This is a genomic window from Leptolyngbya sp. AN10 (assembly GCF_050565645.1).
In the GTDB taxonomy this organism is placed as follows: Bacteria; Cyanobacteriota; Cyanobacteriia; order Leptolyngbyales; family Leptolyngbyaceae; genus Leptolyngbya.
Map to the genome: position 1 here is coordinate 1 of NZ_JBNXVP010000021.1, position 56,780 is coordinate 56,780.

Below are 56,780 nucleotides of genomic sequence, written 5' to 3' on the forward strand. Positions count from 1 at the left end.
GCGCTCTAGTTGGGCGAGCAGCAAGGGAATGTCGTCTACTCGTTCAGTTGTAATGCTCACAGGTTGGTTCATTGCCCAACTTTAGCCCAATCTTACGACCTCGCTCAAAAATGGGCGAACCGGGAGTGTATAGTCTTGGTATTCCGAATCGAACTAAACGTTTGTATTTGGTCGTTGTTCAAGCAGAGATTAAATATTTAGAAGAGTATCTTGTTGTCAATTGGCAAGACTTAACAAGCAGAAAAAGGCTGGAAGATTTGAAGAAGGAATTCAAACTGCTTGCTCAGAAGTCCATATACATTGATTGAAATGTTCGTTCTATATTCTCTTAGTTAATGCTCATACTCTTCTTTCAATCCTGATCAATACAGATTGTGCAATGGACAAGTTGACTCAATATCGCAAGATTATCAAGGACATCTTGACGGGCTATCAAAATTTAGTTCCTCCTACCCCAGAAGACGAAGCTGAACAGCGCCTTGCGTTTGATGAAGAGCGCGATCAATATCTTTGGTTTCGGTCTGGTTGGCAAAACAAAACAAGAGTTCGACATATCACAATCTACATTCGGATTAAAAATGGTAAGGTCTGGGTTGAAGAGGATTGGACAGATTTAGAAGTCGTGAATGATTTACTTGCAGCAGGAATTCCCGCGACTGATATTGTGTTGGGATTTCAGCCGCCTGACGTGCGGCAATATACCGAGTTTGCGATCGCGTAACCCCTCTAAACCCAGCTTTAACTCTCCACAAATTTTCAATGCGAGTTCAGGGAACTTGTTCAACTGTGGTGTAGCTAATCAAACCATATAACAGGTCTGATTTATGCGATCGACTGCCATTCTATTCACCTCGGTTCTATCTGTGCTCTCAGCCATTGCTGTCAATGCTGCCCCAATCGAAATGCGAGTATTACCTGCCATCGATGCTCAAAATCCGGGTAATCTCTGCCCTGAAAAAGTGACATTGACAGAAACCTCGCGCCCTTATCGCGAGGGAGGTTACACGATCGATGGTTCAGCAAACCTAAGCTCGATCGCTGAAAAAATGACGATCGCCACAACGGATGATTTTAGTGTGACCTGGATTGGAACGCTCAAGCCAAAATACAGCAAATGTAAAGCGACTGCTAGCATGGCTCGGATTGAAGGTGAAGCTTATCAAGGACATTCCTATTTGCGCCTCCGCTTTGTAAAGGGCAAAGTTTATTTGATTCTTGATATGACTGGAAAAAATGATGCGAATGATTTCACAACAGTGATTTTGCAGAGATCAGTAAGAAACGGAAATCCAAGCTGGACTTGGGGAGGAACAGATTAAGAGGCAAAAGATTCTTGATTCGCGATCGCATTCCGAACATTCCCTCTCCGAGTGCGGTAGAATGCCCTTCGTGAATTGCTGAGTATTTGTTGTGCAATCTTCCTTAAGCCAAGAAAAGAAGTCGCGCCTCTTGATCGCTGCAAGTGGTACGGGCGGTCACGTCTTTCCCGCGATCGCTGTTGCGGAACAACTTCCAGACTTTGATATCGAATGGCTCGGTGTTCCCGATCGCTTAGAATCTCAGCTTTTGAACGATCGATATCCAATCCACTACATCTCAGTTGCAGGCTTTCAACAAAAGCTCGGATTCGGAACATTCAAAGTTCTCTCTCGATTGATCCGATCGATCTGGAATGTGCGCCAGATTTTGCAGAAGGGTCAATTTGAAGGAGTGTTCACCACAGGCGGTTACATTTCTGCACCTGCGATTATTGCGGCTCGATCGCTTGGTTTACCTGTCATTTTGCACGAGTCGAATGCTTTACCCGGCAAAGTAACCCGATTCTTTGCACCTTGGTGTACCTTAGTTGCGATCGGGTTTGAGATGGCTGCGAAATCAATTCCAAAAGCTAAAACCGCTGTCGTTGGAACGCCAGTACGATCGCAGTTTAGATCTGCACTCTCAGAGCCATTAGACTTACCAATTCCTGAAGGTGTGCCGCTGGTTGTTGTTGTCGGTGGTAGCCAAGGTGCAGTTGCGATGAATCAATTAGTACGACAAGCTGCACCCGCTTGGTTTGAGAAAGGAGCTTGGGTGGTGCATTTAACGGGAGAGAATGATCCAGATGCGAAGAGCTTACAACATTCGCAATATCTATCTTTGCCGTTTTATCAGAACATGGCGACATTGTTTATGCGATCGAACTTAGCAATCAGTCGCTCTGGTGCTGGAACTGTTACAGAACTGCTTGTGACTGGAACACCTGCAATTCTGATTCCATTCCCCTTTGCAGCAGAAGATCACCAAGCCTTTAATGCGAAAGTGCTGGTGAATGCGGGCGCAGCAGAGATGTATCGACAATCAGACTTGAGTGTTGAACAGCTTCAAAAAGCAGTACTCGAACTATTAGAAAATCGCGATCGACTTCAAAACATGGCGAATCATGCAAAGTCGATCGCGATTATAGATAGTGCTGAACGAACAGCGCAGCTAGTCAGAGAAGCACTTTAGCGATCGCTCGATCGTTGCAAATAAACCCAGTGACGATAGTTCGGGTGAACGTGTCCTTCGGGTTCTCTATGCGAGTCTAGCTCCGGTTCAACTTGTGCGCGTTTCTTTTCTAGCTTTTGACGATTAAAGAATTTCATGAGAGTCCTCCTCAATGAAGTGATTGCAGGAGACACTTTCAAACCTGTCACTATGCCTTAGAGCATATCCGAATCTTTTTCTGTGCCTAACATTACTATCCTACAAAACTTTGGAGAATTCATGCGACCAAAGAGAGATCTTGTCGTTTCTGATTTCAATGTGATATCACTTTAGTATCGAATTTAAGGAACTTCTGATGAAATCGATTACAGAATCCCCAGCCTTCAAACTCAATGGCTTTGTTGTGTTGGGAATTGTTGGAGCAATCACAGCGGTTGCAGTTTGGCGAATTGGGTCATTGCTTCAGAAATTTCCAGGACAGCTAGAGAACTTGAATACGTTGCTGGATGATCCAGAATTGTTGGCTTGGGCGATCGCGACTCTATTCGTGATTGTTCTCCCCTCAATCTCAGGCTTTTTCACCGTCGAGCCGAATGAAGCAATGGTGCTCACCTTCTTTGGTCGCTACATTGGAACCGTTCGAGATTCTGGATTTTGGTGGGCAAATCCCTTTGCTGGAAAGCGGCGAATCTCTCTCCGAATTCGCAACTTTAACAGTAAAATTCTTAAGGTCAACGAAGCACAAGGAAGCCCGATCGAGATTGCGTCCGTCGTAGTCTGGCAAGTTCAAGACACCGCAAAAACTCGCTTTGCAGTTGATAACTATGAGGAGTTCGTCGCTACTCAGAGTGAAACCGCAATTCGGACACTGGCAGTCAGCTATCCTTACGATGCCCCCGTTGGAACGCCATCTTTGCGCGGTGTTCCTGATGAAATTCTGATTGCATTGCAGGGAGAACTTCAGGCACGATTGGCGATCGCTGGAGTCGAAGTGTTAGAAGCAAGACTTTCCCATCTTGCTTACGCGCCCGAAATTGCTCAAGCAATGCTGCGTCGTCAGCAAGCTCAAGCGATCATTGATGCACGTCGTCAAATTGTAGACAGTGCAGTTGGAATGGTGGATGAAGCTCTGAAGCGACTGAGTGAAGAGCAAATTGTTGAACTGGATGAGGAACGCAAAGCAACAATGGTGAATAACTTGCTTGTTGTTCTTACTTCGGAGCAAAATACTCAACCTGTGATTAACACTGGAACGCTTTACGCATGAGTCAGAAGAAGCGATTTTTGCTACGCCTTGATCCGAAGTTGTATGATGCTTTGGAGCGTTGGTCTGCGGATGATCTTCGGAGTGTGAATGCACAGATTGAATACTTGCTGATGGAATCTGTTCGGAAAGCGGGGCGATGGAAGAATCACACAACACCGCCCACGACTGATGAGATTGAGAGCTAAGAGGGTGTTTGAGAAGGATAAAAAGCGGCTTTGCTGCGTTGCGAGTCCGCCCGGAAATGAATCTCCGGGCTAATGGAGGAAACCCCGCTGAAGCGGGCTAAGAGAGTGATACGGAGTTCTTAGCCCAGTTGAGTGGGCTTCCCTGATTAGCCCGGAGATTCATTTCCGGGCGGGTGAATGCGATGAACGATTACTTCTCAAACATCCTCTAAGGTTGCATTCGTCTCAGTCTAGGAATTCAACCCCACACGACTGCCATTTCCATTCGTCGCAGTAATCTCTTTTTTATCTTTAAGCGCAGCAAGCAGCATTTCAAGAGATTCGACGGTTGAGACAGGCGATTCCTCAACGGGAAGCGGCTCAACAGGTTTATTTTTTGGAGTGGGACGACGACGTTCACTTTTCAGCTTGCCTCCTGCTTTACCGTATTCGTTGCTGTCCTTGCCATATTGGGCAGCAACTCCAGACAACATTCGCTCAGAGCGATCGCGTAATGTTTTTTCGGTGGCTTCGATGTCTCGCGTGAGTTCGTCCAAGGTGGAAAGCGTTGCGTTGTAGGTTGCGAGTTGATCGCGCAGTTTTTGAATCAGTTCTGAGTACCCAGAAAGGCTCAATTCATCACCAAGTTTAAGCTCTGAATCGATCGTTTTTAAGCCCGCTTCTCGTTGTTCTGCTTGAACTAATACCCGTGAAGTCCGTTTTGGACGTGCCATTGGTGATTCTCCTATACGGTAGATTTCTCCACACTCTACCGATTTCAATCTTTGAGTTGGTTGAGTACAATTGCTTAAGCTGATGTGAAAAAAATCAAGAACAAAAGTATTTCTGGTTATTTTTCTCTATGCGATCGCAGTTGTTTTGATCTATCAAGTGACGTTCTCAAATGCAAGTGCGATCGCATTCGATTCAAGAATGATTGCACTCGATTCAACTGCGATCGCACTCGATTCTGGAATGGTTGCAATTGACTCCGGAATGGTTGCAGTTAATTCAAGAATGATTGCATTCGATTCTGGAATGGTTGGACTCGATTCAAGGAGGGTGTTGCTTAATGCGATCGTAAAAATATTAATAACTCAATCCGTACTTCAAATACAGAGGCTTTATATTCTAGGAAGCTGAAAAGAATCGATCAAATCACTATGCGTGACGTTTTTATCTCATACTCCCGGAAAGATAAGCCGTTTGTCGAAAAGCTACATCACGCACTCGAAGCGCAAAATCGTGATGCTTGGGTCGATTGGGACGATATTCCGCTTACAGCAAAATGGTGGCAAGAAATTCAGCGGGGCATCGAAGGGGCAAATACGTTTGTGTTTGTGATGAGCGATGATTCGGTGAAATCGAAGGTTTGTCAAGAAGAAATCGATCACGCAGTTCAACACAATAAGCGACTTGTGCCGATCGTGTATCGCGAAGATTTTGAGATGGCAAAGGTACATCCAAAACTGTCTCAGCACAATTGGCTGTTTTTTCGCCAAACCGATGAGTTTGAGACGGGATTAAACGCATTGCTGAACGCGATCGAGACGGATTTGGAGTATGTTCGATCGCACACTCGGATTTTGGAAAGAGCGATCGAGTGGCAGGAGCAAAAGCGAAATGAGAGTTTTGGGCTGAAGGGGGAGGAACTGCGATCGGCGGAGGCGTGGTTGGTTCAGGGGGAAACGAAGGAGCCAAAGCCGACGGAATTGCAACAGAACTATATTCGGGCGAGTCGATCGGCTGAAGATGCAAACGAAGAAGCGCGGCAGATTTTAGTCAGAGCGGAACAGCAGGCGAAAGAGCAGTTGGCGAAGGCAGAAGATAATCTTGAAGTTGTGACGCGGAAAGCGAATCGACGAAACTTATTCAGTTTGTTGGGGATTGGGGCAGCGGTGGCGATCGCGGGAACGGCTTCAATTCAGGCGGAGCGACGGGCATCAGAAGCGCGATCGCAAACAGAGAAGCTACAAGATCAGGCAAAAGGCTTAGAAAAGGACAAAACTGAGGCGCAGAAACAACTCGATCGGGTGAGGCAGGAACAGAAGCTTGTGGCGACAAAGTTAACTCAAGCTGAAGGTCGTTTGAAACAGGCGGATGTGCAGGTGAAAGCGGCGGTGCAGAAAACGCAGGTCGCAGAACAACAAGCGCAAGGTGCCCAGAGGCAGGCGCGGGAGGCTGCACAGCAAGCAGAAGCGGCGGAGACTTTGGCACAGTCAGCAGAACAGAATCGCCAACAAGCAGAGGAACAAAGTCGGCAGGCACAGAGACAGGCGGAGGAGGCTCAGAAGACAGCAGATGACGCAAGACGGGCGCAGGTGGTGGCGCAGAAAGCCCAGAGGGATGCAGAGATGCAGCGGGAGATTGTGCAGAAAGGGACGGACTTGGAACGGAGGGGAGTCGCGATGCTGAGGCTTCCGAGCTATCAATACCGCGATCGTGAGAGGTTGGTTGCTGCTTTGGAGTTGGGAGGGACTGTCAAAGATCTTCTGAAAAAGAGGGCGACTCCAAAAGATATTCGAGCTTGCCCGGCGATGAGTCCTTTGATTGTATTGCGATCGGCAGTTAATTCAGTAATGCAGTTCGCAGAATTTCAGGGACGCTTTCCCAGGTTCAGTCCTGATGGCAAGCAAGTCCTTACTTGGGATGACACGACACATCGGCTGTATGACCTGTGGGGCAAGAAACTTGCAGAATTTCAGGGGGGCTTTCCCAGTTTCAGTCCTGATAGCAAGCAAGTCCTTACAATCTCTCCAGACGAAGATATCACGAGCCTCTATGATTTAGAAGGTAATTTACTTGCTGAGTATCTAGGGTTAACAGTCTCACTCGATTCCAAATACCAAAGTTTATCCCTTGGCTTTACCCAAGACGGCACTCAAATCCTCACCCTCACCAGCGACGGAAACCTGCGCGTCTGGGACGTAGATGCAGAACTTACCGTTGATGGTGGACTCGATGACCTGATGCGGCGCGGGTGTGAGCAGTTGAAGAACTTTTGGCATCGTCCGGAGGATGTGAAGAGGGTTTGTCCGGAGGGGTAGGGGGAGAGTTTTGGTGGCGGATGCGATCGACCCAATCGAATTCATCCCTCGATTCTCGATCGCCAAATCCCGCCAAGCCCGACCGACCCAAGCCTGAGGTTTGATCCAGAAACACGAGCAAAAGAGCGATCGAGATAAGAAGCGCTTAGAATCATGACTCAATTCACGATCGCTTGATACGATTGAATCAGACCTAGCGGAGATTGAAACCCAATGATTCAATCGAAATCTCAGCCCACGCTTGACGAGATTAGAGCAATGATTGCTCAGATCCCCCCTCAAGATCTCATCACCCTGGTTGAAGAAATCGAAGCGCGTTTGCAGACCACGGACATGATGCGCCTAGCAGAAACAGGCTTCCAAGACTGGAATGACCCAGAAGAAGACATTTACGATTTTCTACAAGAAGCTAGGAGAAATTTCTCCTGATTTATTGCAGCAGGTCGAAATCGCACTCAAAAAAACACTGAAACTCTCTTAATCCTCAGCAGAAGTCAATCCAGCGATCGACAAATCCCACCAAGCTCAATCTTGTCGATCGCAATTAAACACAAATCATGCACACGCTATAGTGAAATTCACAAAGCATTGAAAGCGAGTAAAAATCAAACTCAATATCTCAGAATTGCTTACGATAATCTCCGAAATTAGTTCGATTTTTGAGTCAATTTCAGATGCTCAGTTTCACCGAAACAGCTTCTACTCATTTCCGATGAACGATCGCTCGTTATCTCATGCAACATCGCTACGATAAAATTAAGGCAAAGCACTGGAGGAACGCGATGTCCAACGCCGAAATTGAAGCCAGATTGATAACCCTAGAAACAGAAGTAGCCCACCTCAAAGCACAGATTCAGAACCCTGAGCAAACCCCTTGGTGGGAATCCATCTTAGGCAGCTTTGAAGATGATCCGGAATATGACGAAGCAATGCGTCTAGGTCGAGAATATCAAGAGTCTCTTCGATCCGCTGCGGAGACTTCTGAAAACTAGCAATGTATATCCTGGAGACAGATCACATTAGCGTCTTCGATCGTGGAACGCCGTTTGCCGCCTGAAGAACTAAAGAAACTGCGAGTAATGAAGGCTGGAAATCGCTACACTAAAGAAGTGCAGCCTTTATCTTCTTAACTCCTAACCTTGATTCAAACTGAGACTTTAGAACTATTGGAGTGGTCGCGCCTGTGTCAACATCTGGCGACCTTCGCATCGACAAAACTCGGAACGATCGCGCTTCGATCGCTCAGAATTCCTACGACTCAATCTGAAACAGAACGTCTTCTCGCTCAAACTCAGGAAGTCTATCACCTAGAGACGCAACTCACTACAGCATTAAGCTTTGAGGGTATCGAGGATATTGGAGACGCTATAGAAAGAGCCGCACTGAACGGGATTCTGTCCGGTGTGGAATTGCTGACGATCGCGACCACGCTTTCCGGTGCAAGAACGCTCAGACGCACGATTGATAATCAAGACGGACACCCGATTCTGACTGAACTCGTTTCAGAACTGCGAACCTACCCCGAAATCGAGCAGGAAATTTATCGTTGCATTAACGACGATGGCAAGGTCAGTGAGCGGGCAAGTCCGAAGTTAGCGGAAATTCGATCGAAACAAAAACAAGTGCGCGATCGCGTTTATGAAATGCTGCAACGCACGATGCAACGTCAAGCAAACGCCGTTCAGGAACAGGTGATTACTCAGCGTGACGGACGATTTGTGATTCCAGTCAAGGCAACACACAAAGATGTGATTCCTGGAATTGTGCATGATGTCTCTACGAGTGGGGCAACGCTCTATGTTGAGCCTCATCCAACGGTGCAATTAAACAACCAACTCAGACAGCTACTCCGACAAGAACAGATCGAAGAAGAAGCAGTTCGGAGAATGTTAACGGAACAAGTTGCAACTGCTAAAGATGACCTCGAACGCTTGTTAGCCATTTGCACAACATTAGATTTGGCAGCGGCTCGATCGCGTTATGGTTACTGGCTCAAAGCGAATCCGCCTCGGTTTACCAATGATGCGATCGTACTCCGCCAACTGCGCCATCCTTTATTAGTGTGGCAACAACAGCACGAACAAGGTCGATCGGTTGTTCCAGTCGATCTAGTCATTCAGCCGCAGATTCGAGTCGTTGCAATCACCGGACCCAACACAGGCGGAAAAACCGTGACGCTCAAAACGATGGGCTTAGCGATGTTGATGGCGAAAGCCGGTTTATTTGTGCCTGCCCGTGAACCTGTTGAATTACCTTGGTTTGAGCAAGTTTTAGCAGATATTGGAGATGAACAATCCCTAGAACAAAGCCTTTCAACGTTTTCGGGTCACATTCGGCGGATTAGTCGAATTGTCGAAGCGCTGGAAACCACATCAAATTCGCTTGTTCTGCTCGATGAAGTTGGGGCGGGAACTGATCCAACAGAGGGAACTGCCTTAGCGATCGCACTTCTAAAGTACCTGGCAGAACACTCCAAATTGTCGATCGCCACGACTCACTTTGGCGAACTAAAAGCGTTGAAATATGAAGACGATCGCTTTGAAAATGCCTCAGTCGAATTTGATGATGTCTCACTTTCGCCAACTTACCGATTGCTCTGGGGAATTCCGGGACGATCGAATGCGTTAACGATCGCTCGTCGATTAGGCATGAAGCCCGAAATTATCGAAAGCGCTCAAACTCAGGTTGGAGGCGCAACCGACGACGTAAACCAAGTGATCGCAGGATTAGAATCTCAACGACGCGCCCAAGAGACGAAAGCGCAAGAAGCCGCAGAACTGTTAAAGCAGGCGGAACGATTCTATGGGGAAGTGTCCGCAAAAGCGGCAAGTTTGCGCGATCGAGAACGCGATCTGCAACAGGCTCAAGAACGGGCGGTACAAGATGCGATCGTCCAAGCCAAAGGTGAAATTGCCAAAGTGATTCGCCGTCTTCAGCAAGGAAACACCACGGCTCAAACGGCTCAACAAGCCACTGATGCGCTCAATCAAATTGCCGAAAAACATCTTCCTTCGCGTCAACAGCCTGTTAAACCGAAACCGGGATATCGTCCGCAGATTGGCGATCGCGTTAGAATTCCCCGCTTAAATCAAACAGCGGAAGTTCTGGAACTCGCGGGCGAGGATGAACTCATCGTGCGATTTGGCTTGATGAAAATGACCGTTCCGATCGACGACATCGAATCGCTCACAGGCGAAAAGGTGACAAAACCAGAACCGAAGCCCGAACCGAAACCAAAATCATCCGCTCCCACTCCTCAACCTGCTGCACCTGCTCCGGTAATTCGGACTGAGCGAAATACATTTGATATTCGCGGAAGTCGGGTTGCAGATGCCGAGATTGTTCTAGATAAAGCAATCTCAGAAGCGCAAACTCCGATTTGGATTATTCATGGACATGGAACCGGGAAATTACGGCAGGGCGTTCATGAGTTTCTGAAGCGGCATCCAAGAGTTCAGCGGTTTGAAATGGCAGATCGAGCCGATGGCGGAACTGGAGTCACGATCGCGTATCCCATCTGATCGTCACGAATCGCTAAGGATCGCGGATTGAATAATCTCGGCAAATATCGCCGTACTTGCTTCAGTTAGGACACTTCGAGATTGCCCGCCAGCCCCAAACTCTACTGTGTATACACCAGTCGTTTTTGCTTCGGTTGAATCGGCTAATGCCCCCTAAATCCCCCAAGTTTGGGGGACTTTGAAGGTAGAGAGCGCTCCAGAATTCTAGAAATTTCTCTGGCTCAAAGTCCCCCAGAATGGGGGATTTGGGGGGCACGATCTGACCACAACGAAATGCAAGAGACTTCTGTATACACAGTAGAACCCCAAACTTGGGGGCGACTTCGAGGATGTCCTAATCTAAACTTCTACTGCTATAGGATTCGCGGCTTGTATGTTGAGGACATGGCTGCCAGTCCGTGAAAGCGGACTTTTTTGTATCGCTGCGAACTCTATTTGCAAAGGCTAAAGTTCTGTTTTTTTGAATCCGCGAACTTAACTAGCATCTATCTCAGTAGAAACACTGTGTTTTTATAAAGGAAGACTGAAGCTTCTCGATTTTCTACTTTCTTGCAATTTTGCTTTGTTCCGTTGAAAGAAACTCATACGGTTAAGTAACTGCCTGCTATCAACCAGTTTCAGAAGAGCGATCGCACTTCATCTCGCTAAAGCCTTCTTCTAAAGAAGGTTCCTTTGAAATTTCTTTAAAGTTCAGTGAAAACACTCACGTATTTCCTGAACCAATGATAAGTTCGAGAAAGGGAAGCATCAGAATATTCTCGCAGACCAGCATTGCATCACTATCTCCATCCGTTTACCCGGTCTGAAGTAAGAGCGCATCATCCCATCGCAATTCTCAGGCGCAATTCTCAGGGACTCACTCGTGTCGAAGTTTAGAGACATCTAAATCGTCTCATCGACCCGATTCATCTATTTGCTCGATCGCACACCGACCTCTATCGCTGCTCATTCAAGTTGGGCTAGATTTCGCGTGTATTGCTGCGATCGTACTTTTCGTGTGGTGTGCTTGTCCGCACTGTCGTTTTCACGTATGAAGCGAAATGCAGAATTCTTTTAATACCTCGAATCTCCTAGATTTGAGCCATTCTTTACCTGTCGATCGTCGTTCCCTGTTTGAGACTCCGCTGAATCCACGATCGAGTTCTACAGAACGTTTGGTCTTCATTGATCCATCCGTTGAAAATGCCCAGAGCCTCATAGACAGCGCGATCGCAGGAACAACAGTCATCCTGCTCAATGGCAGCCAAGACGGAATCGACCAAATTAGCAATACTCTTGCTGGATATCGCAATGTCGAGAGCGTTCACATCGTCTCGCATGGCAGCATTGGCAGTCTCACACTCGGAACCGCCACGCTCGATCTCAGCACGCTTTCTCAATACAAAACAGAACTTAAATCCTGGTCAACTGCGCTCTCAGCCGATGCCGATATTCTGCTGTATGGCTGTAACATCGCGGCTGGAGACAATCCTCTGATTTCCCAACTCAGCGAAATCACCGGAGCCGATATTGCAGGCTCGATCGATACCACCGGAAGTGCAGCAAAAGGCGGGAACTGGACACTCGAAGCTAAGACAGGCTCGATCGAAGCAAGCTTGCCATTTAATCTCGATCGACTATCCGCTTACACAGGAATTCTCGAAACCGGAAATGGACTACTCGGTGCATACTTCGATAACATCGACTTCACCGATCCGGTTCTCAGTCGGACAGACGCGACGATCAACTTCAACTGGAATGCCAGTTCTCCTGATCCCAACATCGGACCCGACACATTCTCGGTTCGTTGGACAGGTCAGATCCTTGCACCCACTACCGGAACCTATCAGTTTTTCACAACCACCGATGATGGAGTGCGGTTGTTTGTCAATGGACAGCAGGTGATTAATAGCTTTATCAACCAGCCTGCAACCGAACGCACTGGCTCGATCAGTCTTGTGGCTGGGCAGCGCTATGACATTCGCATGGAGTACTTCGAGAACGGTGGAAATGCAGTCTCTCAATTGTCCTGGTCAGGTCCAGGCATTACCAAACAAATTATTCCACAATCTCAACTCTTCAGTGCTGCACCCCCACCTCCCCCACCTCCACTGGGTGGAAACGGAAATGGTCTGAGAGCAGAATACTACGACAACATAGATTTCACGGGTACTAGAGTCACGCGAACCGATACAACTGTAAGCTTCAATTGGGGCAGTGGATCGCCCGATCCGCAGATTGCACCCGACACATTTTCAGCAATTTGGACTGGTCAAATTCTCGCACCCACCACTGGAGCCTATCAGTTCTTCACGACCACCGATGATGGAGTGCGATTGTTCATCAATGGGCAGCAGGTTATTGATAGCTTTATCAATCAGGCTGCAACCGAACGCGCCGGAACAATCAATCTGGTGGGTGGACAGCGCTATGACATTCGGATGGAATACTTTGAGAATGGCGGACAAGCCTCCGCACGACTCGCTTGGGCAGGTCCGAGCATTACCAAACAAATCGTTCCACAGTCTCAACTCTTTAGCAGCACGACTCCGCCTCCTCCGCCTCCCCCTGCGGGAACTGGCACTGGACTCCGAGGCGAGTATTTCGACAACATTGACTTTACAAGCTTGAGAGTTGCCCGCACTGATTCAACCGTGAACTTTAACTGGGGTGGTGGATCGCCTGATCCGCAAATTGCACCAGATACTTTCTCGGTTCGATGGACAGGACAGGTTGAACCGTTGTACAGCGATACTTACACCTTCTTTACAACCACCGATGATGGAGTGCGGTTGTTTGTGAATGGGCAGCTTGTGATTGATAACTTTGTTGATCAAGCAGCAACCGAGCGACGAGGCACGATCGCACTTCAAACAGGTCAGAAGTACGATATTCGGATGGAATACTATGAGCGTGGCGGTGGAGCCGTTGCCCAATTGGGTTGGTTTAGTGCGAATCAATCCCGCCAGATCATTCCACAAACGCAGCTTTATAGTCCAGCAGTTGTCGCAAATCCCGGAACAATTGTAATAGGAACGAATGCAGTCACGGTGAATGAAGACTCTGGAACTGCAACGGTGAGAATCGATCGTATTAACGGCAGTGATGGCGTTGCAACGGTGCGATACACGACAGCCGATGGAAGTGCACTAGCAAGTTCAGACTACACTACGACCGCAGGCATTCTCACGTTTGCGGCTGGGGAAACCACTAAGACGGTTACAATCCCGATCGTCAATGACACCACTCCAGAGGGAACCGAAGAATTCGGCTTTGGACTAGGTGAAACAACTGGAGCCGCATTGGGAATCAACCGGACTGCTCGAATCACAATCATTGATAATGATGCACCTTCGACCTATGAGTTTAGTGGTGCAAACTACACTGTGAATGAGAATGGTGGGACTGCAACGATTACAGTACAGCGGAGTGGAAATACTGCGATCGTAGGTAGCGTCACTTATGCAACCAGTAACGGAACAGCAACGGCTGGATCAGACTACACTGCGGCTTCTGGAACTCTAAGCTTTGCAGCAGGAGAAACCAGTAAAACCTTCGTGATTCCAATTACGGATGATACGGAAGGGGAACGCAATGAGTCAATCAACTTAGCGTTGAGTGCTCCCGTCGGTGGCACATTAGGAACTCAGCAAACCGCAACCTTAACGATCGCAGATAACGATCCAGGTAGTTTCGCTCGTGAAGGGGTGATTACTGGACTCTCACAACCCACCGCTTTTGATTGGACTCCAGGCGGTGAATATCTGTTTGTTGCCCAGAAAAATGGTGTGGTTCGAGTCGCACGAAATGGAGTGCTACAACAAACTCCCGCTGTTGATATTTCGGCTCAAGTGAACAGTCCCCGCGATCGCGGTTTGCTCGGTCTTGCGGTTCACCCTGGATTCTTCACAGGCAATCCCTACGTCTATCTGCTGTACTCGTATGATCCGCCTGAAGCGGCTCAAGGAACAGGACTTGCAGCCCGCGACCAAGTTGGAAACCGCACTGCACGATTGGGACGATTTACAGCAACCATTACCAATGGAGTGGTGAACATCAACCCTGCTTCTGAGGTCGTGATCTTGGGTCGGAACAGTACTTGGGCGAACATTAACAGACCCGATCTCAATAGCACCGACAACTTCTCGATTCAAGAATCCGGTTTAGATCGAGAAGGCAACTACATTCAGGACTTCTTGAACTTAGATAGTGAGTCGCACTCGATCGGAACAGTGAAATTCGGCACAGATGGCTTCTTATATGTGAGTAACGGCGACGGAGCTTCCTACAGCAATGTTGATCCACGAGCCGTGAGAACTTTGTCTCTCGATAGCTTATCCGGTAAGATTCTGCGAATTGATCCGATTACCGGAGATGCCCCTTCCTCGAATCCGTTCTGGGATGGAAACCCGCAAAGTAATCGATCGAAAGTTTGGCAGTTAGGACTGAGAAACCCATTCCGTTTCACAATTAACCAAGACAATGGGCAAGTCTATGTCGGTGATGTGGGCTGGACACAATGGGAAGAAGTCAACACCGGACGAGGTGGAGAAAACTTTGGTTGGGTAGCTTACGAAGGCGGAAATGGGACGAGCTTGAGAACAGGTGGCTATCAGAACTTAGCAAGTGTGCAAGCGTTCTATAGCAGTGGTCGTCCGGTGACGGCTCCTTGGTATAGCTATCGACACTTTGGCTCTGGTGGAAATGCGATCGGCGTAGGCGACTTCTACACTGGAGAAACCTTCCCAGCGATCTACGATGACAACTTGTTTATCACAGATTTAAGCAAGGGAACGGTTGATGCGTTGATTCTAGATGCGAATCGTGCAGTCGTCGGTCAACGCCGTTTTGCCAATGGTTTATTTGGCTTAGCGCAGATTACAACGGGTCCAGATGGCAACTTGTACTATGCAAGTCTGGGAGCAAATCCGGGAACAGGTGAGATCGGACGTTGGCGACCTGTTGCCAGTACAGGCGGAAGTACTCAACGTCGGGCTGCGGGCGGTGATACTCCAATCCAGACTCGCACAACGAGTGTGACACCCAACGATCAAGTGCTCACACCAGAGCAGCAGGAAAATCTGTTGTTCTTCCGCGATGGCGAGTAGAAGCGAAACGGGGTTGAGTCTAGCCCCTTTACTTCGGGTAAAACGCTGCAAAAGGCGCGTGTCCAGAATCTTCGTCGATGGTCTGTCGCTGCGATTCAGTCCGCCCGGAGGTAAACGCTCCGGGCTAATGGGAGAAAGGAGGCTGAAGCCCCCTAAAAGTGCAATTTCAGCCCACTTTAGTGGGGTTCCCTCAATTAGCCCGGAGATTCATTTCCGGGCGGGATAGCGGGTGAACGAACACGCCAAAACTTACAACTTCATCAAAAGAGCAAATCCAAACACGATCGCTCTAAATGACCTGGCTTGAAACCTTGTAAAGTAGTGCAAAATTGCTAAAAAATCTTCTCTTGCATCGGCTGACAAAACGGTTCAACTCCCGTCTTAATCACATAAATTGCTACTGGAACAGCTAATCGCATCGGCAAAGCGGTCTGTGCCACGATCGCATCCATCAATTCTCCCGATAAGCCATCCTCTAATCCTTCTTTTAACTGCGCTTCACAGAGAATATGTCGCCATCGTTTTGCCAGTCCCACGATCCAACCTTCATTTTCTTCGGGTAACTGTCCCGATCGAATCGCCAAAGAAATCGCTGCATCTTCGAGATCGCCATCACAATCCTCGATCACGTCCAAGGCTGCAAGCGCACTAGGATGATCAGAAAGTTGTTCGCGAAAGAGTTCAAGGTCTTTGGGTGAAACGATGATCGACATGAGGCAATCCTGAAACACAAATCTCGTTCGATCGTATCATTCCGAGAAAGTTGAAGCGACATACCATGAGGAGAAAGCGTCGAATCTGGATATGAGCAAGGAACCTAAGATCGATCGACAACGAGAACATCAAGCGAATGAGCGAACGTTTTTAGCTTGGTTGAGAACGTCGATCGCATTAATCGGATTTGGATTCGCGATCGCTCGATTTGGATTATTCATTCAACAGTTACAGCGAACGCTCACACCGCAAGAGCCGCCTACAGACACGCTACTCACTTCAGAGAATTTAGGTATCAGCTTAGTTGTGTTCGGTATCGTGATCATTGCCGTTGCTGCATGTCGATACAATCGGGTGCTTGGTCAGATTGAGCGAGGTGATTATCGTCCCAGTCGATTAACAATTTGGGTTGTCACTGCTGTCGTGATGATTTTAGGGACACTGAGCATTCCACTCCTGCTCTTACGGTCTAGACTGCCGAACACTCCGCCCGCTGTGCCACCACAATCGCGATCGCTAAGTTCGAGAACAACAGTGCGATCGCAGTCTGATTTCTAAAAGTTTGATGATTCTTAATAGAGTGCCACTTCAGCCCAGAAAGTTGATTCGATTCAAAGTCCCCCAGAATGGGGGATTTAGGGGGCACAAGCCGATCGAACCGCAGCGAATCAACTTGTCGATCGACGCTATTTCAATTCAGTAACTCAGGCAAAACGCCCATCAGAGACGCAGTACAGAGGCTTTCAATTATTTGTTTATTGTTCTGTTTTTTATAAAAGTCAAACTGCAAATATTGAAAATAGATTTAATTTCAACTTGAGAAACAATCTCAAAGCTTCAAAACACCAAAGTATTTTTTTGCGTCTCTTTTCTTTTTCTGGCGATGTAAACTCTTCTTTCGACCACTAGGCAGCGCCGACCAAATCAACAACAATGCAAACAGAGACGTATCCGCGTCATCCCTTCAGAGACAGGAGACCCTAGAGTGAAACTCGCAGTTTACGGAAAAGGCGGCATCGGCAAATCAACGACAAGCTGCAATATCTCAGTTGCCCTTGCCAAACGCGGTAAGAAAGTACTCCAAATCGGTTGTGATCCAAAGCACGATAGTACTTTTACCCTGACCGGATTTCTAATCCCCACGATCATCGACACACTCCAAGAAAAGGATTACCACTACGAAGATGTCTGGGCAGAAGATGTCATCTATAAAGGCTATGGTGGCGTTGACTGCGTAGAAGCAGGTGGACCGCCAGCAGGTGCGGGATGTGGTGGCTATGTTGTCGGTGAAACGGTAAAACTGCTCAAAGAACTAAATGCGTTCGATGAGTATGATGTGATTCTGTTTGATGTCTTAGGTGATGTGGTTTGTGGTGGATTCGCTGCACCGCTGAACTATGCGGACTACTGCATGATCGTGACTGACAATGGATTTGATGCTTTATTTGCTGCAAATCGGATTGCTGCTTCAGTTCGCGAAAAAGCTCGAACTCATCAACTGAGACTAGCGGGATTGATTGGCAACCGGACTTCAAAACGAGACTTAATTGATAAGTACGTCGATGCTGTTCCGATGCCTGTATTGGAAGTCTTACCGTTGATCGAAGACATTCGAGTATCGCGGGTTAAAGGCAAAACATTGTTCGAGATGGCAGAATCCGATCCATCACTGAACTATGTGTGTGACTATTATCTGAACATTGCGGATCAGATTTTGGCGAATCCTGAAGGCGTTGTGCCAAAAGATGCTCAAGATCGGGAATTGTTCTCGCTGCTGTCCGATTTCTATCTCAATCCGAAACAAACCAAAACCGCCGAAGAAGAACTCGATTTGATGATGGTCTAAAGAAACTCTGAAGGGTAATGGATAAACCAGGCAAATCGCGTTATGTGATTAGATTGAGGCTGAATTTATCCTTCTCTTTGATTTGACTTGTGAACATTGATCAATTGCGTCGATCGCTAAAAGATCGCTGGCTCGATTACTACCAAGAAAACCGTTCTTGGATCACTCGCTTATCCATCTGGGTCAGTTGTGAAGGCAAACGACGACCCTCTTCAAGCTTCATTCTGGGCGCACTTTCTACGATCGAGCCTCGACTGGTCGATTTACTTCCGCTAATTGTCGATCTGAGCAATCATCCTGATCGCATTATTGTTGCTCTTGGACTGAACTTTGACCCAGAACAAGAACTCGCGCATCTCAAACAGTTAAAAGCCGAATCTCCCAAGTATCTCCCTGCAAGCTCGGCTCCTGAAGCTAAACCGCGTCGTCCGGCGGAAGTCGATGAAGCTTGTGAAGGGCGGACTCCCAAAACAGATCGATCGCTTCGATAAACCCAATATTAGAGACCTTGATATGACTCTCGCTGATTCTCAACCCCAAGCTCTGCAATTCGAGTGTGAAACAGGTAACTATCACACCTTTTGCCCGATTAGCTGTGTGGCGTGGCTTTATCAAAAAATTGAAGATAGCTTTTTCTTAGTCATTGGTACAAAAACCTGCGGATATTTTCTCCAAAATGCAATGGGAGTGATGATCTTTGCAGAACCCCGATACGCAATGGCAGAACTCGAAGAAGGTGATATTTCGGCTCAGTTGAATGATTACGAAGAACTGAGACGACTGTGCGAACAGGTAAAACGCGATCGCAATCCAAGTGTGATTGTCTTTATCGGAACTTGCACGACTGAGATCATCAAAATGGACTTAGAGGGATTAGCTCCGAAGCTCGAAGCGGAAATTGGAATCCCGATCGTGGTTGCTCGTGCGAATGGTCTCGATTATGCCTTTACTCAAGGTGAAGATACTGTCCTTGCTGCAATGGCACAACGCTGTCCGACGAAAGCTCCGACAGGTGAAACCGAGAAAGAAGAACGTAATGCGATTCAGAAGTTGATGAACTTCGGGCGCAAACAGGAAGAGATCAAGCAAGAAGAATCCGAGTACGTAGATCATGCTCCGCTCGTGATGTTTGGATCAGTGCCCGATCCGATCGTGACTCAACTCACTTTGGAACTGAAAAAACAAGGCGTGAAAGTCTCCGGTTGGCTCCCTGCAAAACGATACACAGAACTTCCTGTGATTGAAGAAGGTTACTATGTTTCGGGCGTAAATCCATTCTTGTCGCGAACTGCTACGACATTAATGCGGCGACGGAAAACGAAACTGATTGGCTCACCTTTCCCGATCGGTCCTGATGGAACTCGTGCTTGGGTCGAAAAAATTTGCTCAGTGCTCAACATCGAACCGAAAGGATTAGAAGAACGCGAAGCCAAAATCTGGGAAAGTGTCGAAGACTATCTCAAGTTAGTTCGTGGCAAATCCGTGTTCTTCATGGGCGATAACTTGCTAGAAATTTCTCTTGCACGATTTCTGATTCGTTGCGGAATGACCTGCGAAGAGATTGGCATTCCTTACATGGACAAGCGATATCAAGCTGCCGAACTTGATTTCTTAGTCAAAACCTGTAACGAGATGGGCGTTCCCGTTCCCAAGATTGTTGAAAAGCCCGATAACTACAATCAGCTTCAGCGCATTCACGAAATGAAGCCGGATCTGGTTATTACCGGAATGGCTCATGCGAATCCGTTAGAAGCACGAGGAATCAGCACAAAATGGTCAGTCGAGTTCACCTTTGCTCAAATTCACGGATTTAGCAATACTCGTGACATTTTGGAACTCGTGACTCGTCCAATGCGGCGGAATAGTGCGTTACAGAGTATGGGTTGGGAGAAGCTTGTGGAAGAAGCGACGATTTAGAGCGTGTTTGAGAAGGATAAAAAGCGGCTTTGCTGCGTTGCGAGTCCGCCCGGAAATGAATCTCCGGGCTAATGGAGGAAACCCCGCTGAAGCGGACTAAGAGAGTCATACGGAGTTCTTAGCCCAGTTTAGTGGGCTTCCCCCGATTAGCCCGGAGATTCATTTCCGGGCGGGTGAATGCGGTGAACGATTGCTTTTAAAACACCCTCTTAGAGTCAGAGCGCGATCGTCAAAAATCTCCTGCACCTGGCGAATTCCATTCGGTAGGCACTCTCAACTAAATTCAATAAACCGTTTCATCTTCCTTCCGCCAAGCCGGATCAACGATACAGATAAAGACGATCGCTTCTTCTCCAATATTCCGAATATACTGACGCGCATTCGGTGGAATATAAATCGCATCCCCCGCTTTCACGGTTTGCACTTCCGCATCAATGTGCATCTCCCCGATCCCACTGAGAATGTAATACACCTCAGAAGTCTTCAAAGAATGCTCGATCGAGACCTGACCCGCAGGCACGATCGCATGAGCCAGACTGTATCGCAGGTCGATTTCTTGCTTATCCGGGTGCAACAATTCCCGCAGCAAAGTTCCATCTCCCGCGACAAACTCCGGGCAGTCCGACAAATTTCTTACCAGCATCGCATCAATGTTTAGAACGGTAATCCGGACACGCGATCGCGTTTTCAGAAAGCGCCGTCATCGGATGCACCGGACACTTGAGATTATAATCCCCCGTAAAGAATTGGCAGTCTGGACAGGGAACCTGGTGCATTTGTTTTGCCTGATTCACCGTATCCCGCGTTGCCTCGAACACCCGCCAAACCGTCATCAACACCAGCGCCCAAGCCGCCACAAAACAGATTGGAACCAAAAAAGGCTGAACCCAATGAATTAGATGCGCCAATACTTTAAAAAACATCTCGCGAAATCAACCAGATCGTTATGGGCAATTTAGGTTAAATAATAGTAGACCCCTTGCCATCTAACCTCGGACTTAAGGGTTTATTTACTGGTTTGCGATTGCCCACTTACAAACACGATCATGAAAGTCTCCCTGGCATCTAGCCCCGCTCAATCCCAGCAAACCCGTCACCAGCTCGCGAATCCTGAAGATTCGCTGTCCTACGAGTTGGGCAAAGCTGTCCAAGAATTGCCGCCGCTCTACACTCGATTGATGGCAGGAAGCATCAGCGTTCTGGTATTGGGCACGATCGGCTGGGCGCATTTCAGCGAAGTGGAAGAAGTCGCCAATGCAAACGGCAAAATTATCCCCTCGACCGAAGTTCGACCGTTTCGCGCTCCCAGCGTTGGCACGATTACCAAAATCAATGTCAAGCCAGGCGCGATCGTTCAGAAAGGTCAAACGCTGATGGAGATCGATCCAGGTGCGACCGAAACGAATGTCGAAAGCTTACAAAACGATGCGAAAAAGATTCAGGAAGACATTCGCCGTTTAGAAGCAGAAAGCCAAGGTGGAGGAGCGACCGGAGATGCGCTTCAGGATCAGTTGATCGCCTCGCGTCAGAGAGAATTTAGCGACAAGCAAAATGCTGCGATCGCAGAAGCCAATCGACAAAGTGCAGCGATCGCTGAAGCTCAGTCCACTTCAGAACGGATTGAGAGCGCCTTGCAGACGGCTCAAACGACGTTGGTAAACGCGAATACAAGCAAAGATCAGGCACGAGAAGCGGTAGAAATTGCTCAGAAACAGAGAAATCAGTTGAGATCTCTAGAAAACACAGGGGCGGTTCCCAATCAGCAGATTCTTGAATCGGCAGCGAGGGTAACACAAGCACAACAGCAATTGACCAGTGCGATCAATCAAGTGAATGATGCTCAGGGTCAAATCGAGTCTTTGAGACGGCAAGCAGATGCCCAGCAAGAGAGAATTCGTCAAGCACAACAAGCATTTGAGTCAGCCCGGAGTACAGCGACGAGTCTCGCTCCTCAACGCCAATCCGAGGTGTTGACGCAGTTGAAGCAGCGTCGAGAAGAATTAACCCGGAAACAGGGTGAAATTGCCGTTGCAACTCAGCAACAGAAAGACCGAGAAGCGATTACAGCTCCGTTTGATGGCGTGGTCTATAACTTAAAAGCGACCCAAGGACCGATTCAGCAAGGCGAAGAACTCCTTTCGCTGTTGCCTGAAGATAAAAATTTGGTGTTGGAAGTGAAGATCATGAACCGAGATATCGGATTTGTGAAACCGGGCATGAAGGCGAAAGTGAAATTAGCCACGTTCCCGTATCAAGAGTTTGGAATCATTGAAGGGGAATTGATTTCGATTAGCCCTGACGCGGTGGTGGAACGGGATGAGAACGGGCGCGAATTAGGTCCTGTGTTTCCCGCGAAGGTGAGGCTCGATCGTAAAGCGCTGGTCGTTCGAGGTCGCGAAGTTGAACTTTCCCCAGGGATGGCGGGAACAGCGGATATTGTCACAAGAAATCGATCGATTCTTTCATTCTTAATCGAGCCGATCACCAGACGATTCAGCGAAGCCTTCTCGGTGCGGTAAAGGTTGTTTGGGAAGTATAAGGAGGTGCTTCGCTGCGAACGTATTTCGCCCGTGATTGGAAATTCACGGTCTATCGGAACAAAGTCCACTGAAGGGGACTGAAAGGCAGTTATCGTCAACTCTTCAGTCTGTTTCAACACACTTTGTTCTGATAGCCCCGAATTTATTCGAGGGGCGATTCGTGCGGTGAACGACTACTTTTCAAATATTCTCTTAGACTTCAAACAGTGTGGGATGGTCTTTTGGCTGTCCCATTTTTGATTCAATCCATCCCGTATCTCAAAACACCGAAACACCCCAGAAAAAATTCTGATTTAACAGAACGTAATAATTCACATCTGCGCTATGATAGAGCATAGTGTAGCGAAACGATTGCGTCTGACCACACCGCATCTTCGAGTGGTGAGTAATAGTGAGGAAACTCCAAATCGCGATCGAGCTAATTTTTCCAGCTTTCGCTCTTGATCGAAGATTCCAGTTTGATTCTCTTTTACTTACACATTTCTGAAGTTCTACATGGGCAACAAGCCAACGATCGCCTTCTCTCATTTGGGCTGCGAAAAAAATCGAATCGACACCGAACACATGCTCGGTCTACTCGTCCAGGCAGGCTATTCTGTCGATGCTGACGAAGAACTCGCTGATTACGTCATTGTCAATACCTGTAGTTTCATCCAAGCCGCCCGCGAAGAATCGGTGCGGACCTTGGTTGAACTGGCGGAAGCTGATAAAAAAATTGTTATCACGGGCTGCATGGCGCAACACTTCCAGGAACAGCTTTTGGAAGAATTGCCGGAAGCCGTCGCACTTGTGGGCACAGGCGACTATAATAAGATTGTGAGCGTAATTGAACGCGCAGAAGCAGGAGAGCGCGTTACAGAAGTTTCTCAAGAGCCAGTTTATATCGCCGACGAAACGACTCCCCGGTATCGCACGACCACCGAAGGCGTTGCATATCTTCGGATCTCGGAAGGGTGTGATTACCGTTGTGCCTTTTGTATTATCCCGCACTTGCGAGGAAACCAACGATCGCGCACAATTGAATCGATCGTCCAAGAAGCTGAACATTTAGCCTCCGAAGGCGTGAAAGAGATCATCTTGATCTCACAGATTACGACGAATTACGGACTCGACCTCTACGGAGAGCCGAAACTTGCGGAACTCCTTCGCGCTCTGGGTAACGTGGATGTTCCTTGGATTCGGATGCACTACGCCTATCCAACTGGACTCACTCCCAAGGTGATCGAAGCGATTCGCGAAACCCCGAATGTGCTACCTTACCTCGATTTACCGCTTCAGCACTCTCACCCGGAAGTGCTTCGATCGATGAATCGTCCCTGGCAAGGTCGGGTGAATGATGGCATCATTGAGCGGCTCAAAGCTGAGATTCCGAATGCAGTTTTGAGAACGACCTTGATTGTTGGATTTCCCGGCGAGACTGAAGAACACTTTGATCATCTCAAACAGTTCCTTCAGCGTCACGAGTTTGATCACGTCGGAGTGTTTACCTTCTCAGCCGAAGAAGGAACTCCCGCTTACACTTTGGCGAATCAATTGCCCCAGTCGGTCATGGATGCGCGTCGAGATGCCTTGATGCAGCTTCAACAACCGATTTCGCTCGAAAAGAATCGCGTTCAGATTGGCAAGGTCGTGGATGTGCTAATCGAGCAAGAGAATCCCCAAACCGGAGCACGAATTGGTCGATCGAACCGATTCTCTCCCGATGTGGATGGACTTGTATATGTCGAAGGCGATGCCCCATTAGGGTCGATTGTGCCTGTCACGATCGTCGATGCCGATGTATACGATTTATACGGTCGAGTGGCGACTGCTGCGGATCTGATCCAAGTTCCAGCCCTGACCGTTTAATACAAAGTGCTGTGTTGAAATGACGATGTACCCTGTTCGATTTGTTGTGATGTTAGACCTTCATCGCTTCTAAATTTCTAATCCCTTTCCCGCGCCTTTTGGCGATGCGTGGAGCACAATCTTTGCTCTGTGCCCGATTCAGACGGTTTGGCTTTGATCCACTAAAGACCGTCCCTGAGTTCCGCCCATTTTGGCGCAAGACGACTACATATATCTAGGAGACTCAATGACCCTTTCTTTTCAAAGCCTCGGACTGTCTGAAGAACGAATTCGCCATCTGGAAGAACTCGGATTTACTGCCCCGACTGCGATTCAAGCCCAAGCTATTCCTCATCTACTTGCTGGGCGCGATGTAGTTGGTCAAGCACAAACCGGAACCGGAAAAACTGCGGCGTTTGGTCTTCCGATTCTAGAGCGCATTGATCTTAAATCTCCCACCGTTCAAGCGTTGATCTTGACTCCGACTCGCGAGTTGGCGATGCAAGTCTGCCAAGCGATTCGTTCTTTTACCAACGATCGACGAGTCAAAGTCGTGACGATTTATGGTGGACAATCGATCGAAATGCAAGTCGATCGCTTACGTCGCGGTGCTCAAATCGTGGTGGGAACCCCCGGACGAGTAATTGATTTACTCGGTCGTGGCGATCTCAGACTTGATCATCTCGATTGGCTTGTCTTAGATGAAGCCGATGAAATGTTAAACATGGGCTTTATCCAAGATGTCGAGAAGATTCTGAGCCAAGCACCTGCTGAACGTCAGACGACTTTCTTCTCCGCAACAATGGAGCCATCAATTCGGAAGTTGGTGAACAAGTTCTTGAATTCGCCTGTGACGGTGACGATCGAGCAACCCAAAGCCGCTCCTTCTCGAATCAACCAAGTCGCTTACACGATTCCTCGCGGATGGACGAAAGCGAAAGCAATTCTGCCGATTCTCGAACTCGAAGATCCAGAAGCAGCGATCATCTTTGTGCGGACTCGTCGGGCTGCTGCTGAATTGACCAGCCAGTTGCAAGCTGCTGGACACAGTGTGGATGAATACCACGGTGATTTGAGCCAGAGCCAACGGGAGCGCTTGCTGCTTCGGTTCCGTCAGCAACAAATCAAATGGGTGGTTGCGACCGACATTGCAGCACGTGGTATTCACGTTGATGATTTAACTCACGTGATCAACTACGACTTGCCAGATAGCGTCGAAAGCTATGTTCACCGGATCGGTCGGACAGGTCGCGCAGGCAAAGAAGGTACAGCGATTTCGTTGGTGCATCCGCTCGATCGACGTAAATTGCGTGATATCGAAAACCACGTTCGTCAGCGCTTGGAGATCAAACCGATTCCGACTCGCGCCGAAATTGAAGCGCGTTATCTGGATAAGTTGCAGTCTCAAGTGCGTGAAACTCTTGCAGGTGAGCGCGTGGCATCCTTCTTGCCGATCGTGTCTCAGTTAGCAGAAGACTACGAACCGCATACGATCGCGGCTGCTGCCCTTCAGATGATCTACGATCGTACTCGTCCCGCTTGGCTCACGATCGGATCTGATCCGACTCCTGAAGAAACCAGTGGTGGACGCGGTTCAGGTGGAGCAAAACCAAAACCTGTGAAGCGATCAAGACCTTCTGGCTCATCGAATCATCACCGTCGCCAGCCTGCACAATCGAAGTAACGTTCATCTGTCTTGTATGATCAGAACTCCGGCTTCTTTTTGAGGTCGGAGTTTTCAAGCTTCTAACCTCATCGATATGCTTTCTACTGATTTGCTTGCATTTTATCGGGACATCTGTTCGCGAACTTTGACGGTGGTAGATCTCGAAACATCGGGACATAAGCCGCCTCGCAGTCGAGCGATCGAGGTTTCTGTTTTAAACGCAAGCCTAAAAGATGGCATCCTCAATCAAGAAACGTATTTGATCAATCCGGGTGTGAATCTTCCGCCGATCATCACCCAGATTACGGGCATCACTCACGAAATGTTGGAAGATGCGCCGCCACCAGAGGAAGTTTGGACAAAGTGCCTGCCATTATTGGAACAGGGCATTTTGACTGCACATAATATTAGCTTTGACTATCCGTTTATTCGATCGGAATATGCTCGGTTAGGAATTCCGTTTCATCGATCGAAATCCGAACAGTTTTGCACCGTGAAATTTGCGCGATTAATGTTGTCGGAATTACCTTCGCGCAGCTTGCCGAACTTAGTTAAACATTTCAAATTTCCGGTTGGAGAATCGCATCGAGCAGAATCAGACACAATGGCATGTTGGCTCTTAGCGGAAATGCTATTGAAGGAGATTGCCAATGAAGATGATGAAGCGGTGTTAGCTAGAATTGGACAGCAATTACTCTCGATTAGTGATGTCACAAAGATCATTGGCGGATCGCAAAAAACAGCACGCGATCGATTAGATGCAGCAGGCGTTGAACCTTATGTGTCCCAGAAAACCGGAGCATACCTTTTCCGAAGAGTTGATGTGGAGCGAGTATATTGGCAGAAACATCAACTTTCTCTACCCTAAGTATTGATGATTCCTTAGTAAGGGATCTGCCACTTAATAGAATCCCGCCGTTCATTGCACTGCCCCGGATTGGAAGTCGGGGCTAACTGGGCGAAGTCCGTTTCAACGGACTGAAGAGCCTGAATTTAGAGTCTTCAGTCCCCTTTAGTGGACTTTGTTCTATTAGCCCCGACTTCCAGTCCGGGTCGGGATAGCGCTAAGGAGATTTATCGAAAACAAATTACCCGCTGTCTTCGGCTTCGCTCAGTCAGCTAGAGATCGCGCCCTGAGCGAAGCCGAAGGGCAGTCTTTCAAGCGGTAAGCTCTTTCGTAGAAATCTCCTAAGAACAGAGCTACTCTTGTTGGGGGCTTATCTTCAAGCACCTTCCTAATCTCCAAAGTGCTGGCGCACTTAAAATCCTATCTAGAAGATTCAATGCGAAACTTACGGTAAAAGTTGTTTCTCAGCACCTAAATTGCGTAGTTTTCGCTAGTTAATTCGTGAAAGAACCGTGAAACCTGAAAACGTAACCATAGTGGAGCGTTAGCTCAGGGAACGAAAATGAAAACGGCTTACAAATTTCTCATCGCTTGTGCAACCGCAGCAAGTGTCGTGAGTTTTGCTTCAGGCGCGAAAGCAGAAACGGCTGCGGGTGCTGCGGCATTCAGCATCAACAATGCGGGTGTCGTCACAGGTGTGGCAATGTCGGCAGCGGTGAGTGACGTGGACACTCTGGCAGTCGCAATGAACACTCAGATCGGAAATGCAACCTTTGCACTGGGTAGCATGACTCCCATCACTGCACCCGAATGGGAGCGTCCGGCTGATGGAGCAGGACAAACTGCAACAGGAACAGAGATTACAGGCGGAGATGCAGTTATTTTTATCTCGGACGGTGAGCCTGAGTTCAGTCAAGGCGGCACTGATGGAGGTGAACTCGAAGAAGCTTACTCGGCTGGCTACGATGATGGCTACGATGATGGCTACGACGATGGCTTCAGTGATGGAAGCGGTCCTCTACCTCTTTAATCGTCTTGATGGAATTCAAGGATAATTCCGTTTTCAGTCTCTTTTTGAGATAGATCTTCCCTCTGAGGTGTGGAACTCCCGCTCAGAGGGGTTCTTTGCTGACAATCGCGGTTTTTCAGTCAGCGTAGTGTGTTGTGATTTCCCTGCAAGGCTTAAGTATGATGTCTTCTCCGTGGTTTCGATTCTTGGTGCGATCGACAATTTGCGCTCTCTTCACTAGCAGTACGATCGCAGGTTTAGCAAATTCAAGTTCCGCCCAAACACAGCCTTCTTACAATCCCCCACCGCGTATTGTTCCCGATCGCTTTGTTTCGCCTGATGTGACTCGAACCATTCTAAATGGTGCAACGTTAAATCATTGGATGCAGGGTGAAGTGCGATCAGGAGTCGATTTTGGGGAAGGCAGAAGCGAGAATGTTACCTTCAATGGAACTATCGAACTGAGTAATCAAATTCAACAAAGCATTACTCGTAATAATGTTCTTACCCTAGAGCAACGAGCAGAGTATTTACAACTCATGACGGTGCTACGGAAGCGAGAATTAACACTCGAACAACGCCGCCCTTACACGATGCTAGGGCAGCACATTCAAATGAGTTTAACTGCGAATTGTATCTTTCCAGATGCTGATCCACAGCAGAAATGTAACTATACACCCGGATTAGTCATTGATAATTCATCGCTCGATCGAGCTTTTCTGATTCCGACTAGAGTTCGACAGACCGCGAAAGTTGGAACGATGGTTTCACCTGAAACCATTGCTGAGATGGAGAAGCCAGGGTTTCAACGAGGAAGTAGTGATCAGGAAGTTGCATTGGATGTGCTGCTGATTAATTCTGGAGCTTATCCAGGAAATCAACAAACGAAATTAACTCGCACCGATCGGCAAGAGAGTTTGTCTTATACGCCAGCAGTACTCTACTCTCGTGTGCATCAAGTGGTCAGAGCAAACTCTAAAGAAGCTGCGATCGCACGAACGATTCGCGGAAGTGGCTTTGTTTGGGATCATGAAAATCTCGCGCTCAATTCGCTGGTGCAACTTGCTTCGGAAGCTTTGCCGAATGTGGTTCCGATCGTGCAAGGAACAGACCAACCTCCAAATCAAAATCTGAACCGGAACCTGTTAGCCGCGATGAACAATGCCCGTTTACCAGATGGCAGTTTGACGCTGTATCATGCGGGCGTTGGACGGGCAGCAAGTCCTCAAACGAATGCTAGGGATCTGCTCAAGTTACCGAAAGCATCTTATAACGGGGTTTGGATTGGACTGTCCCCGGTGATTGAGCGAACCTTTTCGCGATCGCTTGGATATGAACTGACTAGCGATCGACGAGTTCTCAAACAGGGCGGCGGTGAAGGTGGAATCAACAATGACGTTGATTTTATCTCAGTGATTAACACCGATCGCTATTCTACGAATAACTTAGAAGATTTTTACACTCAGGTTTATCTCACCGTGTTCGAGCATGATGCGGATTTAGTGAGTCGAGTGCGCCAGGTCGATCGAGTTCGATACTATCCGCATTTGAGCTATGTGGGGAATGTTACTCGTGCAGATAGTGTGCTGCGATATTACATGGGAGCGATTCTCGCTGAGTCGTGGAATGCTTATGTGGGAGCAGATTTTAGTCGAAGTACAAAAACAGGGTGGACTTATAGCTTTGGGGGAATTGGCTATTTGAACCCGGACTATGATTATTACAGTCGCTTGAGTGCTCAGTTAGCAAAGCGATTTCGATTGAGCAATCGTGCAAGTTTTTCACTAGGAACGCGAGCAGTTTGGGCAATTGATCAAGATACACGCTTACGAGATTTTGAAACAACGGGACAAGGAAGCGCGATCGCAGTTGAAGCAAGGGGAGCGTTTTCACCGTTTTCGATCGCATTTACGCGAGTGTTCGGGGATGTGTTGCCAAACTCGATCGAGGGAAGTTCCATGATTGATATGACATTACAGTTAGGATCACAGGTATTTTTAACTGGGTTTGTCACATTGATGGATCAGAAGACAAGCTCTAATCGTTACGGTGCTGGGCTGCAATGGCGAGTGAACAATCAGGCGAATAGTCCGACACTCGTTTTTGCTTGGCGCAATACATTGTACGACTATGGGCTGGATAGCTTTAACCGCGAAGTTCGAGTGAACAATGATACGTTTTCAGTGTCGTTCAAAATGGGATTCTAATCGAGCAAGCTTAATTGGATGATGTTCGGATCGGTTTTAGGCTTTTTGCGACGGGATGTAGTTTTGTGCGGTTTGATTTCGACATGAGCCACGAGCCAGGATCGAAGAAAGGTCGATCGCTCTAAATCCAAACTATCCAAATCTAATGCAGCGGGAAACAGATCAGGCGAAGGTAGCTGTGCCCATCGAATCTCGCTTTCAAAGTGATCATGTCCGAAGGGTAGGACTGATTCTGGCATTCGAGCGAGGTGCGGGAGAACATTGGAACTTTGGCGGAAGTTCGATCGCTGTTGTTCTAATTGTTGAACTCGATTCGATCGTGCTTCCCGATAGTTCAAAATTGGCGCAGGATAACCTTTCACCCGTGGAGGTAGCCCTAATTGAACTGCGGGAATATTCGCAAGCTCTGGAACCCATTTTTTGATAAACTCGCCGTTTGGATCACATCGATCGACTGCTGCTTGCTCTGGATTGTAGATTCGCGTCCAGCTTTTATCTAAACAATGGGTGACTCCAGCTTGCATTGCCCATTGGTAATGATCGATCGGGCAATCTCCATCAATCAAATGCCGCATAAAGTGAAGCGCACCATATCGCCAATCCATTCCAAGTAAATTGCTTAAGAAACTTGAATACAGAGCACGCGATCGAAAGTTCATTGATAGCCATCCGCCCGTCGCTTCTAAACATCGAGCAGTTGCATCAATGATTGGAAATCCCGTTTGTCCACTTTTCCAAGCTTCGTAAAGGGTTTCATCAAATTCCCAACCCTCTTGATCAAAGATTGGATAGAGCGATCGTAGTTCTAATTGTGGAAGATACCGGAATCTTTGAGTGAATCCACTGCCCCAACGTAATCGTGAGATGAATTGTTTTCGACTGCGTTGTATCTTCTGATTACTGTCATATTTCAATAAGCGTTGTGCAGTTTGATAACACTCGCGAATTGAAATGACTCCAAATTTGATATGTGGACTTAAACCGGATGTGATTTCTGCGCCGGGATAAGAAAGTTGCCAATAATATCGATCGACTTTTTCAGTTAGAAATTCTTGGAGTAATCTTCTTGCCGCGATCGTTCCAGTCGGTGGAATTGGTTTGTTATCTGGCAATAATCCCAAATCTGTCAATGTTGGAATCGATTCGCTGAACACATCATCTGGAGTCGGAATGTTAATCGGAGTGGGTAACATTTCCGCAGTCATTTCGCGATACCAAAACTTTCGATAGTCGTTGTAGGGCATTAACTCTGAAGTTCCAGCAGTCGGCTCAAACCAGCGAATTCTTAGATCTTGTTCTTCTAACGCACGATTGAGTCGGGCATCTCGGACTCGTCCATAGATGCGTTCGTAATCGATGTAAGCATAGATGCCATCCGCTTCAGTCTCTCGAATCAAATTCGGTAGGATTTCAACCGGATCACCGAATCTGAGAATTAAACGTCCGCCTCGATCGCGCAATTCTTCATCGAGCGATCGCAGACAGTCCAGCATAAAAGCGACTCGTGCTGAACCTGTTTCGGGATGATGCAACAAAGCACGATCGAAGATAAACACCGGAATCACGGCTCCACGCGAAACTGCTCGGTGCAATGGAGCATGGTCACTAATGCGTAAATCTCGACGAAACCAAACGATCGTGCGCTTCATGAATGTTGTTCGAGAAATTGATTCACATCTTCGATCAGGCGGCTCAGTTCAGCTTCGGTGTTCAGTCGAATGCGATCGTCTCTCAACGTCACAAGAACTCGCGCCGCAAATGGAGAAGCCCAAATGTTCGGATTACAAAATAACTCTAGAAAGATATCTCCAGTGTAGCGATATTCCATTGAAGGTTGGGGTGCGGGTCTGCTTCCGGTTGTCGTCGCAGTAGTTTTCAAACGTCCCATTAGTTCATTCAGGTTTGCTTTTAGCTCTTGGGCGGCTTCGGGGGTGAAGCGGAATACGACAGAGCCAGTCTCTAGATTTAAGGTGAATTGAGTCATGATTCGTTTTTTATCGTCTTCGTCATTCTAATTTTTAGCTGATAATCTTTCACAACAATTTCGAGAACGCGATCGCAGATCAGGTTTAGAACTCCTGCGATCGTGCTCCCAACTTGAGAATTTTTTCAAAAAGATTTCGTTGTTATGAAAACCCAGAATCTACTAGCGGCAAAGCTTTCGAGCGTTTTTTGAATCTCAGATCTACACTTAAGCGATCGCTACTTTAGATTCGTATGGTTTTAGATAATCGATCGACTGTTCGCAAAGTTCTACTCATTACATTGCTATTAAATATTTTCGTTTTAATTCTCAAAGCGGTCGTCGGCTGGCTTACTGGGTCACTTAGCTTGCTTGCAGATGCGCTACATAGTTTGACCGATAGTGCTAGTAATATTCTGGGATTGATATCGAGCCGATTTTCGTCACCGACTCCCGATCGAGATCATCCCTACGGACATCAGAAATACGAAGCGATCGGTGCTTTGGGAATTGCAGCTTTTTTAGGAATCGCTTGCTTTGAAATTTTGCAAGGTGCGATCGATCGACTGTCGCATCCTAGTCAACCTGTGCAAATTAGCGATTCAGAACTTTGGTTATTGTTGATTGTTCTTGGGGTAAATATTTTTGTCGCTTTTTATGAGCGGCGAGAAGGACTGCGGGTGAATAGTCCAATTCTGATTGCAGATGCTCGACATACCGCAAGCGATATTTGGGTGACGATCGGCGTATTAGCGGGACTGCTGGGAATTTCGTTATTTAACTGGCAGTGGTTAGATGTGGTGCTGGCATTCCCAGTGGCAATTCTGGTGTTTTATAGCGGTTGGTCAGTGCTGAAACAAAACTTACCGTGGTTAGTGGATGAAATTGCGATCGCACCAGAAGCGATTCATGCGATCTCGATGACAGTTCCGGGTGTGCTGAACTGTCACGATATTGCCTCTCGCGGTGTAGTGGGACGGCAGACCTTTATCGAAATGCACTTGATTGTTGATGCGAAAGATGTTGAGACTGCTCATCGGATTACTGAAGAAGTCGAAGCTCGATTAATCGATCGATACCGTCCAGTCCGGGTGATGATTCACGTTGAACCGCCGTCGTATCAAGAGGATCACATTAGTTTTGGAGTGTAACTACAACAATCGAAGTTGAGTCTGCACAACTTCCATCTCTCCAGAATCGGATTCGATGTAAAACTCTTCTTGTGCGAGTAATGCTTTGGCAGCTTCTAAAATTGGATCAGCTAAGAGCTTCAAATCTTCTCGATTCGCAAGATACGCTCTCAGTGCATCTAAAGGCTCGATCGCAGTTCCAACGCCCAATTCAGGTAAACGCGATCGGGACATTTGCGAGACTAATTCCGCCTGAATTGTGTATGTATGCGCGATCTCTAACACAGTGTGCAAATCGGCATCATCAATCAAATCAATTTGCTCTGGTCGAACTTGATACAAAACACGAACGACCGCATCTTCGATCGACTTTTTCTCGATCGCCGCTAGTAAATCGATGTGCGGATCTTCGGATTCGGTAAGATCGACCTCGATCGTGCAGAACGATCGTGCAGGTAACGGACAGAATTCGAGTTCTGTAGACCCTCGATCGACTTCTACCAGAACGTATCCTTTTTCCTCTTCCTCTTCGCTAAAATCAACTCGTTCAATGCTACCTGGATAAACCACCAACGGATTTTCCGACAAAATTTGATGCCGATGAACATGACCCAAAGCCACATAATCGAACGCATCACGAGTTAGAAAATCTAATGGAATCGTGAATCCTTTTCCAACCGCTAAGAATCGCTCTGCACCATAATTGGCAGCATCCACCATTAAATGAGCGAGTAACACGGTCGGAATCGCTGGATCGAGCTTTCGGATTTCGCCTTCCATTGCCGCACGTAATCGATCGAGTAATAAGTGCCCCACTTCCGACATTGATAATCCTTCTGTTTCAGGACGAGTGAGCAATGTCGATCGTGTTAACCACGGCAAAGTAATCACTTGAATGTCCCCATTCCGGGTTTGAATTCGATGCGTGTCTAATCGATCGCCCACAACCACATGAGGAACACCCAGCGTTCGATAGATACACAAACTTGCGCCGCCTGCCCCTTGAGAATGCTGATCATGATTTCCCACGAGCAGCACCGAAGGAATTCCCGCATCTGCAAGCCGACGAAACTGACTCGCGAAGGCTTGTTGAATATAGGGTGGCGGAGTCGCATCAGGGAAAGCATCGCCCCCAAATAGCACCAGATCAACGGGTTCAGAAAGTGCTCGATCGAGACATTTTCCCAAAGTCGCGACGAAATCCTCCAATCGCGTATTCAACCCAGTTTCGGGATTGATCTTGCCGTGAACGAATCCACTCCCTAGATGAATATCAGACAGATGAAGAATCTTGACCATAGGATGCCGCTGAGACAATCTCACTCTATTAAAAACGATTCCTGACTTTGTAGCCGTAAAATCCTTTAAGATGACCAAAGCGAACTGTTCCAGTATTTTGGTCTGATCATTTCCGCTAAATCCCGTTATGCTCCTAGAACTTTCAGGTCGAACGAAATACGCGCTAATGGCGATGCTAGAACTCGCCACGGTCTACGACAGCGGTGAAACACTCCAGATTCGACAAATCGCAGCCGCACAGAACATTCCCGATCGATATTTAGAACAATTGCTGGCAACCCTCAGACGCGGAGGACTGATTTCGAGTGAGCGCGGCAAAAAGGGCGGTTATCTTTTGGCGCGACCTCCCAAAAAGATTACGCTGCTAGAAATTGTGAACTGTATGGAGGGTAGCGATCCAGTTGAAATCAATGATGAGGGTGACTCAGTTTCGGTCAAAGCCATCTCTCAAATTTGGCAAACTGTGAAGCGGGCAGCCGATGGTGTTTTAGAGAAAAATAGCTTACAAGATCTTCTAGAAAAGCGGAACTATCTAGAACAGCCTGTCACGATGTATTACATCTAAGCGCAAGTTCATTATTTAGCAATTTTCGTAAAAGCGCGAAACGGGGAGCAAGACTCAGTCTCACTCCCCGTTTCAAAAATGCACCTCAACTTTAGTTAATGACTTCTGCAAGTTCTACAACTTGTCCGTGATAGTCTTTTACCAAAAAGTTCAGCGGCTTCTCACGACGAATTTTGTGCTTGATACCACGAGATTGAACCCGCAGCAAAATTTGATCCAGACAATCTCGATCGAAGCAGACATGACGCTGACGATCTTTTTCGCCCATTGTTGCGCCAGAAATCACATGAAGCTGCGTGTTTTTCTTTAGTTGATACCACAGTCCATCGTTGCCGTTGCCCCGTGCGGTCGTGCTACCCATTGAACCCGATAAATACATTGGATTCACGCCTGCCGTTCCTAGCGACTGTTCGTAGTTGTAGTAATAGTGCAACGGAACCTCAGCAACCGCCAATTTCAGCATTCCGCCATAAAAATCGCGGGCACTTTCGAGATCGGAAACCATAACCGTATGAACTTTCGGGGCGCTCGTCAGGAAAAGCCACATCGCTACGGCATACGCACCGAGCAGCATGACCATAATGCCTTGGGTCGAAAACAAGCTATCCATAGATATAAAGTAACTAACAGAGATAAGGTGGCTGACGCAATGGGCTGGCTAAAGAAGTCTATTTATTCTATCAACACCAGCGCGAAGGCATCCGTAAGCTTTAGGAAATCACAACGTGTTTTCGGACGCGGATTGTAAAAAAAGTGTGCCGTTTTTCCTGGGGACTGTATATAGTAATTAATTCGACTCTGACACTATCTTATGAAAGCTGTAGCGATTCCAACCTTTCCAGAGGCACGTCACCCGATCGTTAAAGCGTTGTTTCATCACAGCGATCAAGAACTTCTGACGCTGTTTCAACGCTACCCGGATTCGGGTCAATTCTTTGTTGCGCTGTTTTGTCGCTACAGCCCGATCGTGTATTCGTTGATTTCTCGGTCAGCAAGATCCCCAGTTCAATCCGAATATTTGCTGGCAATGATTTGGCGACACGTGTTTCATGAACTCGCAGGAGTCGATTTACGGGCGTTTAGTCAAAGCGGCTCCACGTTTCAAACTTGGCTCTTGGCGGTGACAGCATCAGGAATTAATGAAGCAGAACTGCCTTCGGTTGAAGAGATTCATTACGATATTCGATCGATGTCTCCGCCGTTTTGGTGTTATCTCGATCGAGCTTTAGAACAGTTGCCGCCTGCGACTCGATTAATGGTCGTAATGTCGCAAACGTTCCACTGGAGCGAAACTCGAATTGCGGCATATTTACAAGCAGAAGGCGAACAGATTAGCCCAGACGAAATCAAGACGCAGTTGCAAGAGGGCTATCGAGTTCTTGAAAAACTTTTGCCAGAAGACATTAGAACGATCTATCTCGGTGGGAATTCTAGAGAGCAAGAGTCGGTTTCCGAGTTGGAGGCTGACGATGCAAGCCTAGAAGAACTCGAATTTTTCTGATGTTGACTCTCAAATTTGTTGGATCGATTGCCGGAATTTTACTGCTCACTGGAACGCCGAGTTTTGCCTCTAGTCTGACTCGACAGCTACACACGCCCGTTCGCACTCAGGGCGAAACACGAGAAACCGCCGATCGCTCTGTTCAATTGGGCATTCAAGCGCAGCAAGCCGGATCGTCAGAGCAAGCGATCGCACATTGGCAGAACGCGATCGACATTTACCGCCGGATCGGAGAAGTTCCTTCCCAAGGTCGTGTATATGATCTGCTTGGCATGACCTATATCAATCTCGGTCGGCTGAATGAAGCCGAAAATGCTTTCCGTCGTAGTTTAGGGATTGCACGAGATTTGAACAACACGATTAGCCAAATCTACGGATACAACAATGTTGGGCAAGTGATTCTCCAACGCGGTCAAACTCGCGAAGCTGCGAAATCATTTGAAGAAGGCTGGAGACTGGCACGAACGATCAGACATCAAGCGGGACAAGGGTTATCGCTGAGTAATCTGGGTTTAGCCAATTCCGCACAAGGCAACTATCGAGCCGCGATCGCGTATCTTGAGCAAGCTCGGAATTTTCGAGATCAGGCAAAAGATCCGGTTGGAGCAGCAAATACTCTGAATCATTTAGGCGAGGCGTATTTAGCGATCGGCGATGCTCGATCGGCTTACAGCGCTCACGATCGAGCCATGACTTTGGCACAGCAGAACGGAGATCAACCGACTCAGTTTCGTGCCTTTGACGGTTTGATGCTGGCATATCGCGGCATGGGACAAGAAAATCGCTTTGTCGAACTGTTGAATCAGCGTTTAACAATGGCAACCCAGAAAAACGATGCTTGGCAGATGTTAACTTCGCTGAAGATGATGGCACAACACCAACGACAAACGGGTAAATTGGCGGTAGCAGAAAAATATTATCAGCAAGCCTTTTCGGTCGCACAACGGTTAAATGCCACGGGAGAACAAGCGTTTTTGAGAGAACAACTGGGACAACTACGGTACCTTCGGTAAGCGGAGCTACCGCGCAAATTCAAGTGGTAAGCCTTTCCGGGCGTTTTACTTTTAACGAGGATACTCATCATGAAACGACTTTTCTACCTGCCCGCACTTCTGGTTTTATTCACAGGTTGTCTTCCCCTTGGTCCCTTTCTTTCTAATGAGTCAGGCAATAACAAGCCAGCCAGTCCAACCGCAGATTCGAGTAACCCCGTAAGCAGCCCAGGGAACCAGCCGACACAGCCTGTTACCAAGCCTCCCGAAAAGAAAAGCAAAGTCGATCAAACCGTGCTTCGTGTGACCGCAGCCCAACTGAATCGCAATACCCCGCAGCAAATTGATGAAGAAACCACGCTGACCAAAGTAGATGTTCAAGAGGATGGACTGCTGTACAATTTTCAACTTGTGACTAAAACGGCTGCCGACATTAATGACGATGCGAAAGAAATCATCCGCAACGTAGTGAAAGAGAGAGTTTGCAGCGATGCAAGTACCAGCGCAAATTTGAAAGACGGTTATTCTTTCTACTATTCTTACGTGGGCAAGGATAAGCAACCGATCACCAGATTCACGGTCGCTCCCAAGGATTGCGGCTTTAATTAAGGAATGAGCCAAACTAATCGATCGACGAATCGACTCGTTCCCTTTTACTTAGGAGAGCAGCGAGATATCGAAGGACGAACCATTGAAGAAATCTTGGCGTGGGACTTTGAGGAATTAGAGTGCGTCCACAATTACATTCAATGGTTGTTTCCTTTGGCGGAACGAAGTGCTTTTAATTCAGATGCGCCGATCGTTACCTCAGAGACGATCGAGGCGTTTCGATCCAATCCGCAGTTGCGTCAGAATTTAGTGCGATCGCTGCAAGTGATGCTACGATTCTACGGATTACAAGAAGATAACGGAGAGATCACGCGCTCAGAAGAGTATCCCATTCGCAAATCTGAATGGATTGGTCGCTTTAATCACAACTATCTCCGAATCACTCGAATCCTAAAATGTTTGATGGCATTTGGATTAGAGCAATACGCACAAGCTTTCTACCGCTGCTTAGAGCAGATCTATCGAGAAGAATCTAATCGGATCGGCAGCGAAACGTTTCACTACTGGACGAATGCAGTGAACCCCTAAGAAGGCTATACTCCGTGGACTTTGCCATTCGGCATGATTGCGCCTTGAAGATTCGCTCCTGTAAGCTTGACCATCACTCGATCGTCAAATCCCACTTTTGCACCTCTCAAATCTGCGCCTCGTAAATCTGCCCCGCTCAAATCGGCTCCAATCAAATTCGCCTCTCGCAAATCGGCTCCACACAAATTCGCCTCCAGCAAATTCGCCCGAAATAGATTTGCTTTCTCCAGTTTCGCGCCTTCAAGATTTGCCTTGTGCATAAATGTATCGCTCAAATCCGCACGAGTTAGATTTGCCCGACTGAGATTGTAGCCAGAGAGATCTTTCTCTTTCAAATTCTGTCCGCTCAAATCTTTCCCGGTCATGTCCGGCATTTGAGGACGGGCAGGAGATTTTGGTGGGTGATGATACTCAGCCCGGTAATGCGACTGACGGTAATAATTCTGAGTGTTGTCAGAAGGTTTCGGGGGTTCAGATTTCGGAGTCGATTCGCTCGATCGACTCTGCCCATTCGAGGATTGCGAATAATTTGGACGAGGATACGGCTGATACGTTTGATAGTTAGGACGAGTCCGCTCAGAATGTCCATTCGTAGAGTGACCATTTGTTGAATGCCCATTGCTTGAATGTCCGTTCGAGTGCCCATTGCTCGAATGCCCGTTCGTTGAATGCCCATGACTTGAATGTCCGTTCGAGTGACTATTGCTCGAATGTCCATTAGAAGTCTGCCGTCCATTCGTTGAGGAAGTTGGGGGACGGTAATAGTAAGACTGGTAATAGGTTTGTTGCGAGGCGGGTTTGGGTTGAGCCGCAGGAGGCTTCGTCGCCGTACCGTTTTTGAAATGCGATCGCAAAATATCCCGCGAGTGATTCAGTTCCTTAATTTTCGCCTCGGCTTTTTGCACCAAACGAGGATTATCTTTGGGAATCCGATCGGGATGCCAAATAAACACAAGGTCTTTGTAAGCCTGGTTCACTTCTTCAAGTGTCGCCCCAGACTCTAACCCCAGTACTTGATAGCAGCGTTCAATCTCGCCCATCTACTTCACCATCCTGCGCGATCGACCAGTATCACTGTGATTACTCACTCACCCATTCTCCTGGAATGAAGTAGAAGTTTGCTTTGATTCAGTGTAATGGGTTCTCTAGCTTCCTGCCTCAGAATAAAGAGTGATTTAATCTCCTTAACTGATTCATTAGTTTTCCAAATCATCGAAAAAAGGGAACAAGGCTGTCTTTATCCTAATCAAGCCTCATTCCCTTTGGATCGGACTGAACGGAAAATTAACGGAAGATTCCGAAGATACCAAGCGCAGGACCTAAGACAGACCCAATACCTTCTGTAAAGCTTTGGAATCCAGTCTTGCGAACGACAATCGTATCGCCCGCTTGCAATGGTGGGTTGTTAGCTTGGTCAATTCCACGCGAAAAATCAATGTTCACGCTTCGTCGATCGACAGTACCGTTCGGCTGAAGTCGGATAAATTCCACTTCATTCCGCCGCGCACCTCGCGCAAATCCACCCGCTGCTAATAGCGCCTGGTTCATGGTTGTATAGGGAGCCACTTGCACCGCTCCAGGTCTTTCCACCTGACCGACTACGTTTACCGTAATCAGTTCAGGTGAAATTACACCTCGACCCATGATCGCTGCATCTTCTGGCGTAACGGCTGCGGTCGCCATTGGGACAATCACACGATCGCCTTCTTGCAAGAGCAGATCCTGTTTGGCATCTCCCTCGCGCAGCAAGCTCATCAAGTTGACTTTTATCACTTGCTCAGTCCCGTTCGAGACCGTTCGCCGGATCTCGATATCGCGGATGTTAGCGCGTTGGGTAATTCCACCTGCCTGCTGAAGTGCTCTCGTGACCGTAGGTGCTCTTAACCGTTGAGTCACGGTTGTGACGGGAGCGGCTCCCGGAGCCGCAGGAGTCGCAGTCGGATCGGGTTGAGAAATCGTTTCACCTCGAACGGTTTGAGGACCCGGACGATTCACTTCACCCGCAACGATGACGCTAATTGCTCGATCGAAGCTGGCTGCCAAACTTGAGTTGGATAATTCACTGGAAAGTGCTGGATTCAAAGCGGTTGCAGCCGGAATCACAACCGTATCACCATCGCGCAGTTGAATATCTTGAGACAGATCTCCAGCAGTCAGCAATCGGCTCAGATCGACTTTAAAGTTCTGAGTTCCACCGCCACCGGGACGACGACGAATAATTTCGACCCGTTTGAGATCGGCAGATTGCTTAATGCCGCCCGCCATCTGTACCATGCGGCTCAGAGTTGGAATTCCAGTATCACCGAGCGTGGTCGTATAGGTTCCAGGACGTGCCACTTCTCCAGACATTGCCACTTGAATCGGACGAGCCGCCAAGAGACTAACCGTAATCACGGGACGAGTTAAATATTCGCTATAGCGACGAGACAACGTATCCGAAGCTTGGCGTAATGTGAGTCCTTGTACCGAAACGCCACCCGCTAAAGGCAGATTGATCGAACCATCGGACATGACTTGGTATTCACCGCTGTACTCCGGAACTCCGAAAATATCAATGCGGACACGATCGCCGGAACCAAGTAAGTAACCCTCATCCACTCGCACAGCAGGCGCGGATTGTTGAGCGGGTTGGCGAGTTCCTGCACTTTGCGCCATGACAGGAGTCGCGGGTGCCACCAATCCAAGTAGCGTTGCCAGCATCAGCGGGTTAGGCTGAACCTTTCTAACTGCTGAATTCAAATCCATAGATCTTTTTAATCTCCTAAGCACAAACAGTCCGATTCATTTCTGCGATCGCAGCCTGATACACCCCAAGGGTTTCCTGATGAACTCGTTCCACTCGCAACCAGTCTATATTAGTCCGGGCGCGAATTTTCCAAGCCTCCAGGTCTTTTGGGCACTTTAGCAACCCTGAAAGGGTTTCAGAAAGCGCCTTCACATCTCCAACGGGAACGAGTTGTCCCGCGCTGCCTCCGTCTAGAACTTCCGGGATACCGTCTACGTCACTGGCAACGATCGCACATCCAGCTTCCCGCGCCTCTGAGAGTGCCAGTCCAAAGGGTTCTTGACGTGAGGCAAGGACGAAAACATCCGTTGCCAGGAGATAGCGTTGCGGCTCAGTTTGAAATCCTTCAAAGTGAATCCGTGCTTGGTGAGGGGTGTTGTTTGCTTGCCGCTCGAACGCTGCCCGATGAGGACCATTTCCTACCAAATATAAATGGGCAGTTGGATGTTCGTCAGCTATCCGCACAAAGGCTTCAATTAAGTCATATATTCCTTTACGGTGATACAGTCCTGCTATGGTTGTAATCGCAGGATGCTTAAGTGATAAGGGTTTGACATGATCGATCGAGGGATGTCTAGGGGTTCCGATCGTGCCATTTGCCACGACGTGTAGTTTCCGTACAGGGATGCCGCGATGTTGCATTGATCGTGCGACGGCTCGACTCACTGCGATCACACGATCGGCAATTCCCATCAGAATTGCGTGATATTGCCATTCGTTATGAACGGTTGAAATCAAGGCGTAGCCTGAGTTTCTACGGAGTAGCTTTGCAAGAATCACCCCCGTCATCATGTGGGTATGGACGATATCCGGTGAAAATACTTGCGTGATTTTTCTAAATTCGCTTGTAATATTTAATACTTCAAAAGGCGATCGTAATTCTGCGATCGTAAAATGCCGGATCTGATACTGCTTCATCAAAGTTTCATATTCGCCGCCGCTGGAGACGATTGCGACCTCGAATCCAGCTTGTGCTTGATAGCAAGCCAAATCGATCGCGGCGTTAACAATACCATTTCCGATGTCTTGAACGTGGTTGAGAACGTGAAGGATTCGCATCAGCGGGCTGCAAGTAATCGCTCGATAAAATCAACGTACTGATCAACGATGCGATCGCGCTCGAATTCCAGAGAACGTTGTTTGAGAGCAGCACGATCGACAGGTGAATCTAGCATTTCCAGGATGGCGGTCGTCATGGCTGTTGGATCAGCCACTGGAATTAGCCTACCGTATTTTCCACGGTCAAGAATTTCCGCAGGTCCGCTGGGACAGTCCGTAGAAACAACGGGTGCACCACAAGCCAGTGCTTCCGCAACCACATTTCCGAATCCTTCAAATCGAGACGATAAAACAAAGAGCGTTGCTTTGGATAAATAAGCATAAGGATTGTCTGTAAATCCGGGCAGTGCCACATCGGATTCAAGACCTAATTTTTGAATCAGTTCTTCTAATAAATGGCGATCGTCTCCTTCGCCTAAAATTATCAGTCGAGCGGGGCGATTTTCACGCACTTTTGCAAAGGCAGTAATTAGCGTTGGAAAGTCCTTCTGGCTGACCAATCGCCCGATACCCAGAATTACAGGCGGTTCTCCTGGTTTGAACCACGGGTGATCGATCTCTATTTCGCTTTTCTGAAAAACTTCCTGCGTGATCACCGGATTGTAAATGACTTGAATGCGATCGAGCGGTATTCCTGTTAATCCAGTCACATCTTCTGCTGTTCCAATTGAAGCCGCCACGACCGCATCCGATTTGGGATAGAACCAGCGCACCATCCGCGATCGTAATTTTCCAAATGTTTGCCCTTGATGGTTTTTGAACTGCTCAGATAAATAAGTCTGAACACACATCACAATCTGGGTTGGGACAGTCTTAGGACGTGCCCAATATGCGGAACTGAGAATATCTAAAGCTGAGAACAGAATCGCTGGCTGTTCTCTCTCTAAATAGCGGCGAAGCGCGATCGTTTTCGACACAACCAGCGGGAACTTTGCCCGTAAATCAATCAATCGCACTCCGGGCGGAACAAGCTCAAGATATTCTCCTCGAACTTCAGCCAAGACCAAATCTACGCGCCATCCTCGTTCTGCAAGCCCGATCGACAAATACAGCATGGCGCGTTCGGCTCCTCCTCCCGCTAAGGTAGGGAGAAAGACGCTAATTAGAGGCTTGGTAGTGGGTTGGCTAACGGTCATGTTTTAGAACAAGAACAGAACTTTAGCATGATGTAATCTCGTAATTAATTCGTCTCTCTGTAGTTTGGGAGACAAAGAAATATCCGTATCGATTCGATATGTCGATCGAACTATTCCTTCAGCAAGATTACATCAATCGGCTCTGTAAATGCTGTTGAATTTGAGTATTTGTTTCGGCGAGTTGAAACTTTTGACGCGCTTGCTGCTGAGCGATTGCCGCGACTTTTAATACTTCGGTTTGAGATTGGCGACAGTATTCGATCGCGCTTGCCAACTCTTTCGGATCATTTGGTGCAGTGAGCCAACCTGTCACATCTGGATCAATTAATTCTGTTGCGGCTCCTGCTTTTGCTGCGATCGTCGGTTTGCCACAAAGCATCGATTCCACGATTACTCTACCAAACGGTTCAGCCGCGATCGACGTATGAGCTACTACATCACAAATTTTCATCAGCGGAATCACGTCGTCACGGAAGCCGAGAAATTTAACTCGATCGTGCAAATTTAGTCGATCGACTTGTTGCTTTAGCTGCCGAACGTACTCTTGTTCACCGAATAGAGCATCGCCTACAAAAATCGTGCTCACTTTTGAATCACAATATTGCAAAGCTTCGATTAAAACATGCTGCCCTTTCCAGGGAGACAAACGGCTGAAATGCCCGACCACAAATCGTTCTTGAAGTCCAAGCAACGATCGCAATTCATTGGTATCGATTTCAGCTAAATATTGATCTAGATCAAATCCGTTGTAGACCACTTCTACCAGTTTTGGATTTCCGCCTGCTTCAACGAATGCGGCTCGGCTTGCTTGAGAATTGGCAATCACTAACTTGGCTCGATTCGCCATCAAAACTGCTAAGCGGCGATTCGTTGAACTAAAGTGATCTGGAGAAAGAATATCGTGCAAATGATAGACTAGTGGGCGGCGAGAAATTGAACTTGCGATCGCGCCTACGACTAATGCTTTCTGAGTATTTGCATAAATCGCATCATACTCGCGACTCAGCGCAGTAACCCGATTGATCAAAGGAATCAACTGGCTCACACTGCGTAAACCTGCGATCGCGCCACTAGATTTCCGAACCGCGATCGCTTTTTCTGCCAAGACTTGAGCCGGAATGTTTCGCTGTTCTAAACGCCGTCGAAAATCACCATCTTCAAATAAGCCGACCAAGCAAGAATTTTGATACGCCGTTGCAATATCAAGCAAGCAAAGTTCTGCACCACCAGACTTACCCGTTTGGTCTAGAAATAAAAGCCTCACACCACTAACCCCACAAACAATCAATCCACTGTGAAGCCAGACTAATCGAAGGGAAATCTATCGATCGGGGGATTCTAGCCAGCTATAAATTCTGTCGAGTTGGTCGATCGTAACGAGTCCATACTGCCAAAGAATCATCGGCAGAGGTCCTGGATTTTGTTCGCGGTAACGGAGGGCAAGCGCGATCGAAGAAGTCGAGAGCGAGAGTTCTTCTTGGAGGAAGCGAATAAATTTTGAGTGCGTTGCAGTAAGCATTAGACCGTCACCTCCGGGTTGACACAGTAGAAAGTGAACCCAATTATGGGTAAGCAAATTGAGTTTGGGAGAAGCAGGTAGCCAGTAGAAAAGGTGGACTACAAAGAGGAAGAACACGAATCGCTTGATTCGGGGGGCAAGTCCTGAGTTAGAAACAAAAAATCACGCCAATTCTATTCGGTCGAAGCCTGCTCTTACTAGAGAAAAAGGTGCAAACTTCTATGCAATTAGACTGAGATATAAATTTAATCGCTGATTGCTGAAAGTGTCTCTATCTAAAGTTTGGTTGTAAATTGTCATCGGTTTTATAGTTTTGTTATTTCTCCTCACACTTAATAACAAATGTTGATAGGAGTAGAGTGTAGGGGAGTATACGGTTACACTCCAATTCCTTCCAAAAGAGTTAACAATTAGACGATGAGTCTATACTTTCGATAAGTTTTATTCGATGCTTTTAATTACGAATTTGCTGAATCGCAATACGATCTCCGACTTTTAATCCGAGTTCTGCGGCTCGACCTGCTCTGAGTTCGATCACTTGGTCGATATCTTCTGTTGGAGATCCATAAGTCGGGCAAGGGTCAGCTTTACAAGGTGGCACATTCGCTTTAATCACACGAATCTCACCTCTCCGCAGAAACAGCATATCTAGCGGAATCAGCGTGTTTTTCATCCAAAACTGAGTCGGACGCGGCGGATCAAATGGGAAAAGCATTCCGCGATCGTCTGCCAAACTCGTTCGATACATCAATCCCATTGCCTGTTCTTCTGACGTTCTCGCGACTTCCAGCTTAATCAGTTGGTCGCCCACTTTAAAGGATGCAGTTAATGGCAAAACTTGACCCATTGCAGAAGGAGACTCGATCGCGGGCGATTCAGAAGGTTTGACTTCGGTAGAAAGACGTTGTGAAGCTCCCGCAGAACAGCCAAGCAGCAACACTCCCAAACTTAGACACAGGATTTGATATTTCATGACTCTCTCAGGACGTAACCAACACCACGAACTGTTTGAATTAGGCGCTTCTCGCCTTCATCTTCAATTTTTAAGCGCAGATATCGAATATAGACTTCAATCACATTCGATTCCCCGCCAAATTCGTAACCCCAAACATTTTCTAGAATCTGCTCTCGTGTCAGAACTTCGCGTGGATGTTCCATCAAATATTTGAGCAACTCGAACTCTTTCATCGTGAGATCGATCGCTCTTCCATTCCGCAATGCCTGACGAGTCGATAAATCTAAGACTAAATCTCCAAACCGTAGTTGCTCGTTACTTGGTGCATCAGGTTTGAGGTAGAGCCGCACGAGTTTGAGAAAGTCCTCAGAGCGATATGGTTTGAGAAAATAATCGTCGGCTCCTGCTTCGATGCAAGCCACACGATCGTCAACGGTATCTCGCGCCATCAAAAGCAGGACGGGAATTCGAGCGCCTGTTGTCCGAAGATCGTGGCAGAACGTTAAACCAGAATCGCCTTCCAATAAGCGATCGACGACGATGAGTGAGGGATGTTTGTCGATCGCTTGTCTCAGTCCCGCCCGTGAATCATGAACTACGATCGTGTCATATCCCGATTCTTGCAGATCTGAACTGACATGATGTGCTAGAGCCTGATCGGTTTCAACAATCAACACGCATGGAGTCGCTTCGGCAATACTCATAATTGATTCGCTTCGATTTACGCCGCCATTTTAACCATAGACGTGCAAATCGTCGAAAGTGCCGCAATTGTAGAAAATTGTTAACATTCTTCTAAAGAAGGTTTTGCGACGTGCGGTAAGCCCCAACCCAGTTTTTCTCTAAGAACATGGAAGAATTCAGGGGGTTGTAATCTGACAAATCGAGCGGGATAGGGCGCTTTCTGAACGCACACTCGATCGTTTGGAAAAACATAGCATCCCGCGTTTCCGTCTGCTGTCAAAACCAATCGATTCGGATTCGCTGGATAAATTGTCACAGGTTCACTATTTGTAAAAACCAGTGCTCGTGATGCCAGAGAATGCGGACAAATCGGAACCAGAATCATCACTGGAACGCCTGGAACAATCACCGGACCACCAGCGGAGAGAGAATACGCAGTCGAACCTGTTGGAGTCGAGAGAATAATTCCATCGGCTGCAATATCGACGCGAGTATGCCGTCCGACTTCGATTTCAAAGTGGCACATACTGGTCAACGGTTCACGATATAGCACCATTTCATTTAGACAGAGTGCCTCCCACAGCATGGCATCGTCACGAATAATCTGAACCCGCAACATTGTGCGCTCTTCGATTTCGTATTCGCCTGCTAAAAGAGACTCGATCGCATTTGGTAATTGATCCAGCAGCACCTCAGTCAAAAATCCTAAATGTCCGGTATTCACCGCAAGCAAAGGAATATAACAAGGTGCGACTTGGCGAAATGCAGAGAGAACCGTACCATCGCCGCCGAGGACGATCGCGAATTTCATCTCTGCATCAAAACCAGGGGGAACTAATCGATCGATGGGTGTGTGACAAATCGGACTTTCCGGTGAGGCATATCCCAAAATCCCACCTGCACCAGGAGCCAGAACCACTTCCCAGCCAAGCGAAATCAGCTTGTCTTTGATTTCCGCCGCAACTTGACAAGCGATCTCTTTTCCATCGTTGTAGATAATGCCAGCTTTCGGCACAAGTAAAAACCTATCCTAAATAATCATTCGATCTTTCATCTTAGAATCGAGGATACGCTTTCTTGGTGCGTTCTTTCTTTTTCTTGGCTTGCTCTTGGGCATATTCGACCTCTTTGAGTTTCTTCATGATTCGGCTGAAGTACTCTTGCATATAGGATTCCAGCGTGGTCATCTCTTGTGGATTCAAGCCCAAAATTTGATACGTTTCATCCATTGAAGCGGTCAACGGTCTTCCGGTTGCGACTACCTCAGTGAAGGCAAGTCGATCGGCAATATTCCAAGTCCATTGGAAGAACTGAGCAATTTTCCGAGAAGCCCGAACGACTCCGATCGGCGTTTTGGTGACTTTTGCTTCTTTACCAGACAGCCGCTCACACAGTTTAATAATTTCGTCTGAACTCCAGGCTTTAGAGCCAACGACGGGAAGAGTTTTACCGATCGATTCGGGTACTTTGAGCGCTTGAACAGCGAATTTCGCGATATCGATCGTATCCATGTAAGCGGTTGGGGCGGTGTTTCCCATTACCCAAACGCCTTGACCTTCGAGGATTGGAATCGCGTATTGACCGATTAAACCTTGTAAGAATCCACAGGGACGAAGAATTGTGTAATTCAAACCTGACTCTGCCAAGAATTTCTCAGTGCAGGTTTTAATTTCCATTAATGGAACGTTCGGGAATTTTTCGGCATCCAGGATCGAAAAGAAAATATATCGATCGACTCCCGCTTTTTTCGCGGCTTGAATTAAGTTAACTTTGCCTGTCCAATCGATTTGTTTGATACTGAGCGAATCCGTTGCGCGTGCGGTTGCCGCATCAATCACAGCAGTGACACCCTCAAACGCTGCGGGTAGCGTCTCCGGATAGCAAATATTTCCAGCAACGAGTTCGGCTCCCCACTCTTTCAAGAAGGCGGCTTTTCTGGGGCTACGGACTAGACAGCGTACCTTGTATCCCTCATCCAAGGCGCGACGAGTAATCTGCCTTCCCAAGGTGCCAGTCGCACCCACAATCAATACGCTCATGAGGAGTTATGTGACAAATTGTTAACTTTTCGCTAAATTCTATCAGAAATCTTGCGATCGAATCACAGTAAGGTGCGATCGATGTTTCCAAGTTCCGAAATCGAACACCCTTTATCGTAGCGTAGGTCAAGGAATGTAACGAATTTCTTTGATCAGGCTGAAATTCTCATTTATTCTAATCGGCTGAGTACGCTACGCTGAAAGTATCTGCGATCGTGGCAAATTGCGTTCTGAGTCGAGATTTATGTCAAATTCTAATCCTGCGATTCCTGCGGTGGAGCAGTGTACCAGTTCTCATCCAGTCAATTTAAATAATGTTCGCTCTTTGCAGCGTGATCTTCTGAGCGTTGAAAAATCGCAGCGAATGGCAGAATTTTTTAGTTTACTCGGTGATGCGAACCGTCTTAGGATTCTTTCTGCGCTTTCGGTTCAAGAACTTTGTGTATGTGATCTTGCCGCTGCGGTGAAAATGTCCGAGTCTGCCGTTTCTCACCAATTACGCGCACTACGATCGATGCGTTTAGTCGGTTATCGCAAACAGGGGCGCAACGTTTTCTACTCGTTGAAAGACCATCACGTTTTCAATCTCTATCGTGAAGTTGCAGAACATCTAGACGAAGAAGAGTGAGGGAGCTTGATCCGCCACTCTCGCTTCTTGAAATTACTCTTCGCCACCTTGCAGTTTCAGGAGCAAAAAGCCGAGCGACAACCCAACCAAAATCAGGGTGAACGCTAGGATTGCAGTGTTAAAAATTTCGGAAGCCATTGTTCTAATTCTCCTCTTAAAACAGCAAGTTCAGATCATTTACGTATTGTAAAGCAGTTCAGTCACGCTCTCTTCACATCATGACTCGTTTAATCATCTCAATGGGTGATCCTGCTGGAATCGGTGCAGAGGTCATTCTCAAAGCATTGTTCGATCGACAAAATTCTGATATTACGATCGCTGGAAATCACGATTATTTGCATGAATTGTACGATCGCCTCAGTCCGTCCTGTCCGAATCTTGCCAATCCAAAAGATTTGAAGATTTTAGATTTGGGCTTAGAAGAAATTCAACTTGGTAAAGAAAGCGCCAACAGCGGTGAAGCGAGTTTTCGCTATTTGGAAACCGCAATCGATCGAACATTAGCAGGCGAATTTGATGGAATTGTCACGGCTCCGATCGCAAAATCCGCCTGGAAAGCCGCAGGACACATTTACCCAGGACAAACCGAACTCCTAGCCGAAAAAGCAGGAGTCGATCGATTTGGCATGATGTTCGTGGCTCGATCGCCCCACACGGATTGGACACTACGCGCACTGTTAGCAACGACCCACATTCCGCTTAAACAAGTCCCAGAAGCGCTCACGTTTGATGGATTGACTCGTAAGCTCGAATTATTGATTGAATGCCTTGAGGAAGCGTTTGGGATTGATCGACCTCGAATTGCGATCGCGGGGCTGAATCCTCACAGCGGCGAACAAGGACAACTCGGACGAGAAGAAATCGATTGGATGTTTCCTTGGCTCGAAGCGATGCGGCTCCGATTTCCTCACGTTCGGTTAGATGGACTGTTGCCACCTGATACGATGTGGGTGAAGCCTGGACAAGCCTGGTTTGGTTCCGGTCAAGTGGTTGCCCATGATGCTTATCTTGCGTTGTATCACGACCAAGGACTGATTCCGGTTAAGTTGATGGCGTTCGATCGAGCCGTGAATACCTCGATCGGGCTTCCCTTCGTGCGAACCTCTCCGGATCACGGAACAGCGTTCGACATTGCGGGAAAAGGAATTGCGGATGCCACCAGTATGAAAGCTGCGATCGACTTCGCGATCGAGCTAGTTCAGCGTCGATCATCACCCTCACTTATGGCAACAATTTAAGCCGCAAATGATTGTCATAGTCTGTAATCCGTCAAACCTAAGAGGGACGGCAAACTTCCACTCAACCGACTACAACTCAAGGCAAAATAAATGTTAGGACTTCCTGACTTAAGAAACACATCTTAAGTTTTTGGCTCAAAAATGAGGTAGAAAATAAGGAAGATTCAGTATATCTCACTACAAAGTTACGCTGTTTGGAGGAGACACACAGCGAAAGGCTTTGATTCCCAATTTAGTTAGGTTGATATCTTCGATTCCCAGATTTCTCAGGAAGGTAGACCCCATGCTTCAGACTGCACAGTACTCGCTTGGAATGATTCAAGACGAAGTACGTCAACTTATCGATCGCGGACTTGTCAGTAGACATCAACCGATTTATACGCTATGCAAGCACATTCCTGCCCGCGAGTGGATGCGCTTTGAAACCGAGTTAGAACGCTTCGACTTCCTGCTGCGCGATCGCATTGGCGATTTGATGTGCCAGGAATGCTGGGACAACGACTAGGTGAAGATGTATTCGGGGATCAGGCGCTTCTAACAATCCGCCTGATCCCCGCCTCAAAGATTAGTCTCGACCCCCAGTAAAGACTTTATCTGCGCTTCCGGTCATATAAATTCTGTTATCGGCTGCCCATTCGATTTGGAGACAGCCGCCGGGTAATTCAATCGTTGCTCGTCGATCGCATTTCTGATTTAGCACTCCTGCGACCAATGATGCACAAGCTCCCGTTCCGCAAGCAAGCGTGATCCCGGCTCCCCGCTCCCAAACTCGCATTTTCAGGTAGTCCGATCGAACAATTTCAATAAACTCGGTGTTGGTTCGCTGTGGAAAGACCGGATGGTTCTCAAACAGGGGACCAATTTTTTCAAGCTCGATCGCTGCAACGCTATCGACAAAAGTAATACAGTGCGGATTGCCCATACTCACGCAAGTCACATTCCAAGTTTGTCCTGCAACTTCCAAGGGCAAATTGATCACTTTCTGATCCGAAGCCGCTAACGTGGTCGGAATTTCTCCAGCTAATAGCCGAGGTTCACCCATATCAACGGTCACTTGCCCGTCCGATTCAAACTTCGGAACCATCACACCCGCTAACGTCTGAATTCGATATTGTTCTTTCGATGTTCCAGTGTCCGCGATTTCCAAATCCGCAATAAATCGTCCCAAACAGCGAATTCCATTGCCGCACATTTCCGGCTCTGAACCATCAGAGTTGAAAATTCGCATCGTGTAATCGGTTCCATCTTGACCGGGAAGCGCGAAAATTACGCCATCTGCACCGATCCCGAAATGTCGATCGCACCAGTTCACCGCATCTTCAGGAGAAATCTTCGGTTCAGTCGAATCGCGATTATCGATCAGAATAAAATCGTTACCGAGTCCGTGATACTTTGTAAATTCGATCGTCATGATGAACAGTTACAGAAATGTGTAGGATTTGGGGAATTGAGGCACTCTAGTAGGTTAGAACGGTTTCGATCGAGGACTTCCCCCAATGAGTATTGAACTAGATACCGGATTGCCAAGTACTCGTCAAATTCAGACGATTATCCGAGAAGAAAAAGAAATCGAGATGAAACTTTCCACAGGTGATTTGCTCACTGGGAAAGTCCGCTGGCAGGACTCTCATTGTATCTGCATCATGGATCACTATGACCAACCGACGATCGTGTGGCGACAATCGATCGTTTTTGTCAAACCTAAGATGTAGATGTTCTTTTTTGTCGTGGCAATGGGAGCGAGATTCGATCTGGCTCCCATTTTTCTTAGAACTTGCGTTTTCTCGATCGATATTTTTCCAAAAATCCCAGAATTCCCGCTGCCAATTGCTCTGGATATTCCTCATGTAATCCAAGCGATCCAGGCATCCGATAGACTTGCACTCCAGAAAAATGCGCCAACACTTCAACTTCCTGGCGCGATTTCGGCGGCATCTGTTCGCCAATCACCATCATCACGGGTACGGGAAGCGGCTGAAACCAGCTAAACCAATCTTGCCGCGATAGCACTCGATCCAATCCCCCCGTCACAAATGCGGCTGAAGCAAATCGCGCTCCTTTTCGCTGCGTCGTTGTCCACTTTTGCTCAATCAAATCAGGCGTAATATTTTGCTGATCAGCAAAAACGTGCCGCCGATACATGAATCTCAAAAAGCCACGAGTCGTATTCAAAGAATAAAGAAACTGTCCGACGATCGGGAGTCCAATCAACCGCCGCAATACGCCATACGACCAACGATGTTCGCCCATCGCAGTCGGCAAGGGACCTCTCCAAGTTGGGCACACCAAGACAACCCATTCCCAAGGCGGCTGTTTCTGAGCCAGTTCCATCACATATCCCGCAGAATGTCCCGCCGCAATTACGACCACGGGTTCAGAAAACATCGTCAGTACAAAACTTCGCAAGCAGGTTTCATACAGTGCAGGCGTATATTGAACCGCTGGACGTGAAGAATCCCCGAAACCAACCCAATCGATCGCATAAACCTGATACTGGTCCGCCAACTGTTTCGCCAATCCTCGCATCTCCGATCGGCTCGACACCGAACTCAATGCTGGCAGCAATAGAATTGGCTTCCCCTCCCCCATTACCTCGTATACCAATGTCTGCGGTTTCCCCTTCCAACTCCAGTGATGCTCGTGAATTGTGCCACCAATCCCGATCGACGACTCAATCACAGGGGTAGAAGAATCTTGGCTCATATCGGTGTCCTCAGTCTGGGGATTTTGTTCAGTCCCCTGTTCAGTCCCTTATTGTGCAACAAAAAAGGTAGCCCACAAGTGTGAACTACCGAGATTGAACAGAGGAAAGCCTGCAAAAAGTCTATTCAGCGGTATCGCTTTGACGACGACGAGCCACTAAACCCGTAGCACCTAGACCAATCAGCGAAAGTACGATCGAGGGTTCAGGCACTTTCTCACCCTTGAGAATTTTCAGGTTATTTTCACCGACATCGACAACGAAGACAACATCATTGAAATCACGATCGGAGTTTTGGTTTTTGCCGCCAGTCGCGCCCAATTCACCAAACAGATCCTCAAATCCAAGCAAAATGTGACGAGTGCCGATCGCATACGCGACCACGTGCTGCAATCTGTCTGGGTTTTTATCAACTTGTGTTCCAAAGATGTTCGTTCCACCTCTAAAACCATCAGCTCTGAGACCGAAATCCAGTTGAGATCCACCCTTGATTTTGCCCAGTTTCACCGTGTCACCAAGTTTGAGAGCACTACCGCCCCAATCTCCGACACAATCTTTACCTGTACAAGAAATGTCATTAAAAATCAGCCCTGAGGTGTTGGTGGTTCCGGCTGAACTGAAAGCGAGTTGGTTACGGAATCCAGCCCCTTCGTTGATGAAAGAAACGGTCACATTGTGGTCGAATTTTAGTTTCAATTTGGCTGGATCAAGCAGGAATTGTCCGCTGTTTGGAATTGCGACACGTTCGGATTGAACGTACTTCTGGTAAGGAGCATCATTGAAACCAACTTGCTCTTTGCTATAGATTTTGGGTTGCGACCAAGAACTGCTCCAGTTGAAGGCAGAAGCAGAGGGAGCGTGAATCAAGGCTCCAGTAATCGTGGTGGCAGCCACAGCGAAACCAGTCAAAAACTTGCTTTTCATTTGGCAGTAAAGATGAAGTGCAGCTAACTCTAGAAGTTCAGGCTCCCAAATCGATTGCTTGTAACTTCTAATACTTCTAACAAGCTGGAATGCTCAACATCCTGGGGGTTTTTGCGGACTTGTTTCACTCTTGATTGAATTTCATCGATCGCCAAGTTTCCACGGAGTGAATCGCTATCTTTTCAGGAATTACTGTTAGAAGAAAGCTATCTTTCTCCGCAGGTCTACGAGCAATTTAATTGAAATGAATGCTGAATTTGATGAGTTTTTTGCTAAACTCCGATTTGGACTACGGATTTTAGCGGATAGTAATACGGATGGGAGGAAGAAGATACAGTATATTCACGAGGCTGAAATCGCGATCGCTGCTGCAAAACAAGCCGCGTCTCTGTGTGAATCTGTACGTCACTCTCTAGAATTTACAGGCGTGGATAAACCTGATCGCATCGGGTCACGCCGCACTTTATTTACGATTGCCTTGGGCGCAGAATCCGAGCTATCGAGAGAACATTTGGGATCATACAGCAGGCGCAATTATTGTCGAGGAAGCAGGCGGATGTGTGACCGATATGAATGGACAACTATGAATGGACAACCGCTCAATTTCTCGATCGATGTTCAACTGATTGAAAATCGCGGAATTGTAGCCAGTAATGGAATCATCCACAAAGCCGTATTAGAGGTGATTACTCAAACAAATATCCAAGACGGCTCCGAACGACAAGCATTGTGAAAAATGGAATCATAATGCTTACTAATAGATTCGTTTCTCTCAGTTCTGAGCCTCTTAGAAAGAGTTCGATCATCAAACCAGGAAGTACGATCGACATTCCAGATAGTGCAAGATAGAACTTCGCATCTCCTCGCAGCACAGTAAACATGAGGGCAAGTAAAATGCCGAGTGGAACGAAGAAAAATCCGTAGATCATGAATAGAGATGCGATCGAAAAATCCCACGTTCCAAACTTTAATCTCTGCTGAAGATAGAAACAAATTCCGAACACTACAGCAATCCACAGAATTAATAAACTTGCGAGGAGTTGAGGAGAAAGGCGACGACGAATCCAAAATGCGATCGTTCTAGCTCCATTTGGAAAGAGTTGACACCAAGATAAGTAGATCATAGCTCCAAGCATTCCACCCAATGTATTGGTGCAAATGTCAATCCAACTCGAAGCCCTCCAGGGTAAGAATACCTGTAACGTTTCCACAGTGAAAGAAAGTAATGTACTTAGTGCCACCGTGAGAAAGAGTGCTGAATGTTTTTTAACTCGTCGTTGTCGAAATTCGTAGGCAAGATCCAATCCAAATGGTAGGAAGAGAAAAACATTTCCAACAATGTCACTAAAGCCGCTGGAATGATAGAAAAAACTTTGAACTGCGAACTCCAACGTCACACCTTCTGCGGTGAAATTGAACGGGAGTAACGTTACCAAAACAATTAATAGAACACTGCTCAAAGTGATAAAAATCGATCGACGGGGCGAAGGGTAGCTCATGGTCTTAAAACGAACAATTTACAGAATTCTCACTTACTGCGCTCAGAACAGCCCAAACTTGCTTCAATCTCGGTTCTGATGATTCCGTGAACATCGAGATTCAATTTTGTCTACTCTAGCGAACTTTGGATTAACAGAAACATCACCCATACAATATGTACTTAGACAATCGCTAAAATTGGTGATTTACTGGCGCAACGTGGGGAATTTTCTTGACTTGATTTTATCCAAAATTGATTAAATTTCTAGCTCTCATAAGGTTTTCGAGGCACAAATTGAAATTCTCCGTAGCTCTATTTTGTTTAAGTAAAGATGCGGGGATTTCGATAAAGATTACGTAGAAATACTGGAAAATTGTGCAGAGATGGTAGAGACTTGACTCAGCTAACTTGCAGACGAGATGTAATGCTTCTGTAGGGTAATGTGCTCTAGAACATTCGTCACTCGATCGTCACTTGTCCCCTGACCTAAACCCGATTCAAGGCTTGATGCGCTGTAGTTTTAGCGTCCTGATGCTGTGAGGTGCATAAATTTATGAGTGGTTCAAATTGTCGGTTTTGTAGCTCACCGCTGCATCATACGTTTGTCGATTTGGGAATGTCGCCGCTGTGCCAAACCCATATTGCTCCAGAGCAATTAAACGAGATGGAGCCGTTCTATCCACTCCATACTTATGTTTGTGAGAATTGCTTTTTGGTGCAATTACAAGAGTTTGTTAGTCCCCAAGACATTTTTACCGAGTACGCCTATTTTTCTTCTTATGTCGATGCGCTGCTAAAGAACGCAAGCGACTACAGCGATTTGATGGTGGAGCGGTTCGGGTTCGGATCTCACAGCAAAGTCGTTGAGATCGCGAGCAATGATGGTTATCTGTTGCAGTATTTCCATAAGAAAGGCA

The 56,780-nt window shown here is 47.4% G+C and carries 57 protein-coding genes (1 of these 57 running past the window's edge); 33 read left to right on the forward strand and 24 right to left on the reverse strand.

Features of this window, described 5'->3' with window-relative positions; all coding sequences use genetic code 11:
• The first annotated feature begins 379 nt into the window (after positions 1-379).
• The 3 genes from ACQ4M5_RS25710 (at position 380) to murG (ending at position 2,490) form a co-directional block, all read left to right on the forward strand.
• A complete protein-coding gene (locus ACQ4M5_RS25710; protein WP_430678567.1) occupies positions 380-721 on the forward strand; it encodes a XisI protein in 342 nt (113 codons plus the stop codon).
• A gap of 103 nt (positions 722-824) precedes the next feature.
• Positions 825-1,319 (forward strand): hypothetical protein, encoded by a 495-nt coding sequence (locus ACQ4M5_RS25715; protein WP_430678568.1) that lies wholly within the window; start codon positions 825-827, stop codon positions 1,317-1,319.
• Positions 1,320-1,410: 91 nt separating this feature from the next.
• The gene (gene murG / locus ACQ4M5_RS25720) at positions 1,411-2,490 is read left to right on the forward strand and encodes an undecaprenyldiphospho-muramoylpentapeptide beta-N-acetylglucosaminyltransferase (protein ID WP_430678569.1); all 1,080 of its coding nucleotides are present in this window, start codon (positions 1,411-1,413) and stop codon (positions 2,488-2,490) included.
• On the opposite strand, the gene ACQ4M5_RS25725 is transcribed toward murG, so the two are convergent.
• Positions 2,487-2,627 carry a hypothetical protein gene (locus tag ACQ4M5_RS25725; protein WP_430678570.1) on the reverse strand — a complete coding sequence of 47 codons (141 nt, stop codon included), beginning with the start codon at positions 2,625-2,627 and terminating at the stop codon, positions 2,487-2,489. The two genes, murG and ACQ4M5_RS25725, sit on opposite strands and share 4 nt — an antisense overlap.
• 197 nt (positions 2,628-2,824) lie before the next feature.
• Between ACQ4M5_RS25725 and ACQ4M5_RS25730 the strand changes: the two genes are divergently transcribed.
• Positions 2,825-3,736 carry an SPFH domain-containing protein gene (locus tag ACQ4M5_RS25730; RefSeq protein WP_430678571.1) on the forward strand — a complete coding sequence of 304 codons (912 nt, stop codon included), beginning with the start codon at positions 2,825-2,827 and terminating at the stop codon, positions 3,734-3,736.
• On the forward strand, positions 3,733-3,921 hold the full coding sequence (locus ACQ4M5_RS25735) for a hypothetical protein (RefSeq protein WP_430678572.1): 189 nt from the start codon (positions 3,733-3,735) through the stop codon (positions 3,919-3,921). The genes ACQ4M5_RS25730 and ACQ4M5_RS25735 overlap by 4 nt, the downstream gene beginning before the upstream one ends.
• A 230-nt stretch (positions 3,922-4,151) precedes the next feature.
• Here the strand turns inward: ACQ4M5_RS25735 and ACQ4M5_RS25740 are convergent, their stop codons facing one another.
• Positions 4,152-4,634, reverse strand: a complete 483-nt coding sequence (locus tag ACQ4M5_RS25740; protein ID WP_430678573.1) for a hypothetical protein — start codon at positions 4,632-4,634, stop codon at positions 4,152-4,154.
• Between the two features lie 157 nt (positions 4,635-4,791).
• Here ACQ4M5_RS25740 and ACQ4M5_RS25745 point away from each other — a divergent pair, with 157 nt between their 5' ends.
• The 6 genes from ACQ4M5_RS25745 to ACQ4M5_RS25770 all read left to right on the forward strand — a co-directional run bounded on the left by ACQ4M5_RS25745 (position 4,792) and on the right by ACQ4M5_RS25770 (position 15,555).
• Entirely contained in the window at positions 4,792-5,043 is a 252-nt protein-coding gene (locus ACQ4M5_RS25745) for a hypothetical protein (protein WP_430678574.1), read from the forward strand.
• Positions 5,044-5,063: 20 nt separating this feature from the next.
• Positions 5,064-6,947, forward strand: coding sequence for a TIR domain-containing protein (locus ACQ4M5_RS25750; RefSeq protein WP_430678575.1), 1,884 nt, complete (start codon positions 5,064-5,066; stop codon positions 6,945-6,947).
• A gap of 213 nt (positions 6,948-7,160) precedes the next feature.
• Positions 7,161-7,376, forward strand: a complete 216-nt coding sequence (locus tag ACQ4M5_RS25755) for a hypothetical protein (protein ID WP_430678576.1) — start codon at positions 7,161-7,163, stop codon at positions 7,374-7,376.
• 353 nt (positions 7,377-7,729) lie between these two features.
• Entirely contained in the window at positions 7,730-7,939 is a 210-nt protein-coding gene (locus tag ACQ4M5_RS25760) for a hypothetical protein (RefSeq protein ID WP_430678577.1), read from the forward strand.
• A 147-nt stretch (positions 7,940-8,086) separates the two neighbouring features.
• Complete coding sequence (locus tag ACQ4M5_RS25765) at positions 8,087-10,468, forward strand: endonuclease MutS2 (RefSeq protein ID WP_430678578.1); 2,382 nt, start codon at positions 8,087-8,089, stop codon at positions 10,466-10,468.
• 1,040 nt (positions 10,469-11,508) lie between these two features.
• Positions 11,509-15,555 (forward strand): PA14 domain-containing protein, encoded by a 4,047-nt coding sequence (locus tag ACQ4M5_RS25770; protein WP_430678580.1) that lies wholly within the window; start codon positions 11,509-11,511, stop codon positions 15,553-15,555.
• Between the two features lie 332 nt (positions 15,556-15,887).
• Here the strand turns inward: ACQ4M5_RS25770 and ACQ4M5_RS25775 are convergent, their stop codons facing one another.
• Complete coding sequence (locus ACQ4M5_RS25775) at positions 15,888-16,268, reverse strand: hypothetical protein (protein WP_430678581.1); 381 nt, start codon at positions 16,266-16,268, stop codon at positions 15,888-15,890.
• A 91-nt stretch (positions 16,269-16,359) separates the two neighbouring features.
• Between ACQ4M5_RS25775 and ACQ4M5_RS25780 the strand changes: the two genes are divergently transcribed.
• The 4 genes from ACQ4M5_RS25780 to ACQ4M5_RS25795 all read left to right on the forward strand — a co-directional run bounded on the left by ACQ4M5_RS25780 (position 16,360) and on the right by ACQ4M5_RS25795 (position 20,032).
• Positions 16,360-16,827 (forward strand): YidH family protein, encoded by a 468-nt coding sequence (locus tag ACQ4M5_RS25780; protein ID WP_430678582.1) that lies wholly within the window; start codon positions 16,360-16,362, stop codon positions 16,825-16,827.
• 427 nt (positions 16,828-17,254) lie between these two features.
• Complete coding sequence (bchL, locus tag ACQ4M5_RS25785; protein ID WP_430678583.1) at positions 17,255-18,115, forward strand: ferredoxin:protochlorophyllide reductase (ATP-dependent) iron-sulfur ATP-binding protein; 861 nt, start codon at positions 17,255-17,257, stop codon at positions 18,113-18,115.
• 89 nt (positions 18,116-18,204) lie between these two features.
• On the forward strand, positions 18,205-18,606 hold the full coding sequence (locus ACQ4M5_RS25790; RefSeq protein ID WP_430678585.1) for a DUF5331 domain-containing protein: 402 nt from the start codon (positions 18,205-18,207) through the stop codon (positions 18,604-18,606).
• A gap of 22 nt (positions 18,607-18,628) precedes the next feature.
• On the forward strand, positions 18,629-20,032 hold the full coding sequence (locus ACQ4M5_RS25795) for a ferredoxin:protochlorophyllide reductase (ATP-dependent) subunit N (RefSeq protein WP_430678586.1): 1,404 nt from the start codon (positions 18,629-18,631) through the stop codon (positions 20,030-20,032).
• Positions 20,033-20,315: 283 nt separating this feature from the next.
• Here the strand turns inward: ACQ4M5_RS25795 and ACQ4M5_RS25800 are convergent, their stop codons facing one another.
• On the reverse strand, positions 20,316-20,675 hold the full coding sequence (locus ACQ4M5_RS25800) for a cupin domain-containing protein (protein ID WP_430678587.1): 360 nt from the start codon (positions 20,673-20,675) through the stop codon (positions 20,316-20,318).
• Positions 20,676-20,679: 4 nt separating this feature from the next.
• Complete coding sequence (locus tag ACQ4M5_RS25805) at positions 20,680-20,955, reverse strand: hypothetical protein (RefSeq protein WP_430678588.1); 276 nt, start codon at positions 20,953-20,955, stop codon at positions 20,680-20,682.
• A 123-nt stretch (positions 20,956-21,078) separates the two neighbouring features.
• On the opposite strand from ACQ4M5_RS25805, the gene ACQ4M5_RS25810 reads away from it, so the two are divergent.
• The 6 genes from ACQ4M5_RS25810 (at position 21,079) to ACQ4M5_RS25835 (ending at position 30,128) form a co-directional block, all read left to right on the forward strand.
• Entirely contained in the window at positions 21,079-22,551 is a 1,473-nt protein-coding gene (locus ACQ4M5_RS25810; RefSeq protein WP_430678589.1) for an HlyD family type I secretion periplasmic adaptor subunit, read from the forward strand.
• Positions 22,552-23,067: 516 nt separating this feature from the next.
• Positions 23,068-24,420 carry a 30S ribosomal protein S12 methylthiotransferase RimO gene (gene rimO, locus ACQ4M5_RS25815; RefSeq protein ID WP_430678590.1) on the forward strand — a complete coding sequence of 451 codons (1,353 nt, stop codon included), beginning with the start codon at positions 23,068-23,070 and terminating at the stop codon, positions 24,418-24,420.
• A 226-nt stretch (positions 24,421-24,646) separates the two neighbouring features.
• Complete coding sequence (locus tag ACQ4M5_RS25820; RefSeq protein WP_430678591.1) at positions 24,647-26,083, forward strand: DEAD/DEAH box helicase; 1,437 nt, start codon at positions 24,647-24,649, stop codon at positions 26,081-26,083.
• 76 nt (positions 26,084-26,159) lie between these two features.
• Complete coding sequence (locus ACQ4M5_RS25825) at positions 26,160-26,933, forward strand: 3'-5' exonuclease (protein WP_430678592.1); 774 nt, start codon at positions 26,160-26,162, stop codon at positions 26,931-26,933.
• 541 nt (positions 26,934-27,474) lie between these two features.
• Positions 27,475-27,942: a hypothetical protein gene (locus ACQ4M5_RS25830; RefSeq protein ID WP_430678594.1), complete on the forward strand. Its 468-nt coding sequence runs from the start codon at positions 27,475-27,477 to the stop codon at positions 27,940-27,942.
• Between the two features lie 158 nt (positions 27,943-28,100).
• Positions 28,101-30,128 carry a hypothetical protein gene (locus ACQ4M5_RS25835; protein WP_430678595.1) on the forward strand — a complete coding sequence of 676 codons (2,028 nt, stop codon included), beginning with the start codon at positions 28,101-28,103 and terminating at the stop codon, positions 30,126-30,128.
• Here ACQ4M5_RS25835 and ACQ4M5_RS25840 read toward each other — a convergent pair.
• Together ACQ4M5_RS25840 and ACQ4M5_RS25845 are read right to left on the reverse strand one after the other, a co-directional pair.
• Complete coding sequence (locus ACQ4M5_RS25840; protein ID WP_430678597.1) at positions 30,125-31,777, reverse strand: cryptochrome/photolyase family protein; 1,653 nt, start codon at positions 31,775-31,777, stop codon at positions 30,125-30,127. The genes ACQ4M5_RS25835 and ACQ4M5_RS25840 overlap by 4 nt on opposite strands.
• The gene (locus ACQ4M5_RS25845) at positions 31,774-32,112 is read right to left on the reverse strand and encodes a hypothetical protein (protein ID WP_430678598.1); all 339 of its coding nucleotides are present in this window, start codon (positions 32,110-32,112) and stop codon (positions 31,774-31,776) included. The genes ACQ4M5_RS25840 and ACQ4M5_RS25845 overlap by 4 nt, the downstream gene beginning before the upstream one ends.
• Before the next feature lie 233 nt (positions 32,113-32,345).
• Here ACQ4M5_RS25845 and ACQ4M5_RS25850 point away from each other — a divergent pair, with 233 nt between their 5' ends.
• Positions 32,346-33,242 (forward strand): cation diffusion facilitator family transporter, encoded by an 897-nt coding sequence (locus ACQ4M5_RS25850; RefSeq protein ID WP_430678599.1) that lies wholly within the window; start codon positions 32,346-32,348, stop codon positions 33,240-33,242.
• On the opposite strand, the gene sbcD is transcribed toward ACQ4M5_RS25850, so the two are convergent.
• Positions 33,243-34,520 carry an exonuclease subunit SbcD gene (gene sbcD / locus ACQ4M5_RS25855; protein WP_430678600.1) on the reverse strand — a complete coding sequence of 426 codons (1,278 nt, stop codon included), beginning with the start codon at positions 34,518-34,520 and terminating at the stop codon, positions 33,243-33,245. It lies immediately after the preceding gene.
• 127 nt (positions 34,521-34,647) lie between these two features.
• Here sbcD and ACQ4M5_RS25860 point away from each other — a divergent pair, with 127 nt between their 5' ends.
• Positions 34,648-35,085 carry an RrF2 family transcriptional regulator gene (locus ACQ4M5_RS25860; RefSeq protein WP_430678601.1) on the forward strand — a complete coding sequence of 146 codons (438 nt, stop codon included), beginning with the start codon at positions 34,648-34,650 and terminating at the stop codon, positions 35,083-35,085.
• 91 nt (positions 35,086-35,176) lie between these two features.
• Here ACQ4M5_RS25860 and ACQ4M5_RS25865 read toward each other — a convergent pair whose 3' ends face one another.
• Positions 35,177-35,695, reverse strand: a complete 519-nt coding sequence (locus ACQ4M5_RS25865; RefSeq protein ID WP_430678602.1) for a glyoxalase-like domain protein — start codon at positions 35,693-35,695, stop codon at positions 35,177-35,179.
• A 201-nt stretch (positions 35,696-35,896) separates the two neighbouring features.
• On the opposite strand from ACQ4M5_RS25865, the gene ACQ4M5_RS25870 reads away from it, so the two are divergent.
• From ACQ4M5_RS25870 to ACQ4M5_RS25885, 4 genes are all read left to right on the forward strand, one after another.
• Positions 35,897-36,586 (forward strand): RNA polymerase sigma factor, encoded by a 690-nt coding sequence (locus ACQ4M5_RS25870; protein WP_430678603.1) that lies wholly within the window; start codon positions 35,897-35,899, stop codon positions 36,584-36,586.
• Complete coding sequence (locus tag ACQ4M5_RS25875; protein ID WP_430678604.1) at positions 36,586-37,599, forward strand: tetratricopeptide repeat protein; 1,014 nt, start codon at positions 36,586-36,588, stop codon at positions 37,597-37,599. Before ACQ4M5_RS25870 ends, ACQ4M5_RS25875 begins: the two co-directional genes overlap by 1 nt.
• A 69-nt stretch (positions 37,600-37,668) precedes the next feature.
• Entirely contained in the window at positions 37,669-38,187 is a 519-nt protein-coding gene (locus ACQ4M5_RS25880) for a hypothetical protein (RefSeq protein WP_430678605.1), read from the forward strand.
• A 3-nt stretch (positions 38,188-38,190) separates the two neighbouring features.
• Complete coding sequence (locus ACQ4M5_RS25885; protein WP_430678606.1) at positions 38,191-38,715, forward strand: opioid growth factor receptor-related protein; 525 nt, start codon at positions 38,191-38,193, stop codon at positions 38,713-38,715.
• A gap of 5 nt (positions 38,716-38,720) precedes the next feature.
• Here ACQ4M5_RS25885 and ACQ4M5_RS25890 read toward each other — a convergent pair whose 3' ends face one another.
• The 10 genes from ACQ4M5_RS25890 to ACQ4M5_RS25935 all read right to left on the reverse strand — a co-directional run bounded on the left by ACQ4M5_RS25890 (position 38,721) and on the right by ACQ4M5_RS25935 (position 48,892).
• Complete coding sequence (locus ACQ4M5_RS25890; RefSeq protein WP_430678607.1) at positions 38,721-39,755, reverse strand: pentapeptide repeat-containing protein; 1,035 nt, start codon at positions 39,753-39,755, stop codon at positions 38,721-38,723.
• A 244-nt stretch (positions 39,756-39,999) separates the two neighbouring features.
• The gene (locus ACQ4M5_RS25895; protein WP_430678608.1) at positions 40,000-41,460 is read right to left on the reverse strand and encodes a polysaccharide biosynthesis/export family protein; all 1,461 of its coding nucleotides are present in this window, start codon (positions 41,458-41,460) and stop codon (positions 40,000-40,002) included.
• A gap of 16 nt (positions 41,461-41,476) precedes the next feature.
• Positions 41,477-42,559 carry a glycosyltransferase family 4 protein gene (locus ACQ4M5_RS25900; RefSeq protein ID WP_430678609.1) on the reverse strand — a complete coding sequence of 361 codons (1,083 nt, stop codon included), beginning with the start codon at positions 42,557-42,559 and terminating at the stop codon, positions 41,477-41,479.
• A complete protein-coding gene (locus tag ACQ4M5_RS25905; protein WP_430678610.1) occupies positions 42,559-43,695 on the reverse strand; it encodes a glycosyltransferase in 1,137 nt (378 codons plus the stop codon). Before ACQ4M5_RS25905 ends, ACQ4M5_RS25900 begins: the two co-directional genes overlap by 1 nt.
• Before the next feature lie 127 nt (positions 43,696-43,822).
• Positions 43,823-44,959, reverse strand: a complete 1,137-nt coding sequence (locus ACQ4M5_RS25910) for a glycosyltransferase (RefSeq protein WP_430678611.1) — start codon at positions 44,957-44,959, stop codon at positions 43,823-43,825.
• A 57-nt stretch (positions 44,960-45,016) separates the two neighbouring features.
• Entirely contained in the window at positions 45,017-45,214 is a 198-nt protein-coding gene (locus tag ACQ4M5_RS25915) for a DUF2949 domain-containing protein (protein WP_430678613.1), read from the reverse strand.
• Positions 45,215-45,668: 454 nt separating this feature from the next.
• Positions 45,669-46,187, reverse strand: a complete 519-nt coding sequence (locus ACQ4M5_RS25920; RefSeq protein WP_430678614.1) for a DUF192 domain-containing protein — start codon at positions 46,185-46,187, stop codon at positions 45,669-45,671.
• A complete protein-coding gene (gene nblR, locus ACQ4M5_RS25925) occupies positions 46,184-46,873 on the reverse strand; it encodes a response regulator transcription factor NblR (protein WP_430678615.1) in 690 nt (229 codons plus the stop codon). The genes ACQ4M5_RS25920 and nblR overlap by 4 nt, the downstream gene beginning before the upstream one ends.
• Before the next feature lie 80 nt (positions 46,874-46,953).
• The gene (locus tag ACQ4M5_RS25930) at positions 46,954-47,868 is read right to left on the reverse strand and encodes an NAD(+) kinase (protein ID WP_430678616.1); all 915 of its coding nucleotides are present in this window, start codon (positions 47,866-47,868) and stop codon (positions 46,954-46,956) included.
• A 40-nt stretch (positions 47,869-47,908) separates the two neighbouring features.
• Positions 47,909-48,892, reverse strand: a complete 984-nt coding sequence (locus ACQ4M5_RS25935; protein ID WP_430678617.1) for an SDR family oxidoreductase — start codon at positions 48,890-48,892, stop codon at positions 47,909-47,911.
• 244 nt (positions 48,893-49,136) lie between these two features.
• On the opposite strand from ACQ4M5_RS25935, the gene ACQ4M5_RS25940 reads away from it, so the two are divergent.
• Positions 49,137-49,520, forward strand: a complete 384-nt coding sequence (locus tag ACQ4M5_RS25940; RefSeq protein WP_430678619.1) for an ArsR/SmtB family transcription factor — start codon at positions 49,137-49,139, stop codon at positions 49,518-49,520.
• 33 nt (positions 49,521-49,553) lie between these two features.
• Here the strand turns inward: ACQ4M5_RS25940 and petM are convergent, their stop codons facing one another.
• Entirely contained in the window at positions 49,554-49,658 is a 105-nt protein-coding gene (petM, locus tag ACQ4M5_RS25945) for a cytochrome b6-f complex subunit PetM (protein WP_068380184.1), read from the reverse strand.
• A gap of 80 nt (positions 49,659-49,738) precedes the next feature.
• Between petM and pdxA the strand changes: the two genes are divergently transcribed.
• Together pdxA and ACQ4M5_RS25955 are read left to right on the forward strand one after the other, a co-directional pair.
• Positions 49,739-50,758 carry a 4-hydroxythreonine-4-phosphate dehydrogenase PdxA gene (gene pdxA / locus ACQ4M5_RS25950; protein ID WP_430678620.1) on the forward strand — a complete coding sequence of 340 codons (1,020 nt, stop codon included), beginning with the start codon at positions 49,739-49,741 and terminating at the stop codon, positions 50,756-50,758.
• 283 nt (positions 50,759-51,041) lie between these two features.
• On the forward strand, positions 51,042-51,263 hold the full coding sequence (locus tag ACQ4M5_RS25955; RefSeq protein WP_430678621.1) for a DUF4327 family protein: 222 nt from the start codon (positions 51,042-51,044) through the stop codon (positions 51,261-51,263).
• A 60-nt stretch (positions 51,264-51,323) separates the two neighbouring features.
• Here the strand turns inward: ACQ4M5_RS25955 and dapF are convergent, their stop codons facing one another.
• Positions 51,324-52,169 (reverse strand): diaminopimelate epimerase, encoded by an 846-nt coding sequence (gene dapF, locus ACQ4M5_RS25960; RefSeq protein WP_430678622.1) that lies wholly within the window; start codon positions 52,167-52,169, stop codon positions 51,324-51,326.
• Positions 52,170-52,254: 85 nt separating this feature from the next.
• Between dapF and ACQ4M5_RS25965 the strand changes: the two genes are divergently transcribed.
• Complete coding sequence (locus tag ACQ4M5_RS25965) at positions 52,255-52,470, forward strand: Hfq-related RNA-binding protein (protein ID WP_430678623.1); 216 nt, start codon at positions 52,255-52,257, stop codon at positions 52,468-52,470.
• 55 nt (positions 52,471-52,525) lie between these two features.
• Here the strand turns inward: ACQ4M5_RS25965 and ACQ4M5_RS25970 are convergent, their stop codons facing one another.
• Positions 52,526-53,461, reverse strand: a complete 936-nt coding sequence (locus ACQ4M5_RS25970) for an alpha/beta fold hydrolase (protein WP_430678624.1) — start codon at positions 53,459-53,461, stop codon at positions 52,526-52,528.
• A gap of 121 nt (positions 53,462-53,582) precedes the next feature.
• Positions 53,583-54,383, reverse strand: coding sequence for a PEP-CTERM sorting domain-containing protein (locus ACQ4M5_RS25975; protein WP_430678625.1), 801 nt, complete (start codon positions 54,381-54,383; stop codon positions 53,583-53,585).
• A 244-nt stretch (positions 54,384-54,627) separates the two neighbouring features.
• Between ACQ4M5_RS25975 and ACQ4M5_RS25980 the strand changes: the two genes are divergently transcribed.
• Positions 54,628-55,116, forward strand: coding sequence for a hypothetical protein (locus ACQ4M5_RS25980; protein WP_430678626.1), 489 nt, complete (start codon positions 54,628-54,630; stop codon positions 55,114-55,116).
• Here ACQ4M5_RS25980 and ACQ4M5_RS25985 read toward each other — a convergent pair.
• Complete coding sequence (locus ACQ4M5_RS25985) at positions 55,070-55,882, reverse strand: VanZ family protein (protein ID WP_430678627.1); 813 nt, start codon at positions 55,880-55,882, stop codon at positions 55,070-55,072. The genes ACQ4M5_RS25980 and ACQ4M5_RS25985 overlap by 47 nt on opposite strands.
• Positions 55,883-56,416: 534 nt before the next feature.
• Here ACQ4M5_RS25985 and ACQ4M5_RS25990 point away from each other — a divergent pair.
• A protein-coding gene (locus ACQ4M5_RS25990) for a methyltransferase domain-containing protein (protein WP_430678628.1) crosses the window boundary here: on the forward strand, positions 56,417-56,780 show its 5' portion. Its footprint extends 869 nt past the window's final position; 364 of the gene's 1,233 nt are visible here — the first part of the coding sequence; the start codon lies at positions 56,417-56,419; the stop codon falls past the right edge of the window.

Excerpts from the sequence above, each read along its gene's own strand:
- ACQ4M5_RS25710 (WP_430678567.1), top strand. The coding sequence starts at position 380 with ATGGACAAGTTGACTCAATATCGCAAGATTATCAAGGACATCTTGACG.
- ACQ4M5_RS25715 (WP_430678568.1), top strand. The coding sequence starts at position 825 with ATGCGATCGACTGCCATTCTATTCACCTCGGTTCTATCTGTGCTCTCA.
- ACQ4M5_RS25725 (WP_430678570.1), bottom strand. The coding sequence starts at position 2,627 with ATGAAATTCTTTAATCGTCAAAAGCTAGAAAAGAAACGCGCACAAGTT.
- ACQ4M5_RS25730 (WP_430678571.1), top strand. The coding sequence starts at position 2,825 with ATGAAATCGATTACAGAATCCCCAGCCTTCAAACTCAATGGCTTTGTT.
- ACQ4M5_RS25735 (WP_430678572.1), top strand. The coding sequence starts at position 3,733 with ATGAGTCAGAAGAAGCGATTTTTGCTACGCCTTGATCCGAAGTTGTAT.
- ACQ4M5_RS25740 (WP_430678573.1), bottom strand. The coding sequence starts at position 4,634 with ATGGCACGTCCAAAACGGACTTCACGGGTATTAGTTCAAGCAGAACAA.
- ACQ4M5_RS25750 (WP_430678575.1), top strand. The coding sequence starts at position 5,064 with ATGCGTGACGTTTTTATCTCATACTCCCGGAAAGATAAGCCGTTTGTC.
- ACQ4M5_RS25755 (WP_430678576.1), top strand. The coding sequence starts at position 7,161 with ATGATTCAATCGAAATCTCAGCCCACGCTTGACGAGATTAGAGCAATG.
- ACQ4M5_RS25760 (WP_430678577.1), top strand. The coding sequence starts at position 7,730 with ATGTCCAACGCCGAAATTGAAGCCAGATTGATAACCCTAGAAACAGAA.
- ACQ4M5_RS25770 (WP_430678580.1), top strand. The coding sequence starts at position 11,509 with ATGCAGAATTCTTTTAATACCTCGAATCTCCTAGATTTGAGCCATTCT.
- ACQ4M5_RS25775 (WP_430678581.1), bottom strand. The coding sequence starts at position 16,268 with ATGTCGATCATCGTTTCACCCAAAGACCTTGAACTCTTTCGCGAACAA.
- ACQ4M5_RS25780 (WP_430678582.1), top strand. The coding sequence starts at position 16,360 with ATGAGCAAGGAACCTAAGATCGATCGACAACGAGAACATCAAGCGAAT.
- ACQ4M5_RS25795 (WP_430678586.1), top strand. The coding sequence starts at position 18,629 with ATGACTCTCGCTGATTCTCAACCCCAAGCTCTGCAATTCGAGTGTGAA.
- ACQ4M5_RS25800 (WP_430678587.1), bottom strand. The coding sequence starts at position 20,675 with ATGCTGGTAAGAAATTTGTCGGACTGCCCGGAGTTTGTCGCGGGAGAT.
- ACQ4M5_RS25805 (WP_430678588.1), bottom strand. The coding sequence starts at position 20,955 with ATGTTTTTTAAAGTATTGGCGCATCTAATTCATTGGGTTCAGCCTTTT.
- ACQ4M5_RS25810 (WP_430678589.1), top strand. The coding sequence starts at position 21,079 with ATGAAAGTCTCCCTGGCATCTAGCCCCGCTCAATCCCAGCAAACCCGT.
- rimO (WP_430678590.1), top strand. The coding sequence starts at position 23,068 with ATGGGCAACAAGCCAACGATCGCCTTCTCTCATTTGGGCTGCGAAAAA.
- ACQ4M5_RS25820 (WP_430678591.1), top strand. The coding sequence starts at position 24,647 with ATGACCCTTTCTTTTCAAAGCCTCGGACTGTCTGAAGAACGAATTCGC.
- ACQ4M5_RS25825 (WP_430678592.1), top strand. The coding sequence starts at position 26,160 with ATGCTTTCTACTGATTTGCTTGCATTTTATCGGGACATCTGTTCGCGA.
- ACQ4M5_RS25830 (WP_430678594.1), top strand. The coding sequence starts at position 27,475 with ATGAAAACGGCTTACAAATTTCTCATCGCTTGTGCAACCGCAGCAAGT.
- ACQ4M5_RS25835 (WP_430678595.1), top strand. The coding sequence starts at position 28,101 with ATGATGTCTTCTCCGTGGTTTCGATTCTTGGTGCGATCGACAATTTGC.
- ACQ4M5_RS25840 (WP_430678597.1), bottom strand. The coding sequence starts at position 31,777 with ATGAAGCGCACGATCGTTTGGTTTCGTCGAGATTTACGCATTAGTGAC.
- ACQ4M5_RS25845 (WP_430678598.1), bottom strand. The coding sequence starts at position 32,112 with ATGACTCAATTCACCTTAAATCTAGAGACTGGCTCTGTCGTATTCCGC.
- ACQ4M5_RS25850 (WP_430678599.1), top strand. The coding sequence starts at position 32,346 with ATGGTTTTAGATAATCGATCGACTGTTCGCAAAGTTCTACTCATTACA.
- sbcD (WP_430678600.1), bottom strand. The coding sequence starts at position 34,520 with ATGGTCAAGATTCTTCATCTGTCTGATATTCATCTAGGGAGTGGATTC.
- ACQ4M5_RS25860 (WP_430678601.1), top strand. The coding sequence starts at position 34,648 with ATGCTCCTAGAACTTTCAGGTCGAACGAAATACGCGCTAATGGCGATG.
- ACQ4M5_RS25865 (WP_430678602.1), bottom strand. The coding sequence starts at position 35,695 with ATGGATAGCTTGTTTTCGACCCAAGGCATTATGGTCATGCTGCTCGGT.
- ACQ4M5_RS25870 (WP_430678603.1), top strand. The coding sequence starts at position 35,897 with ATGAAAGCTGTAGCGATTCCAACCTTTCCAGAGGCACGTCACCCGATC.
- ACQ4M5_RS25875 (WP_430678604.1), top strand. The coding sequence starts at position 36,586 with ATGTTGACTCTCAAATTTGTTGGATCGATTGCCGGAATTTTACTGCTC.
- ACQ4M5_RS25880 (WP_430678605.1), top strand. The coding sequence starts at position 37,669 with ATGAAACGACTTTTCTACCTGCCCGCACTTCTGGTTTTATTCACAGGT.
- ACQ4M5_RS25885 (WP_430678606.1), top strand. The coding sequence starts at position 38,191 with ATGAGCCAAACTAATCGATCGACGAATCGACTCGTTCCCTTTTACTTA.
- ACQ4M5_RS25890 (WP_430678607.1), bottom strand. The coding sequence starts at position 39,755 with ATGGGCGAGATTGAACGCTGCTATCAAGTACTGGGGTTAGAGTCTGGG.
- ACQ4M5_RS25895 (WP_430678608.1), bottom strand. The coding sequence starts at position 41,460 with ATGGATTTGAATTCAGCAGTTAGAAAGGTTCAGCCTAACCCGCTGATG.
- ACQ4M5_RS25900 (WP_430678609.1), bottom strand. The coding sequence starts at position 42,559 with ATGCGAATCCTTCACGTTCTCAACCACGTTCAAGACATCGGAAATGGT.
- ACQ4M5_RS25905 (WP_430678610.1), bottom strand. The coding sequence starts at position 43,695 with ATGACCGTTAGCCAACCCACTACCAAGCCTCTAATTAGCGTCTTTCTC.
- ACQ4M5_RS25915 (WP_430678613.1), bottom strand. The coding sequence starts at position 45,214 with ATGCTTACTGCAACGCACTCAAAATTTATTCGCTTCCTCCAAGAAGAA.
- ACQ4M5_RS25920 (WP_430678614.1), bottom strand. The coding sequence starts at position 46,187 with ATGAAATATCAAATCCTGTGTCTAAGTTTGGGAGTGTTGCTGCTTGGC.
- nblR (WP_430678615.1), bottom strand. The coding sequence starts at position 46,873 with ATGAGTATTGCCGAAGCGACTCCATGCGTGTTGATTGTTGAAACCGAT.
- ACQ4M5_RS25935 (WP_430678617.1), bottom strand. The coding sequence starts at position 48,892 with ATGAGCGTATTGATTGTGGGTGCGACTGGCACCTTGGGAAGGCAGATT.
- ACQ4M5_RS25940 (WP_430678619.1), top strand. The coding sequence starts at position 49,137 with ATGTCAAATTCTAATCCTGCGATTCCTGCGGTGGAGCAGTGTACCAGT.
- petM (WP_068380184.1), bottom strand. The coding sequence starts at position 49,658 with ATGGCTTCCGAAATTTTTAACACTGCAATCCTAGCGTTCACCCTGATT.
- pdxA (WP_430678620.1), top strand. The coding sequence starts at position 49,739 with ATGACTCGTTTAATCATCTCAATGGGTGATCCTGCTGGAATCGGTGCA.
- ACQ4M5_RS25955 (WP_430678621.1), top strand. The coding sequence starts at position 51,042 with ATGCTTCAGACTGCACAGTACTCGCTTGGAATGATTCAAGACGAAGTA.
- dapF (WP_430678622.1), bottom strand. The coding sequence starts at position 52,169 with ATGACGATCGAATTTACAAAGTATCACGGACTCGGTAACGATTTTATT.
- ACQ4M5_RS25965 (WP_430678623.1), top strand. The coding sequence starts at position 52,255 with ATGAGTATTGAACTAGATACCGGATTGCCAAGTACTCGTCAAATTCAG.
- ACQ4M5_RS25970 (WP_430678624.1), bottom strand. The coding sequence starts at position 53,461 with ATGAGCCAAGATTCTTCTACCCCTGTGATTGAGTCGTCGATCGGGATT.
- ACQ4M5_RS25975 (WP_430678625.1), bottom strand. The coding sequence starts at position 54,383 with ATGAAAAGCAAGTTTTTGACTGGTTTCGCTGTGGCTGCCACCACGATT.
- ACQ4M5_RS25980 (WP_430678626.1), top strand. The coding sequence starts at position 54,628 with ATGAATGCTGAATTTGATGAGTTTTTTGCTAAACTCCGATTTGGACTA.
- ACQ4M5_RS25985 (WP_430678627.1), bottom strand. The coding sequence starts at position 55,882 with ATGAGCTACCCTTCGCCCCGTCGATCGATTTTTATCACTTTGAGCAGT.